At 67.6% G+C, this 57,671-nt stretch carries 42 protein-coding genes (1 of these 42 running past the window's edge); 18 read left to right on the forward strand and 24 right to left on the reverse strand.

Going from position 1 to position 57,671, the window contains the following annotated elements:
* Positions 1 to 535: the 5' portion of an LppU/SCO3897 family protein gene (locus tag ACO6D6_RS07385; RefSeq protein ID WP_484784540.1), read on the reverse strand. The gene continues 227 nt to the left of window position 1, outside the view; 535 of the gene's 762 nt are visible here — the first part of the coding sequence; the start codon lies at positions 533 to 535; the stop codon falls past the left edge of the window.
* A gap of 104 nt (positions 536 to 639) precedes the next feature.
* Entirely contained in the window at positions 640 to 1,320 is a 681-nt protein-coding gene (locus ACO6D6_RS07390; RefSeq protein ID WP_484784542.1) for a maleylpyruvate isomerase family mycothiol-dependent enzyme, read from the reverse strand.
* Positions 1,321 to 1,487: 167 nt separating this feature from the next.
* On the opposite strand from ACO6D6_RS07390, the gene uvrA reads away from it, so the two are divergent.
* Entirely contained in the window at positions 1,488 to 4,343 is a 2,856-nt protein-coding gene (uvrA, locus tag ACO6D6_RS07395; protein WP_484784543.1) for an excinuclease ABC subunit UvrA, read from the forward strand.
* Positions 4,344 to 4,558: 215 nt separating this feature from the next.
* Here uvrA and ACO6D6_RS07400 read toward each other — a convergent pair whose 3' ends face one another.
* Together ACO6D6_RS07400 and ACO6D6_RS07405 are read right to left on the reverse strand one after the other, a co-directional pair.
* Positions 4,559 to 5,215, reverse strand: coding sequence for a response regulator (locus ACO6D6_RS07400; RefSeq protein WP_484784545.1), 657 nt, complete (start codon positions 5,213 to 5,215; stop codon positions 4,559 to 4,561).
* Entirely contained in the window at positions 5,208 to 6,038 is an 831-nt protein-coding gene (locus ACO6D6_RS07405; RefSeq protein ID WP_484784547.1) for a sensor histidine kinase, read from the reverse strand. Before ACO6D6_RS07405 ends, ACO6D6_RS07400 begins: the two co-directional genes overlap by 8 nt.
* A gap of 133 nt (positions 6,039 to 6,171) precedes the next feature.
* On the opposite strand from ACO6D6_RS07405, the gene ACO6D6_RS07410 reads away from it, so the two are divergent.
* The 5 genes from ACO6D6_RS07410 to ACO6D6_RS07430 are packed head-to-tail and all read left to right on the forward strand — an operon-like array spanning position 6,172 to position 9,683.
* On the forward strand, positions 6,172 to 6,873 hold the full coding sequence (locus tag ACO6D6_RS07410; protein ID WP_484784549.1) for an ATP-binding cassette domain-containing protein: 702 nt from the start codon (positions 6,172 to 6,174) through the stop codon (positions 6,871 to 6,873).
* The gene (locus ACO6D6_RS07415; RefSeq protein ID WP_484784551.1) at positions 6,870 to 7,643 is read left to right on the forward strand and encodes a hypothetical protein; all 774 of its coding nucleotides are present in this window, start codon (positions 6,870 to 6,872) and stop codon (positions 7,641 to 7,643) included. The genes ACO6D6_RS07410 and ACO6D6_RS07415 overlap by 4 nt, the downstream gene beginning before the upstream one ends.
* A gap of 1 nt (position 7,644) precedes the next feature.
* Positions 7,645 to 8,292, forward strand: a complete 648-nt coding sequence (locus ACO6D6_RS07420; protein ID WP_484784552.1) for a hypothetical protein — start codon at positions 7,645 to 7,647, stop codon at positions 8,290 to 8,292.
* Between the two features lie 36 nt (positions 8,293 to 8,328).
* Positions 8,329 to 8,856, forward strand: a complete 528-nt coding sequence (locus ACO6D6_RS07425) for a PadR family transcriptional regulator (protein ID WP_484784553.1) — start codon at positions 8,329 to 8,331, stop codon at positions 8,854 to 8,856.
* Positions 8,853 to 9,683, forward strand: a complete 831-nt coding sequence (locus ACO6D6_RS07430) for a CPBP family intramembrane glutamic endopeptidase (RefSeq protein ID WP_484784554.1) — start codon at positions 8,853 to 8,855, stop codon at positions 9,681 to 9,683. Before ACO6D6_RS07425 ends, ACO6D6_RS07430 begins: the two co-directional genes overlap by 4 nt.
* Here the strand turns inward: ACO6D6_RS07430 and ACO6D6_RS07435 are convergent.
* The 3 genes from ACO6D6_RS07435 to ACO6D6_RS07445 all read right to left on the reverse strand — a co-directional run bounded on the left by ACO6D6_RS07435 (position 9,677) and on the right by ACO6D6_RS07445 (position 14,285).
* Positions 9,677 to 10,915, reverse strand: coding sequence for an ATP-binding protein (locus ACO6D6_RS07435; RefSeq protein ID WP_484784555.1), 1,239 nt, complete (start codon positions 10,913 to 10,915; stop codon positions 9,677 to 9,679). The two genes, ACO6D6_RS07430 and ACO6D6_RS07435, sit on opposite strands and share 7 nt — an antisense overlap.
* Positions 10,916 to 11,040: 125 nt before the next feature.
* Entirely contained in the window at positions 11,041 to 13,824 is a 2,784-nt protein-coding gene (locus tag ACO6D6_RS07440) for an FAD-binding and (Fe-S)-binding domain-containing protein (RefSeq protein WP_484784557.1), read from the reverse strand.
* Positions 13,821 to 14,285 carry a MarR family winged helix-turn-helix transcriptional regulator gene (locus ACO6D6_RS07445; protein ID WP_484784558.1) on the reverse strand — a complete coding sequence of 155 codons (465 nt, stop codon included), beginning with the start codon at positions 14,283 to 14,285 and terminating at the stop codon, positions 13,821 to 13,823. The genes ACO6D6_RS07440 and ACO6D6_RS07445 overlap by 4 nt, the downstream gene beginning before the upstream one ends.
* Positions 14,286 to 14,387: 102 nt before the next feature.
* On the opposite strand from ACO6D6_RS07445, the gene ACO6D6_RS07450 reads away from it, so the two are divergent.
* Together ACO6D6_RS07450 and ACO6D6_RS07455 are read left to right on the forward strand one after the other, a co-directional pair.
* Positions 14,388 to 16,217: an AMP-dependent synthetase/ligase gene (locus ACO6D6_RS07450; RefSeq protein WP_484784560.1), complete on the forward strand. Its 1,830-nt coding sequence runs from the start codon at positions 14,388 to 14,390 to the stop codon at positions 16,215 to 16,217.
* Between the two features lies 1 nt (position 16,218).
* Entirely contained in the window at positions 16,219 to 17,067 is an 849-nt protein-coding gene (locus ACO6D6_RS07455) for an acyl-CoA thioesterase (protein WP_484784561.1), read from the forward strand.
* A gap of 60 nt (positions 17,068 to 17,127) precedes the next feature.
* Here ACO6D6_RS07455 and ACO6D6_RS07460 read toward each other — a convergent pair whose 3' ends face one another.
* From ACO6D6_RS07460 to gndA, 5 genes are all read right to left on the reverse strand, one after another.
* Positions 17,128 to 18,051: a LysR substrate-binding domain-containing protein gene (locus ACO6D6_RS07460; RefSeq protein ID WP_484784563.1), complete on the reverse strand. Its 924-nt coding sequence runs from the start codon at positions 18,049 to 18,051 to the stop codon at positions 17,128 to 17,130.
* Complete coding sequence (ahpF, locus tag ACO6D6_RS07465; RefSeq protein ID WP_484784565.1) at positions 18,048 to 19,646, reverse strand: alkyl hydroperoxide reductase subunit F; 1,599 nt, start codon at positions 19,644 to 19,646, stop codon at positions 18,048 to 18,050. Before ahpF ends, ACO6D6_RS07460 begins: the two co-directional genes overlap by 4 nt.
* Positions 19,647 to 19,671: 25 nt before the next feature.
* Positions 19,672 to 20,235, reverse strand: coding sequence for an alkyl hydroperoxide reductase subunit C (ahpC, locus tag ACO6D6_RS07470; protein WP_484784566.1), 564 nt, complete (start codon positions 20,233 to 20,235; stop codon positions 19,672 to 19,674).
* Positions 20,236 to 20,309: 74 nt separating this feature from the next.
* The gene (locus ACO6D6_RS07475; RefSeq protein ID WP_484784567.1) at positions 20,310 to 24,581 is read right to left on the reverse strand and encodes a DEAD/DEAH box helicase; all 4,272 of its coding nucleotides are present in this window, start codon (positions 24,579 to 24,581) and stop codon (positions 20,310 to 20,312) included.
* Positions 24,582 to 24,733: 152 nt separating this feature from the next.
* A complete protein-coding gene (gene gndA / locus ACO6D6_RS07480) occupies positions 24,734 to 26,170 on the reverse strand; it encodes an NADP-dependent phosphogluconate dehydrogenase (RefSeq protein ID WP_484784569.1) in 1,437 nt (478 codons plus the stop codon).
* Between the two features lie 346 nt (positions 26,171 to 26,516).
* Here gndA and ACO6D6_RS07485 point away from each other — a divergent pair, with 346 nt between their 5' ends.
* Complete coding sequence (locus ACO6D6_RS07485; protein ID WP_484784651.1) at positions 26,517 to 27,818, forward strand: ABC transporter substrate-binding protein; 1,302 nt, start codon at positions 26,517 to 26,519, stop codon at positions 27,816 to 27,818.
* A gap of 360 nt (positions 27,819 to 28,178) precedes the next feature.
* On the opposite strand, the gene ACO6D6_RS07490 is transcribed toward ACO6D6_RS07485, so the two are convergent.
* Genes ACO6D6_RS07490 through pepN form a run of 3 tightly spaced genes read right to left on the reverse strand, consistent with a single transcriptional unit; the run spans position 28,179 to position 32,982 of the window.
* Positions 28,179 to 29,444 (reverse strand): dihydroorotase, encoded by a 1,266-nt coding sequence (locus ACO6D6_RS07490; protein ID WP_484784571.1) that lies wholly within the window; start codon positions 29,442 to 29,444, stop codon positions 28,179 to 28,181.
* 13 nt (positions 29,445 to 29,457) lie between these two features.
* The gene (locus tag ACO6D6_RS07495; RefSeq protein WP_484784573.1) at positions 29,458 to 30,378 is read right to left on the reverse strand and encodes an aspartate carbamoyltransferase catalytic subunit; all 921 of its coding nucleotides are present in this window, start codon (positions 30,376 to 30,378) and stop codon (positions 29,458 to 29,460) included.
* Positions 30,379 to 30,402: 24 nt separating this feature from the next.
* Positions 30,403 to 32,982 (reverse strand): aminopeptidase N, encoded by a 2,580-nt coding sequence (pepN, locus tag ACO6D6_RS07500; protein WP_484784575.1) that lies wholly within the window; start codon positions 32,980 to 32,982, stop codon positions 30,403 to 30,405.
* Positions 32,983 to 33,070: 88 nt separating this feature from the next.
* Here pepN and ligA point away from each other — a divergent pair, with 88 nt between their 5' ends.
* The 8 genes from ligA to ACO6D6_RS07540 all read left to right on the forward strand — a co-directional run bounded on the left by ligA (position 33,071) and on the right by ACO6D6_RS07540 (position 45,372).
* Positions 33,071 to 35,161, forward strand: a complete 2,091-nt coding sequence (ligA, locus tag ACO6D6_RS07505) for an NAD-dependent DNA ligase LigA (RefSeq protein ID WP_484784577.1) — start codon at positions 33,071 to 33,073, stop codon at positions 35,159 to 35,161.
* 90 nt (positions 35,162 to 35,251) lie between these two features.
* Positions 35,252 to 38,446, forward strand: a complete 3,195-nt coding sequence (locus ACO6D6_RS07510; RefSeq protein ID WP_484784579.1) for a DEAD/DEAH box helicase — start codon at positions 35,252 to 35,254, stop codon at positions 38,444 to 38,446.
* Between the two features lie 4 nt (positions 38,447 to 38,450).
* A complete protein-coding gene (locus tag ACO6D6_RS07515; protein WP_484784581.1) occupies positions 38,451 to 39,275 on the forward strand; it encodes an Fpg/Nei family DNA glycosylase in 825 nt (274 codons plus the stop codon).
* A gap of 10 nt (positions 39,276 to 39,285) precedes the next feature.
* A complete protein-coding gene (locus ACO6D6_RS07520) occupies positions 39,286 to 39,999 on the forward strand; it encodes an HAD family hydrolase (protein ID WP_484784583.1) in 714 nt (237 codons plus the stop codon).
* The gene (locus ACO6D6_RS07525) at positions 39,999 to 42,497 is read left to right on the forward strand and encodes a glycoside hydrolase family 65 protein (RefSeq protein ID WP_484784585.1); all 2,499 of its coding nucleotides are present in this window, start codon (positions 39,999 to 40,001) and stop codon (positions 42,495 to 42,497) included. The genes ACO6D6_RS07520 and ACO6D6_RS07525 overlap by 1 nt, the downstream gene beginning before the upstream one ends.
* A 68-nt stretch (positions 42,498 to 42,565) precedes the next feature.
* On the forward strand, positions 42,566 to 43,648 hold the full coding sequence (locus ACO6D6_RS07530; RefSeq protein WP_484784587.1) for a hypothetical protein: 1,083 nt from the start codon (positions 42,566 to 42,568) through the stop codon (positions 43,646 to 43,648).
* A gap of 6 nt (positions 43,649 to 43,654) precedes the next feature.
* On the forward strand, positions 43,655 to 44,395 hold the full coding sequence (locus tag ACO6D6_RS07535; protein ID WP_484784589.1) for a TIGR03943 family putative permease subunit: 741 nt from the start codon (positions 43,655 to 43,657) through the stop codon (positions 44,393 to 44,395).
* Positions 44,392 to 45,372: a permease gene (locus ACO6D6_RS07540; RefSeq protein WP_484784590.1), complete on the forward strand. Its 981-nt coding sequence runs from the start codon at positions 44,392 to 44,394 to the stop codon at positions 45,370 to 45,372. The genes ACO6D6_RS07535 and ACO6D6_RS07540 overlap by 4 nt, the downstream gene beginning before the upstream one ends.
* A gap of 92 nt (positions 45,373 to 45,464) precedes the next feature.
* Here ACO6D6_RS07540 and ACO6D6_RS07545 read toward each other — a convergent pair whose 3' ends face one another.
* A complete protein-coding gene (locus ACO6D6_RS07545) occupies positions 45,465 to 47,309 on the reverse strand; it encodes a subtype A tannase (RefSeq protein WP_484784592.1) in 1,845 nt (614 codons plus the stop codon).
* A 557-nt stretch (positions 47,310 to 47,866) separates the two neighbouring features.
* Here ACO6D6_RS07545 and ACO6D6_RS07550 point away from each other — a divergent pair.
* Positions 47,867 to 48,109, forward strand: coding sequence for an excalibur calcium-binding domain-containing protein (locus ACO6D6_RS07550; RefSeq protein ID WP_484784594.1), 243 nt, complete (start codon positions 47,867 to 47,869; stop codon positions 48,107 to 48,109).
* Between the two features lie 37 nt (positions 48,110 to 48,146).
* Here ACO6D6_RS07550 and ACO6D6_RS07555 read toward each other — a convergent pair whose 3' ends face one another.
* The 8 genes from ACO6D6_RS07555 to ACO6D6_RS07590 form a co-directional block, all read right to left on the reverse strand.
* Positions 48,147 to 49,814: a ribulokinase gene (locus tag ACO6D6_RS07555; RefSeq protein WP_484784596.1), complete on the reverse strand. Its 1,668-nt coding sequence runs from the start codon at positions 49,812 to 49,814 to the stop codon at positions 48,147 to 48,149.
* Between the two features lie 23 nt (positions 49,815 to 49,837).
* The gene (locus ACO6D6_RS07560; protein WP_484784598.1) at positions 49,838 to 51,199 is read right to left on the reverse strand and encodes a sn-glycerol-1-phosphate dehydrogenase; all 1,362 of its coding nucleotides are present in this window, start codon (positions 51,197 to 51,199) and stop codon (positions 49,838 to 49,840) included.
* A gap of 1 nt (position 51,200) precedes the next feature.
* Positions 51,201 to 52,763, reverse strand: a complete 1,563-nt coding sequence (locus ACO6D6_RS07565; protein WP_484784599.1) for an FGGY-family carbohydrate kinase — start codon at positions 52,761 to 52,763, stop codon at positions 51,201 to 51,203.
* Positions 52,763 to 53,611, reverse strand: coding sequence for an HAD-IIA family hydrolase (locus ACO6D6_RS07570; protein ID WP_484784601.1), 849 nt, complete (start codon positions 53,609 to 53,611; stop codon positions 52,763 to 52,765). Before ACO6D6_RS07570 ends, ACO6D6_RS07565 begins: the two co-directional genes overlap by 1 nt.
* 12 nt (positions 53,612 to 53,623) lie before the next feature.
* The gene (locus ACO6D6_RS07575; protein ID WP_484784603.1) at positions 53,624 to 54,730 is read right to left on the reverse strand and encodes a DUF7973 family transport facilitator; all 1,107 of its coding nucleotides are present in this window, start codon (positions 54,728 to 54,730) and stop codon (positions 53,624 to 53,626) included.
* A 24-nt stretch (positions 54,731 to 54,754) separates the two neighbouring features.
* A complete protein-coding gene (locus ACO6D6_RS07580; RefSeq protein WP_484784605.1) occupies positions 54,755 to 55,216 on the reverse strand; it encodes a ribose-5-phosphate isomerase in 462 nt (153 codons plus the stop codon).
* Positions 55,217 to 55,352: 136 nt separating this feature from the next.
* Positions 55,353 to 56,165 carry a DeoR/GlpR family DNA-binding transcription regulator gene (locus ACO6D6_RS07585; protein WP_484784607.1) on the reverse strand — a complete coding sequence of 271 codons (813 nt, stop codon included), beginning with the start codon at positions 56,163 to 56,165 and terminating at the stop codon, positions 55,353 to 55,355.
* A gap of 92 nt (positions 56,166 to 56,257) precedes the next feature.
* Positions 56,258 to 56,911, reverse strand: coding sequence for a DedA family protein (locus ACO6D6_RS07590; protein WP_484784608.1), 654 nt, complete (start codon positions 56,909 to 56,911; stop codon positions 56,258 to 56,260).
* Positions 56,912 to 57,671: the final 760 nt, after the last annotated feature.

Below are 57,671 nucleotides of genomic sequence, written 5' to 3' on the forward strand. Positions count from 1 at the left end.
CGCCGTAGCGGGATTTGCTGCTGATCTCGTAGGACGAGGTGAAGCTCGGGCAGGAACTGGAGTCGGAGACGACCTGGCTCACCTCGTAGGAGAACTTCGACTTGTCGGAGCAGTCGACCTTCTCCTCCTTGGCGTCGTTCGCGGTCCCGGTGATGACCAGGCAGTTGCCGACCTGAAGGTTCTCGTTGGTCTTGAATTTCTGCCACAGGAACCAGCCGCCGGCACCGAGCACCGCAACGGCGGAGATGATGCTGATGATCTGACGTACCCCGAAGCGCTTCTTCGGCGTCTCGTACTGGGTCGCGTACTCCTGCTCGGCCTCGTACTGCTGCTGAGCGGCGTACTGCTGCTGAGCGGCATACTGCTGGGCCGCCTGTTGCTGCTGGGCCTGGTACTGCTGCTGGGCCTGGGCGGGGTCGTAGGGCTGGCTCGGGTTGTAGCCCTGACCCTGGTTGTAGCCCTGGCTCGGGTCGTAGCCCTGACCCTGGTTGTAGGGTTGGTTGGGGTTGTATGGCTGATTCGGCGGTTGCGTCATCACTGTCCTTCACTAGGGGGAGTCCTGATACTAGCGGCCGCTTCTCCCCAATCGAGCCGCGGGCTTCACTGACGAGGTATCAAAAACGGTTCGCAGGTAGGTTGTCAAATTTTGTCGTATTCGAGACCTTCGGATTCGATGCCCCGGGCGAGCCACAGGAGCAGCGCGGATGTCGAACCAGCCGCGCGCCGATGTGGTGGCCGAACCCCGGTGCGCACCACCCGTCCTTCCAGGGTGACCAGTTCGAGGGGATCGTTCTCATCCGCGAGATGGGCGGCCTCGAAGGCCAGCACCGGGGCCGCGGTGTCGTCGTCCACGTCGAGCCGGGAGGCCTCCGGTTCCAGGTCGAAGCCGTGCAGCACCAGCTCGCGGAGCCGAACCAGGGGCAGATCGTCGATGGCGATCCGCAGACCGGGTCGCAGCGACACCTCACCATCTCTTCCGGGCAGCTGGGTGAGGAGCTGATCGAGTTCGCCGGCGCTCGTGTCGAGTTCGATCTGGAGGTGGAGGCCGTCGGAGATGGCCAGCAGTTCGCAGTCGCGTCCCAGCGACGAGTCGTAACCGCTGGGGGAAACCCCTTCGAGAAGTTCCCGGCACACCTGCGCCAGGCTGCGGGCACCCTTGATCAGGTGGGCGGCGACGTGTCCACGGGTCCAGCCCGGCAGGCGGGTTGGCGCGGCCCAGTCTTCCGGGGAGTAGGCGATGGTACGTCCCAGGAGTGTGTGGGTTTGTTCCCGCACAGCATGCAGGCTTGAGTCGAAGTGCTCGCCAGGGACGCTCGGCATGCTGACAAACCTATCAAAAGTAAGGGATTTCACTTACGGGGGTCTCCGCTGCGGCCACCCTGCTCACCGGGGCTCGTGCGCGGAACCGGCCGGTTCTCGGGGGCCTTCGCCACCCTCCCGTTCGCGAAGCGCGGATTTGTCGGCGCCGCGGCATAGCATGTGTGACCGTGAATGTTCGACCCGCTCAACGCGGAATCCTCGTGCGAGGTGCCCGCGTCCACAACCTGAAGAATGTCTCCCTGGACCTGCCCAGGGATTCCCTGATCGTTTTCACGGGGCTGAGCGGGTCGGGCAAGTCCTCGCTGGCCTTCGACACCATCTTCGCCGAGGGGCAGCGACGCTACGTCGAGTCCCTGTCCGCCTACGCCCGCCAGTTCCTGGGGCAGATGGACAAGCCGGACTGCGACTTCATCGAGGGGCTCTCGCCTGCGGTCTCCATCGACCAGAAATCCACCTCCCGGAACCCGCGATCCACGGTCGGCACCATCACGGAGGTCTACGACTACCTGCGTCTCCTGTTCGCCCGCATCGGCATCCCGCACTGCCCGGTGTGTGGCGCCGTCATCGGCAGGCAGAGCCCACAGCAGATCGTCGACCGGCTGATGGGGCTGGCCGAGGGCACGCGTTTCCAAGTTCTGGCGCCCATCGTGCGCGGGCGCAAGGGCGAGTTCCAGGAAACCTTCCGGCAGCTCGTCGCCGATGGCTACGCGCGGGTTCGGGTCGATGGAAAGCTCCATCCGCTCACCGAACCCCCGGTGCTCGACAAGAAACGCAAACACGACGTGGACGTGGTCGTGGACCGGGTGGTGGTGAAGGCATCCGCCAAGCAGCGGATCACCGAATCCGTGGAGGCCGCCCTCCAGCTGGCCCACGGGGTGGTCGGGGTGGAGTTCGTGGATCTCCCCGCGGATGATCCCGAACGCGAGAAACGCTTCTCGGAGAAACTCGGCTGCCCCAACGAACACGACGTCGCCATCGACGAACTGGAACCCAGACAGTTCTCCTTCAACGGGCCCTGGGGGGCCTGCCCCGAGTGCTCCGGGCTCGGGACGATGCTGGAACCCGACCCGGAACTCATCATCCCCGACGAGACCCTGAGCCTGGCCGACGGGGCAATCGCCCCTTGGAACACCCCACACCTGAAGGGCCACTTCGAACACGTCCTGGAGGCCCTGTCCCTCGAAACCGGTTTCGACATGCGCACCCCTTGGCAGAACCTGGCCGCCAAACACCGGAAGGTGCTGCTCAACGGGGTACCCGGGGCCGTGGTGGTGAGCTTCCGCAACCGGTTCGGGCGAACCCGGTCCTTCTCGCAGAAATACGAGGGCATCCTGCCGTTCGTCCGGCGCCGCTACGCCGAGTCCGAGACCGACTCGGCCCGCGAACGCTGGGGCGGCTACATGCGGGAGATCAACTGCCATTCCTGCGGTGGCACGCGGCTGAGGCCCGAAACCCTGTGCGTCACCGTCGCAGACAGGAACATCGCGGAGGTCGCGGACCTGTCCATCGGGGAGGCCTTCGAATACCTGGATGCGCTCTCCCTCAACGAACGCGAGGCGCGGATCGCCGAGCGCGTTGTCAAGGAGATCCGGGAGCGACTGCGTTTCCTGCTGGACGTCGGCCTGGACTACCTGACGCTGTCACGGTCGGCCGGGTCGCTGTCGGGTGGGGAGGCGCAGCGCATCCGGCTGGCCACGCAGATCGGCTCCGGGCTGGTCGGTGTGCTCTACGTCCTGGACGAGCCGAGCATCGGGCTGCACCAGCGCGACAACCGGCGGCTGATCGAAACCCTCGTGCGGTTGCGGGACCTCGGCAACACCCTCATCGTCGTCGAACACGACGAGGACACCGTCCGAGCAGCCGACTGGGTGGTCGACATCGGCCCGGGAGCGGGGGAGCACGGCGGGGAGGTCGTGGTCTCCGGGCCCGTCGAGGAACTGCTCACCACCGAGGAATCCATGACGGGCCGCTACCTGTCGGGAAAGCTGGTCATCGACGTACCCGCGGTGCGGCGCCCCGGCAACGGCAAATCCGTGACCGTCGTCGGCGCCTCGGAGAACAACCTGCAGGACGTGGACGTTTCCTTCCCGCTGGGCAGGCTCGTCGCGGTGACCGGGGTCTCCGGATCCGGGAAGTCGTCGCTGGTCAACTCGATCCTCTACACAGCGGCCGCCAAGCAGATCTACGGCGCCAAGGCGGTGCCCGGCAGGCACCGGAAACTGAAGGGCCTGGAAAACCTGGACAAGGTGATCCAGGTGGATCAGTCGCCGATCGGCCGCACCCCGCGCTCCAACCCGGCCACCTACACGGGGGTCTTCGACAAGATCCGCGGACTGTTCGCCGCCACCCCGGAGGCCAAGGTCCGTGGCTACCTGCCCGGACGGTTCTCCTTCAACGTCAAGGGCGGGCGCTGCGAGAACTGTTCGGGTGACGGCACCATCAAGATCGAGATGAACTTCCTGCCGGATGTCTACGTTCCCTGCGAGATCTGCCACGGGGCCCGGTACAACCGCGAAACCCTCGAGGTGCACTACAAGGGCAGGTCGATCTCCGACGTGCTGGAGATGTCCATCAGCGAGGGGACACGGTTCTTCGAATCCATCCCGTCCATCGCCCGGCACCTGAAAACCCTGGAGGAGGTGGGGCTCGGCTATGTCCGGCTCGGACAGCCCGCGACCACCCTGTCCGGAGGTGAGGCGCAGCGCGTGAAACTTGCCGCCGAGCTGCAGAAACGCTCCACGGGACGCACCCTCTACGTGCTCGACGAACCCACCACGGGCCTGCACTTCGAGGACATCCGCAAACTCCTCGCGGTGCTGCACCGCCTCGTCGACGCGGGCAACACGGTCGTGGTGATCGAACACAACCTCGACGTCATCAAGGCGGCCGACTGGATCATCGACATGGGGCCGGGCGGTGGATCCCGCGGCGGCCAGGTGGTGGCCACCGGCACCCCGGAGGAGGTCGCGAAGGTGAGGGAATCGGCGACCGGCGAGTTCCTGGCGCCGCTGCTGGAACGCTGAATCGACGGCTCAATCAGTTTCGGCAAGGCCGTGTCTCGTCGCAATCCCTGAACTTCCTTCTCCTGCGCAGGAATCGCGGAAGAAATACGGTTCAACGTCGTGTGGCGACGTTGAACCGTCGAACCTCCGCGATTCGTGAACGAGAGGAGGGGGCGGTGGGTGTTTGCGTGCCGGCTGAACCGGCTTCGGGGCAGGGATGCTCACGAGCTGGCTCTTCAGGTTCCGGGACGCACCAGACCGTGTTCGTAGGCCGCGATCACCAGTTGGGCGCGATCCCGGGCCCGCAGGCGGCTCAGCAGCGCCGAGATGTGGGTCTTGCAGGTGGCGTGGCTGATGTGCAGTTCCCGTTCGATCTGGTCGTTGGACAGCCCCCGGGCCACGAGCCTGAGGATCTCGGTCTGCCGCGGGGTCAGATCCGCCACCCTCCCGGAGGGGGTCGCGTCCGGGAGGCAGCTCTCCACCAGGGTGGCGATGGCCGAGGGGGCCAGGAGAGCCTGCCCGGCCGAGATGGTGCGCACCGCATTGATCAGGGCCTCCGGGGTCGCGTCCTTCAACAGGAAACCGGAAGCCCCCGCGCGCAGGGCCCCGAAGACGTACTCGTCCAGGTCGAACATGGTCAGCACCAGCACCCGCACCTCGGACAGCTGCGGGTCGCGGACGATGGAACGGGTCGCCGCGATCCCGTCGAGTTGCGGCATGCGGATGTCCATCAGCACGACATCCGGCACCAGTTCCCGGGCCAGCGAGACGGCCTCCACGCCGGTGGTGGCCTCCGCCACGACCCGGAAGCCCGGTTGGGAGTTCAACAGATGCGCCAGCGACTGGCGCAGCAGCTGCTGGTCGTCGGCTATCAGGACCCGGATCTCAGACACGGACCGGCTCCGGATCCGGCAGCTCGGCCTCGAGCCGGAAACCGTCCGGGGAGCGGTGGTGGCGGAGATTCCCACCCAGCGCGGCGACGCGCTCCCGCAGCCCGATCAGGCCACTGCCCGCCCCGGGACGTGAACGCCACCCGGGAACCGGACCGGAATCCGTCACGGCCAGGTGAAGGACCTCCCCGCGGCGGGTGATTTCGACGTGGACGCTGGTGGGTCCGGCGTGCCTGGCGGCGTTCGCCAGCCCTTCCTGAAGGATGCGGTGGATGGCCAGCGCCACCCCCTCGCTGTTCGGCGTGACCCCGCCGTTGAACATTTTCACGTGCAGCCCCGCTCGCTCAGCGGATTCCAGGAGACCATCCCAGTCGGGATCGCCCGGGCTGGGGGACAGGGGCGCGTCCTGGTCGGAACGCAACACCTGGAGCATCCTGCGCAGTTCCAGGGTGGTGGCGCGGCTCGCCTGTTCGATGTCGCAGAGCGCCGCCACCAGGCGTTCGGGATCCTCGGCGTCCACGTTGCGGGCCACCGCGGCGCGCACCGTTATCAGACCGATGCCGTGGGAGACGAGGTCGTGCAGGTCCCGGGCTATCGTCAACCTCTCCGTCGTCACGGCAGCGGCGATCTGCTGGGAACGCAGCTGCTCGGCCTGGCGCCGCCCGGACCGTTTCGCCGCCCACCAGATCCAGCACACCAGCAGGGCCGCCGACAACATGATCACGAACCGGTTCAGGTTGCTCGGACCCGACTCGGTGCTGACGCCGCACAAGGCCACGAGCAGCACGAGCACCGCCAGTACCTGGGCGGAGAAATAACGGTGCATGGGGCGATGCTAGCCATGAACTGGGCGAGGAATCATCACCCCACGGGCTGAGATCCCAGGGGCTGAGGCACGGACCGGAAATCGGTGCCGAGCCCGACGGGCAGGGGGTGTTCGTCGCAGCACGATCGGGGTCATGATCAGATTTGACGATGTTTCCAAGGTCCGTGGCCGCCGGAAAATCCTGGAGGGAGTGGGATTCGAGGCGAGACCCGGGCGGGTGACGGGCTTCGTCGGACCGAACGGGGCCGGCAAGTCATCGAGCCTGCGAATCCTGCTCGGCCTGGACCGGGCCACAACCGGGCAGGCCACCATTGACGGCCGCCCCTACCGGGAGTTCCGGAACCCGCTGAGGCACGTCGGCTCCATGCTCGACGGGGCAGCCGCCCACCCTTCCCGCACCGCGCGCGCCCACCTCGGGTGGGTGGCGGCCAGCAACGGCATCCCGAGGAAAAGAGTCCAGCAGGTCCTGGAGGAGGTCGGGTTGGCGGCCGACGCCAATCGGCGGGTGGGCGCCTATTCGCTGGGCATGGGGCAGCGGCTCGGATTGGCGACCGCCCTGCTGGGGAAACCGGAGCGGTTGGTCCTCGACGAGCCGGTCAACGGCCTCGACCCGCAGGGGGTCAGGTGGATCCGTCGGCTGCTCAGGGCGCACGCCGATGCGGGGGGCACGGTGCTGCTGTCCAGCCATCTGATCGGTGAACTGGCGGAGATCGTCGACGATGTCGTGATCATCAACGGCGGCCGGATCAAGGCCTGGGGTGGAGTGGTCGACGTCATGTCGGGTCATCCCAGCCTGGAGGAAGCGTTTTTCGCGCACGTGGAGGCACGCGCATGAGGCGGGCGATGCGCGCCGAGGCGCTGAAACTGTGCACCCTTCCCGGCATCCGGGTGGCCGGTTTGCTGGCCCTGGCTGTCCCGATGCTCCTGGCATGGCTGGAGGGTTCCCAGATCAGGCGCGCGGTGGAAACCGGCCAGCTCGGAGCGCTGTACGACACCTCCACGACCGACTCCGGATTCACATCGCTCACCGTGGCGCAGGTCGGTTTCGTGGTGCTTGGTGTGCTTTCCGTCTCCAGCGAGTACGTCCGCAATGCCCAGGCCGTCGGGCGGGGCAGGCAGCTCACCAGCAGCATGGTTGCCACACCCGGGGGAGCCAGACGGATGGTTGCGAAACTCACCGTGCTCCTGGGATTCGCCACGGTCCTGGCCGTGGCGGCCACCGCCGGTACCCTGGCGGTCGCGCGCTGGGCACTGGGTGGTGTGGAGGCCACGTGGGGGAACCCCTGGCCCCGGGTCGCGGGGGCGGTGCTCTTCCTGGTGACCATGACAGTGATCGCGGCCGCCCTGGCCGAACTGGTTCGCGGTGGAGCCCTGCCCCTGACGCTGCTGGTGATCAATTCCTCGGCCGCGTCCTTCTCGTTCCTGCTCTCGAAGGTGACCCCACTGGCCCGCTACGCACCGGACCTTGCGCTGGCCCACACGTTTCTGACCGAAACCGCGATCCAGGATCCCCTCAGCCCCGGGGCCGGAATGCTGGTGGGCGCCGCCTGGGGTGTTGCCGCCATCATCCTGGCCGTGCTGTTTCACGCCAGAAGGGAGGCCTGAGATGGCGGTCATCGCGGCGGAGTGGCGCAAACTCGGGCTCCCGGGCATCTGGCTGGTTGCGGCGCTCACGGTCGCCGGGTCCTGGGCGTTGGCGGCATTGATGCCGGGACCCGGAGGTTCCGCGCAGACCCTGCAGCTGGTGCCCTCGCTGACGGCCATGGGGTGCATCCTGCTCGGTGTGTTGGCGGCGACGGGGGAGTACTCCGGAAGACAGGTCGCCACCACCTGTACAGCCATGCCCCGCCGTTTCCCGGTGGCGGTGGCCAAGGCGCTGACCGCAACGGCGGTGCTGACGGCGACGGCGATGTTGGCCGCGGGCGGGGTGCGTCTGCTGGTTCCCGAGGGCGAGTGGACCCTTCCCGGGGTGGTGGCACATCTCGCCGCGATGGGTCTGCTCGGATACGCCATCGGCCTGGTGGCGAGGCAGCTGGTTGCCTCCCTCACCACGGCGTTCGTCCTTCTCGTCGTGGCGGGCCCCGTGCTGCGGCCCTACACCGAGCTGGCGACCTGGCTGCCCGGTTCCGTCGGGGCCGACCTGTTCGCGCCCGATCCGGCGCATCCCCTGGCGGAATCGGCGGGAGCCCTGGCCGGGTGGGTGCTGGGATTCTGGGCGATCGCCGCGGTGGCCTGGGCCCGTCGCGACGCCTGACCGGGGAAAGCCCTTGCCGGGGTGTACCCTCACACCATGAAACCCTCCGATTCGGACCATTCGCTTCGGCCGGTTTCGTACATCATCCTGGGAATGCTCGCGACCGCGGGTCCCATGACCTCGTACGAGCTGGAACACAACGCACGGATCTCCGTCGGGTTCTTCTGGCCCTTCCCGCACTCGCAGCTCTACGCCGAGCCCAGGAAACTGGAGGAGGCGGGGCTGGTGGACGTGGCCCCCGAGGAGGGCGGGCGACGCCGCCGGGTCTACTCGATCACGGAGGACGGGCTCCGCGCCTTGCGCGGCTGGTTGCAACGACCCGCTGATGCCGCGCAGACGCGGGATCCCGCGCTCCTGCAACTGTTCTTCGCCGACGCGGACCCGGCCATCGTCGGTCCCCTCGCGAGACGGGAGGCGGCTGAACTGGAATCCAGACTGGAGTTCCTGGAACGGGATGATCTTGGTGGGGACCGTCCCCACCACCGCATGGTGCTTGCCTGGGGGCGGGCGCAGACCCGCAGCAACCTGGAGTTCTGGCGGAGCATTGCTGAGGAGGTGGAATGAAGAACTGGTTGCGGTCACACCCCTTGGGCGGTTACATCGCCCTCGCCTACGCGGGTTCCTGGATCCTGTGGCTGCCCGCCCTGTTGGGGCGGAAAAACCTGGGGTTGCTGATCTACGAACTCCCCGTGGCGGCGAGCGTCGTGTTGAATCAACTCGCCCTGTTGGCCGGGCCCTTCCTGGCTTCCTTGGTGATGACCCGGTTGATAACCGGGTCGCTCAAGATCTGGACGGCCTCCCTGCTGCGTTGGCGGGTGCCGCCGGTGGCCTATCTGCTGGCCCTGGTGGCGGTCCCGGCGGCCGTGATTGCGGTCCTGGCGATTCTGCCGGACGAAACAGCGAGCGGACCCGAACTCACCGGCCCCGCCCTGGTCATCGCCCCTCTGGTGATGGGGGTGGCGTACCTGATCGGCGGGCCGCTCCAGGAGGAGGTGGGGTGGCGGGGCTTCGCGCTGCCCAGACTGCAGAAACGCACCTCACCGGTCCCGGCCGCCGTGATCCTCGGGATCGTCTGGGGAGGCTGGCACCTGCCCCTGTTCCTGATCGCGGAATGGGAGACCCCGCACCAGGATGTGGGTGACCTGTTTGCCTTCCTCGCGTTCACGGTTGCGGCGTCGATCGTCCTGTCCTGGATCACCAACACGGCACACGGATCCGTTCTCCTCGCGATCCTCGCCCACAACGCGATCAACTGGGCGTTGAGTGTGTGGGAGAAGGCGACCGGCCAGAAGGTGACGAGCCTGTGGCCGGCGGTGCTGGGACTGGCCGTTCTGGCGGTGATCGCCATTGCCGTGACCCGGGGCCGGCTGGGGTACCGGAGTTCTCAGTGATCCCAGAGAGCGGAAACGGGCATGCTCCAGAAACCGGGTCCCATCCTCACGGTCCTGGGATGCATGTTCAAGACGATGCCCCCGCGGAAACGGTCGCCGATCCGGTCCTTGAGTTTCTTCAGGTGCGTGAAGTGTTCCGATCTCGGTGTCTGGGTGGCCTTGACCTCCAATCCCCAGACACGCCCGTCCGCCAGTTCGGCGATGATGTCGATTTCACCGCCCATGGAGTCGCGGTAGTGGCTCAGTGTGAAGTCGGAATCCGACCATCCCTGCTGCTTCAACAACTCGGTCACCACGAAGCTTTCCAGCAGCCCTCCCATGTGTGGGCTGTCCAGAGCGGTGAGACGTTCGGACGTGGCCCCCAGCATATGCGCGGCGAGCCCGACGTCCCGGATGCCGGCTTTCGGTTTCCCGGTGACCCGTTTCAAGGAGTTGTTGGTCCAAGGGGGCAGCAGATAAGTCAGGTAGAGACGGGACAGCGCGTCCAGGTAGAGGGTGACGGTGGAAGCCGGAAGATCCGCGTTCGATGCCAGGTGTGATTTCACGAGCTCGCCTCCTTGGCGGGCGGCGATCACTCTGAGGACGGTGGACAGCCGTTCGGGCTGGTTGGTCGCGATTGCGTCGCGGGCATCACGCTGGACCGCCTGGGTGAGGTAGGAGTTGAACCACAGGCGACGAGAACGCGCGGTGAGTTCCTGCACTTCGGGGAAACCTCCCCGGACGAGGAGCTCGGCGTAATCGGCCCGGGACAGCACCGATTCCCGGCCGTGCTCGAGGCCGCCCGCATCCAGGTGTGAGATGAAATCGTCCTGCTCGCTGCGCAACTCGCCCTGCGAGAATCCCTCAAGATTCATCAGGATGGCGCGTCCCGCCAAGGAATCCGGAGTTCTCTCCAGGCGAAGCAGGTCGGCGGAACCGGTCAGCAGGAAACGTCCGGGGCGACGGTCTCGGTCGATGCTCGCCTTGATCTCCAACAGAAGTTCTGGATACCGCTGCAGTTCATCGATCACCAAGGTCTGCGAGCCGGGGGAGGTGACGAATCCGATCGGATCCTCCCGCGCGCTGCTCAGTGTGACAGCATCGTCCAGGGTCGTGTACCTGGCGTGCGGCAGATCGAGCAGATGCGTGAGAGTGGATTTCCCGACCTGGCGTGCGCCCAGCAGCATCATCGCAGGGAAAGCTCGCATCGCCTCGTCGGCGAGGGGTTTCAGGTGGCGGTCCCGGATGTGCATGGGAACGATATTACGCGCGGCATTGTGGTTCTGCACCTGATTCGTTGTGGTTCTGCACCCGAGTCGTTGTGGTTCTGCACCCGAGTCGTTGTGGTTCTGCAGTCGTTTCCTCGTGGTTCTGCAGGTCAGGCGGAGCGGGCCGGGTGGGTCGCCAACAGCTCGGCCAGGCTCATCGAGTCGCGGCCCGCCAGCCCCTTCAGCTGGGTCTGGCAGCTGAAACCGTCGGCCAGGACTATGGCCTCCGGGTTGGCCGTCACCGCGGGCCCGAGGTCGTGTTCGAAGACCTTCACGCTCACCTCGTGGTGGCCGATCTCGACGCCGAAGTTCCCGGCCAGCCCACAGCAGCCACCCACCTGCACCAGCTCCGCTCCCGTCGCCTTCAACAGGGCCTGGTCCGCCTGCCATCCGATCACGGAGGCGTGGTGGCAGTGGGGCTGGGCGACGATGGTGTGCCCGGACAGATCCGGGGGCAGAAAATCGGGATCCTTGGCCAGGAACTCCGCAAGGGTCAGGACCTTCCCTCTCAACGCCTTCACGTTGGTGTCCCCGGGCAGCAACTCGGGAGCGTCGGAACGCCACACGCTGGTGCAGCTCGGCTCCACCCCGACGATCGGAATGTGCTGCTCGACGAACGGCGCCAGCACGGCGGCGGCGTGCCTGAGCTGGCGGCGGGCGCCGTCCAGCTGGCCGGTCGAGATCCAGGTCAGGCCACAGCAGGCCTTCTCGTCCAGCGCCCGGGGTTCGTAGCCGAGACGGGTCAGGACCTGCACCACCGCGGCGAAGGAGTTCGACTCGAAGCAGTCGCTGAACGAATCCACCCAGATCAGGACGGGTCCCTTGTCCCCACCCTTCGGCAGTGCGGTGCGGCGGCGGGCGGAACGCGATGCGAAACGCGGGATCTGCCGCCGCCCGTCGACCCCGGCGGCCCATTTCATCAGGCTCCCCAACCCGGGGGCGCCACCGACGATGTTGATGAGCGGCCCGATGCCGGGGAGTTTCGTGATGAGACGTCCCCAGCGCGGCAACCAGCCCAGGGAGTAGTGGTTGCGGGGTCGCAGCCGTCCCTTGAGGCGCTCGTGGGTGACGCGCGACTTGTAGGCGGCCATGTCGATTCCCGTGGGGCAGTCGCGGGAGCAGCCCTTGCAGGACAGGCACAGGTCGAGGGCCTCGGCCACTTCACGTGAACGCCAGCCCCCAGTGATGAGGGAACCGTTGACCATTTCCTGCAACGCCCTGGCCCGGCCCCGTGTGGAGTCCTTCTCGTCGCGGGTGGCCTGATAACTCGGGCACATCACCCCGCCGGTCGATGTGGTCTCGGACAGGCACTTGCCGACCCCTGAGCACTGGTGCACCCGGGCCACGAACTCGGGATCCTCCAGGTTCAGGGGGGACACGGTTGCCGCCACCATCCGGAGGTTGGAGTCGGTGGGTTCGGGATCTACCAGCACACCCGGGTTGAGCAGGTTCTCGGGGTCGAACAGGTGCTTGACCGCGCCGAACAGTTTCAGTGCCTCGGGGGAGTACATCCGTGGCAGCAGCTCCGAACGGGCGCGCCCGTCGCCGTGCTCGCCGGACATCGAACCGCCGTGGGAGGCAACCATCTCGGCGGCCTCCAGCATGAAGGCGCGATACCGGGCCCGGCCGTCGGGAGCCTCGAAGGGGAAGTCGATGCGTGCGTGGACACAGCCGTCACCGAAGTGCCCGTAGGGCAGCGAGTGCAGGCCGTGCCGGGCCAGGAGGGCCTCGAAGTCGCGCAGGTAATCACCCAGGTGTTCCGGGGGCACGGCCGCGTCCTCCCAGCTCCCGTAGGCGGGTTTGTCCAGCGACACCCCGGCCAGCCCGGCCCCGTCGGCCCGCAGCTTCCACAACGACGCGGCCTGCTCCTGATCCTCGACGATCCACCCGGCCCGGGTGTCGGCCTCGGCGAGGAGCGCCTCGGCGCGGTCTCGGATCTCCAGGGGATCCTCACCGGCCAGTTCGACGAACATCCAGCCCTCGCCCGCGGGCAGCCGGCCGACGGAATCGGCGCCCCGTTTGCGGATCACCACGTCCACGATGCGCCGGTCCAGCCCCTCGCAGGCGGTGGGGCGGAACTTCAGCAGCCGGGAGATGTCATCCCCGGCGCGATCCATCGACGGGTAGCCGAGCGCCACCATGAGGCGATGCGAGGGGTCGGGGGTCAGACGCACCGTGGCCCGGGTGATGATCCCCAGGGTGCCCTCGGTTCCCGCGAAGAACTTCGCCACGTCGAATTTCTTCTCGGGCAGCAGGTGTTCCAGCGAATAACCGGAGACCTGCCGGGAGAACCGGCCGAACTCGGTGCGGATCACACCCAGATTGGCCATCACCAGGGAACGCAGCTCGGGGAAGTCGTCGCGACCCAGGACCCGCAGCTGGCCGTGGCCGTCGATGATCTCCAGTTCCACCACGTTGTCGGACATGCGGCCGTAACCGAGGGCACGTGGCCCGCAGGCGTTGTTCCCGATCATCCCGCCGACGGTGCAGCGCGACGAGGTGGACGGGTCCGGGCCAAGCCTCAGAGAGTGGGGGGCGGCTGCTTGCTGGAGGGCTTCCTGCACCACCCCCGGGTCGATCACGGCGGTGCGGGTTCGCTCATCGACGACGTGGATGCGGTTCAGGTGTTTGGAGACGTCTATCACGAGGCCCGCTCCGACCGCGTTGCCCGCGCACGAAGTGCCCGCGCCGCGCACGGTGACGGGGAGACGGCAGTCCAGGGCCGCCCGCACGAGCGCGATCAACTGGTCACGGTTCTCGGGGCGGGCAACCACCAGGGGGGGGACCCGGTAGAGGGAGGCATCGGAGGAGTAGATGCCGCGGGTGAGAGCTGAGTCGTCCAGCAGGCGTGTCAGGTCGCCGAGTCGGTCACGAAGCAGCTCGACTGGATTCACGAATGATCATCGTAGTCCGGAACCGCCAGGATGGCGTCGCAGGCACGACCCAAGGCCTTCAGGTCCCCGGGTTCGATGGCATCTATCAGGATTCGGCGCACCGCCGCCACGTGTCCGGGGGCGACCTGCGTCAGGAAGTCCATGCCCTCCGGTGTCAGCGAGGCCAGTACCCCCCGCCCGTCGTCGGTGCAATTGGTGCGTTCCGCGTGTCCCCTGACCTCAAGACGTTTAACGGTGTGCGTCAAGCGGGAACGGGACTGGCTGACCGCGTGGGCCAGCTCGCTCATCCGTAACTGTTGGTCCGGGGCCTCCGAGAGCGTAACGAGTATCTCGTATTCCGCCAGGTCCAGACCGGCCAGCCGTAGGTCCGCATCAAGATAACTCTGTATGCGATGAGTGGCGCGCAGGCAGGCGCGCCAGATTCGCTGCTGATCGTCGTTCAACCATTCAACCTTGGTCACAGTTCGCAATCCTAACCATGGGGGTGGTTCTTCCAGGGCCAGTTGTGTAAAGAACTCCACGATTCGGTTAGGCTCGCAAGGCCATGTCTCTTAGGAGTGTTGATGAGTCTTCAGGAAGAACTGCTCAGCTTTGCCAGTTCGGTTGGCGACATGTTCCGGCGTCGAGTGGCCGAGACCCCCGAAGGGCTGGCCTTCCTCGACCCTGACCGGGCGCCGGAGGGGCCAAACCAGTGGACCCGGTACACATGGGCGGAGTCGCGGCTGCTGGTGGACCGGCTCGCGGCCGGGCTGCTGGCCCGGGGACTGGAGCGTGAACAGCGGGTGGGAATAATCTCCACCACCAGGCTCGAGTGGATCCTGCTCGACTTGGCAGTGGCCTGCGCGGCGGGCGCCACCACGACGGTCTACCCGAACACCGCGACGGGAGACGTGGACTTCATCCTGGGTGATGCGGGAACCTGCATCGTGGTGGTCGAGGACGCGACCCAGCTCGCGAAGGTGGAGGCCAGCCCCGCCCTGAAGGAGGCCATCCACACCATCATCGTCATCGACACCGCCCACGTGGAGTTGAACGACCGGGTCATCTCCTACACGCAGCTGCAGCTGCTCGGCGCGGACCTGTTGAAACAAAACCCCGGGGCCGTCGACGAGGCCATCGCATCCACCGACCACGACACCCTCTCCACCCTCATCTACACCTCCGGCACGACAGGTCAGCCGAAGGGGGTTCGGCTCAACCACGCCTCCTGGGTCTACGAGGGCTCGGGAACCAAGTACTGGAAGATCATCGACGAATCCGACCTGCAGTACCTGTGGCTGCCGCTCAGCCACGTCTTCGGGAAGGCGCTGATCGCCTGCCAGATCGCCTACGGGTTCGCCTCCGCCGTGGATGGGCGGATCGACCGGATCGTCGACGGCCTGGGCGAGGTCAAACCGACGTTCATGTGCGGCGCTCCCCGCATCTTCGAGAAGGTGCGGGCCGCAGTCATGACCGCCAACACGGGCCTGAAGGAGCGGATCTCCCGCTGGGCCTTCGCCGTGGGGCGTGACTCCCGCAGCTACCGGATGTCCGGGCGTCCGATGCCCGGTTCCCTGGCGCTGAAGTACCGGCTGGCCGATGCCCTGGTGTTCTCCAAGCTCAAGGCGAAACTCGGGGGGCGGATCAAGTTCATGATCTCCGGTTCGGCGAAGCTCTCCGCCCAGGTGCAGGAGTGGTTCTATTCGGCTGGGCTGCTGATCGTCGAGGGCTACGGTTCCACGGAAACCTCCGCGATCGCCTTCCTGAACAATCCCGCCGAGCCGCGTTTCGGATCGGTGGGCAAGGTGATGCCCGGAATCGAGACGAAACTGGCCGAGGACGGGGAGGTGCTGCTGCGCGGACCCATCATCACCCCCGGGTACCACAACCTGCCGGACATCACGGCGGAGGTGTTCGGCGACGGCTGGTACCACACCGGTGACCTGGGGGAGTTCGACGCCGAGGGCAACCTGACCATCACCGACCGCAAGAAGGATCTGTTCAAGACCTCGGGCGGCAAGTACATCGCCCCGCAGAAGGTAGAGGGCGCGATCACCGCGAACATTCCCTACATCTCGCAGGTCATCGCGGTGGGGGATGGGCGCAAGTACTGCTCCGCGCTGCTGGTGCTCGACCCGATCCTGCTCCGGACCTGGGCGGAGAAACGCCAGCTCGGGCACCTGAGCTACGCAGAACTCAGCCAGCGACCCGAGATCCGGGCCTCGATCGAGAAACAGATGGCGAAGGCCAACTCGCGTCTCGAACGCTGGGAGACCGTGAAGCGGTTCGCGATCCTCGATCACGAACTCACGGTGGACAACGACGGGGTCACTCCGAACATGAAGATCCGCCGCGCGGCGGTGACGAAACGCTACAGCGACATCGTCGACTCCCTCTACGACGCGGAGGGATGACGTGTTCCGCACCACGATCGCGCTGCGCTGGTCCGATCTTGATGCCCAGGGACATGTCAACAACGCCGTCATCGCCGACTACCTCCAGGAGGCGAGAACCGCGTTCTTCCGGGCGGGGCCCTGTTCCGGGCTGCTCGATTCCGGGGTCGTGGTGGTCGGTCACCGGATCAGCTACCTGGCGCCGATCACCTACTCGGACGCCGGGATCGGCGCGGAGGTGGCGATCTCCCGGCTGGGCGGCGCCCGGTTCGACGTGGCCTACGCCCTCTTCCAGGACGCGACTCCGGTGGCCAGGGCCCGGACGGTGCTTTGCCCGTTCGACTTCGGGACCCAGCAGCCGGCCCGCCTCGCCCTGACCGACCGGGAATGGCTGGCCGAGCACCGGGCAGAGGTGGAACCCATGCCCCACATCGAAGTTCCGGATCTCGGCAGGAACGGGTCGGTGACGCCCTGCCCGGTGCGCTGGTCGGACCTGGACTCCTACGGACATGTCAACAACGTCAAGGTCCTCGACTATCTGATGCAGGCCCGGATAGCCGCCACCACCTCGTGGAGCCCCGCGATGGCCCGTTCCGGAACCCGGAAGGCCCGGCTGAACTGGCTGATCGCCCGGCAGGACATCGACTACATCAACCAGATCACCCACAGGCTGGACCCGTACGCGGTGCGCACCGCACCTGCGGCGCTCGGCCGCACCTCCGTGACCCTCGTGGCCGAAATCTTCAATCCCGATGACGGCACCACCTTCGCTCGTGGCCGCACCGTCCTGGTCGCCGCGGACGGGGAGGGGAAACCCGTGGAACTGCCCGACGAGGTGCGCAAGGACCTGTCGGAGCGGCTGATCGATTGAGACCTCACGGCGGCCGGCCCGCGCCGGGTCAGCGCCCGGTGGCTCGACGGGCCGGCCTGCTCACAGCTCCTGGACCAGGGGGAGGGAGGGGATCAGAGCGGGCGCCAACGCCTCGAGGGTGGCCGCGCGGGGCGATGTGCGGGGCCACACCAGAGCGATGTCCCGGCTGGGCGCGGGAGAGGCGATCCGGCGCAACGCCAGCCCGGGGGCAGGCGAGACGGGGGGCAGGACCGTCATGGCCGGTAGCAGGCTGAGGCCGCCACCGGATGCGATCATGTGACGCATGGTCTCGAGACTGGTGGCGCGGTAGTCCTTCCGCAGCCGAACCTGGTGCTCGGAGGCCCACAGCTGCACCTGGCCTCCCAGGCAGTGCCCCTCGTCCAGGACCAGCAGCTCGTGCTCGGCCACGCGGCCCGGCGGGATTGGGGGGCTCCCCAGGGGGTCATCGCCCGTCCCATCCATCAGCGGATGCCCGGTGGGGGTGGCCAGGACGAACTCCTCACGGAAGAGGGGGCGCGCCTCCAGGTGGGGGTCATCGATGGGCATGGCGATCAGCGCGGCGTCCAGCCCGCCCGAGCGCAGCATCCTCACCAGCTGTTGGGTTTTCTCCTCGGTCAGCAGCAGCCGAAGATTCGGGAAACGCTTCCCGGCCCGGGGCAGGACGTGGGGCAGCAGATACGGGCCGAGGGTGGGGAAAACCCCCAGCCGCAGCTGGGTGGTGGCGCCCGTCGCCTCCTGGGCGATCACCCGGATCGCCTCGGCCTCGGCCAGTACCACCCGTGCCCGTTCCACCACCCGCTGACCGGTTGGGGTCAGCGCCGGGCGGGATGCGGCGCGGTCGATCAGGACGACTCCGAGCTGTTCCTCGAGTTTGCGGAGCTGGACCGACAGGGTCGGCTGCGAGACACCACAGGCGGTGGCCGCCGAGCGGAAACTCCGCTGGTCGGCCACCGCCACGAGGTATTCCAGATCCCTCAGGTTCATGCCGGGGTGGTGGTAGCGGCGGGGGTTTCCGCCTCTTCCCGCGAACGGATGAGGTGATCGAAGGCGGACAGCGCCGCCGTGGCCCCGGAGCCCAGCGAGATGACGATCTGCTTGTAGGGGGTGTTGGCGCAGTCGCCGGCGGCGAAAACCCCGGGCAGGGAGGTGGCGCCGCGCTGATCGATGACGATCTCGCCCGCGCGGTTGCGTTCGATCACGCCGTCCAGCCAGCCGGTGCCGGGCAGGAGTCCGATCTGGACGAAGACCCCCTCCAGTTCCAGGCGCCGCACCTGTCCGGAGGTGCGGTCCTCGATGTCCAGGCCGGTCACCTGGGAGCCGTCACCGACGACCTCCACCACCCGCGTCGAGGTCAGGACGTCGACGTTGGGCAGGGAACGCAGCGTGTTCACCAGCACGGCATCGGCCTTGAGGACATCGAGGAACTCCACCACCGTCACGTGCGAGGCGACCTGCGCCAGGTCGATGGCGGCCTCGATGCCCGAGTTGCCGCCACCGATCACCGCGACCGGCTTGCCCTTGAACAGGGGACCGTCGCAGTGCGGGCAGAAGGTCACGCCCTTGTTCCGGTACTCCTCCTCGCCGGGAACACCCATGGTCCGGTAGTGGGCGCCCGTGGCCAGGACGACGCTGCGGGCGCGCAGCGTCCCGCCGCCCTCGAAGTCGACTGCGATCAATCCGTCCTCGCCGGCCGGGTGCAGCGCCGAGGCCTTCACGCCCGTGGTGATGTCCACGTCGTGGGCGCGGACGTGTTCCTCCAGGGCGGCCCCGAGCCGCGGACCCTCGGTTCGGGGTACCGAGATGAAGTTCTCGATGGCCATGGTGTCGAGGACCTGCCCGCCGAATCGCGCGGCGACCAGGCCGGTGCGCAGCGCCTTGCGGGCGGAGTAGATGGCTGCCGTCGCCCCCGCGGGGCCTCCTCCGACGACCAGGACCTCGAACGGGTCCTTCGCGTCAAGGGCCTCGGCGATGCGCGCACCGGCCCCGGAGTCGAGGCGGGCGACGAAGTCCGCGACATCCATGCGACCCTGGCCGAACAGCTGCCCGTCCTTGTAGATCGCGGGGACCGCCTTGATGCCGAGCGACTCCACCTCGTCCTTGAAGGCGCCACCCTCGACCGCCACGTGACGGATCCTCGGGTTGATGACGCTCATGGTGTTGAGGGCCTGAACCACGGTCGGGCAGTTCTGGCAGGTCAGCGACATGTAGGTGACGAATTCTCCCCCCTCGAGCTGGCGCACCGCCTCGGCGGTCTCCTCGTCCAGGCGGGGGGCGTGGCCACCGACCTGGACCAGGGCGAGCACCAGTGAGGAGAACTCGTGTCCCATGGGCAGTCCCGCGAACCGAACCTCGACCTCGGTGCCGGCGCGCCGGATCGCGAAGGAGGGGGTGCGGGGGTTGGATTCCTCGACGACGCTCACGAGGGGGCTGAGGGCCGCGATCTCGTCGAGGAGTTCACGCATCCTGGTGGAGGCGGGGGAGTCGTCGAGCGAGGCGGCGAGCGAGGCGGCGAGCTCGATCGGGAGCGAGACGAGCTCCAGGTACTTCTTGAGCTGCGCGGTGGCGTTGGCGTCCAGCACTGTGTGGTTTCTCCTTACCGCTGTCTCAGATCTTGCCGACCAGGTCGAAGGACGGGGTGAGGGTCTCCTCGCCCTCCTCCCACTTGGCGGGGCAGACCTCACCGGGGTGGTTGCGGACGTACTGGGCGGCCTTGACCTTGCGGAGCAGCTCGGTGGCGTTGCGGCCCACGCCCTCGGGGGTGGTCTCGATGTACTGGATGATGCCGTCGGGGTCGATGAGGTAGGTGGAGCGGTCGGCCAGGCCGGAATCGGGGCGGGCGTTGTCGAAGTTGTTGGTGATCACGCCGTTGACGTCACCGAGCATCGCGAACTCGAGGGTGCCGATCTCGGGGGAGGTCTCGTGCCACGCCTTGTGGACGAAGTGGGAGTCACGGCTCACCGAGTAGACCTCGACGCCCAGGGACTGGAGCTCGGCGTAGATGCCCTGGAGGTCTGCCAGTTCGGTCGGGCACACGAAGGTGAAATCGGCGGGGTAGAAGAAGACGATGTTCCACTTGCCCTGGAAGTCATCGCTGGAGACATCCACGAAGGCCCCGGAGCGGTAGGCGGTCGTGGCGAAGGGTTTGATCTGGGTGTTGATCAAGGACATTGCTGGCACCTTTCGTCGGTCAATCAGGACGATAGGAACTATATATCAAAAGAGCTAGATGTGCATGATTTTGTCTATCGGCGTGGCGCGGGGGTGCCCTCCACCACGAGTCCCTGCGGGTGGAGCCCGGCCTCGGCCTTCCTGAGTTCGGTCGCCAGGGGGTGGGCCGTGGCCCGGACACCGTCGATCTCCTCGATGCGGAACCGCGCCATCCGGCCCCGGGTCACGGCCTCACCCAGGGTGCGGATCACCCGGGTGGCAGCCGCGGCGGGGGAGCCGGAGGGGAACAGGGTCAGCGATCGCCCGCCGCGCCCCAGGTGGGCCAGGCAGGTTCCGTCGGCGATCACCACCACGGCCCCGGATAGACGCGAGGGCCGGGCGGTGTCGTGGGCCGGCCAGGGCAACACCCGGCCGAAGGGATTCGCGGGATCGACCGCTGACAGCAACCTCGCCGCGGAGGTGTCGGGTTCGCGGAAGGACCGCAGCGCGTCGATGGTCTCGGGGGCGGCGAACTGGGCCGCACCCAACCCGTCCACCAACGCCCCGCGCCGCACCAGGCCGCTGTCCTCGAGCTCCCGCAGCAGCCCGTAGGCGGCTGCGAAACCCCCGGGTGTTCCCTCCACGATCCCCCGGGTCACGACACCGTACCGCTCCAACCAACCGGTTGCCCGCGCCAGCCGTGCCTCGGTGGGTGTTACGGAACCGTCGGTGACGGCGTACCAGCGGCCGGGCAGAGCCCGGGAAGCGGGACTGAGGGGACGTGCGGGGCGGGGGCGCCTGGCCCTGAAACGGGAGCTGCTGCGCGGGGCGCGGCGGGGCGACGTCCCGGCCAGCAACGCGCGGATCGGGGCCATCGAGGCGGGTGCCACCAGCCCGGCCGCGGCGGCCCGCCACAGGAGCTCCGCGTGCCCGGGCGCCACCAGGCCGTCACCGAGCCCGGCCGCGAAGGCGGCAATCTCCTCGTCCGCAGCCTCGGAAGGTGGCGGCACCAGATCCAGGTCGTCGGCCGCCACCAGCGTCAGCGACGGATCCGCTCCGGCGCCGCGGAGCCGGATCAGCACCTCACCCTCGGCCAGCAGCTGATCCAGATGGGAGGGTTGATATCCGGCGACCCGTGCCGGGAGCACGTGGGATTCCCACACGCTGGCCGGCAGCACCGCGCCTGCCAGCTGCTGCAGGGCCAGGAGCACCTCGTCGGGGGAGGAGGGGCGCGGCTCTGTGACACCGTGCCGGTCCAGCAGGAAACGGGTGTAGGCCTCGGCGGGCACCGGCTCCACGGCGGCCCGGGCCGCTGCGAGACAGCGTCCCCGAAGCCGGTCAAGGACCCCCGGGTCGCAGTACTCGGTCTCGGCCACGTCCTCGGTGAATCTGCCCCTGACCAGGTGGCCCGCTTCGGCCTCCGACTCCAGGATGCGGCTGGCCACGGTCCGGCCCAACCCGAACGAAGCCGCGAGGGCCGTGGCCGTGAAGGGGGTGTGGGTGCGGGCGAAACGGGCGGTGAGCTGGGTCAGGGGATCGCGGCCGCCGGCTTCGGTGCTCACCTCGCCGGGTACCGCCACCCCCAGGGCATCGCGCAGCAACGCGAGATCCGGTTCGGCGGCCAGGCGTTCCTCGTCGGCGATGACCACGGGTACCAGGCCGGCCGGCGGCGGGTCGGGTAGGGGAAACTCGCTTCGGAGTTCCAGCTCCGTGGGGGACAGGGGTCCCAGGCGGCGGGGCAGGTCAACCAGTTCCGCGACATTCCGGGCCCGGTACCCGTCGGCGGTGTGCTGCAGCTCCGCCCGGAAACGCTCGACGACGACGGGGTCCAGCAGCTCCCGCAGATCCAGCGTTCCGAGCACCGAGGCCAGCAGGGCCGGGTCGAGGGCCAGCGACTGGGCCCGCCTCTCCGCGATCGGCAGGTCACCCTCGTACATGAACCTGCCCGCGTAGCCGTAGAGCATGCTGGCCGCGAACGGGCTGGGGGAGGGCGTGACCACCTCGACGAGCCGCACCGCTCCCGAACGGATCCGCGAGAGCAGCCCGGTCAGCCCGGGCAGGTCCCACCGGTCAGTCAGGCATTCCCGCACCGCCTCCAGGGTGATGGGGAAGTTCGGGTGCTGGCGTGCCACCTGGAGCAGCTGGGCGGCCCGGTGACGCTGCTGCCACAACGGCATCCGGCGGCCGTGGCGGCGAGGCAGCAGCAGGGCGCGGGAGGCGCACTCCCGGAACCGGGCCGCGAACAGCGAGGTACCGCCCACCTGGTCCGCGACGAGACGCTCCACGTCCTTCGGGGCGATCCGCGCCAGGTCCGCGACCAGGGCGGGCAGTTCCCCGTCCGGCAGCCGCAGGATGAAACCGTCGTCATTGGCCAAGGGTTGGGAATCGACCCCGGAGCGCCGTTCCACGAGGGCGGCCACCGCCACGCTCCAGGGCGCCAGCACCGCCCGTCCCAGCGGACTGTGCACCACGACCCGCCAGTCACCCAACTCGTCGCGGAACCGTTCCACCACGACGGTCCGCTCATCCGGCACCACCCCGGTGGCCTCGCGCTGCTCCGCGACGAGAGTCACCAGTTCCCTCCGGGTGTTCTCGTCGACCCAGGGGAGATCGAGGCCGTCGGGATCCTCGGCGACCCGGCGCAGCAGCTCCCCGATGCGACATCCCAGCTCCGCGGGGCGGGACAGATCCTCACCGATCCAGAAGGGCAGCTTCCCGGGCCGCCCCGGAGCGGGGGTGACCAGCACCTGGTCGCGCGTGATCCCGACCACCGTCCACGAGGAGGCGCCGAGCGTGAAGGTTTCACCCACCCGGGTCTCGTGGACCATTTCCTCGTCGAGTTCCCCGACCCGGCGTCCGGGGCCATCACCGTCGGCCAGGAACACCCCGTAGAGACCCCGGTCCGGGATGGTGCCGCCAGAGGTGACGGCGAGCCGTCCGGCCCCGGGCAGGGCGAACAACCGGTCGCCGCGCCGCTCCAGGCGGGCCCGCAGCTCCGAGAAATCGGCGCTGGGATAGGTGCCGAGCAGCAGCCGCAGGACCGCGTCGAAGGCTTCGTCCCCCAAACCGGAGTAGGGATGGGAGCGTCGCACCGCCGCCAGCCAGGTCTCGATCCCCAGTCCCGCATCCCCCGCGGCGGCGGCAGCGGCGATGGTCTGCTGGGCCAGGACATCGAGCGCCAGGACAGGGATGCGCAGCTCCTCGATCCGGCTCTCGATCATGTCGGAGACGGTCACGACCGCTGCCGCCAGCTCCCCGCGGTGCAGGGTGTGGAGGCGTCCCCGGGAGGTTGCACCCACCCGGTGCCCGGCCCGGCCGAAACGCTGCAGCGCACTCGAGGTGGACAAGGGGGCGCTGATCTGGATCACCTGGTCGACGGCGCCCATGTCGATGCCCAGCTCCAAGGAACTCGTGGCCACGACGGCCCGCAGCCGCCCCGCCTTGAGTGCATCCTCGATCTCGGCCCGGACGTGTTTGCTGACCGAACCGTGGTGGGCGCGGGCCAGGTCCTCGTCGCCGCCGGCATCCAACCACAGCTCGTTGAGGCGAGCCGTCAGTTTCTCCGCCGCCCGGCGGGAGTTCGCGAACACCAGCGTGGACCGGGCCCTCAGGATCGAATCCAGGACCTCCTTCTCCACGTGGGGCCAGGGATCGTTCAGTGGGGGAGTGGCGACCTGGACATCCCAGCTTTTCCCGGTCCCGGGAGCCACCACGACCACGTCCCGGTCGCCCCCGAGGAAGGCAGCCACCTTTTCGACGGGACGCACGGTGGCCGACAGGGCCACGCGCTGCACGTCGCGACCGGCCAGCAGGTCCAGGCGCTCCAGGCTGAGGGCCAGGTGGGTGCCGCGTTTGGAGCCGGCGACGGCGTGGATCTCGTCGATTATCACCGTCTCGACGTCGCGGAGGGTTTCCCGGGCCGAGGAGGTGAGCATCAGGTACAGCGACTCGGGTGTGGTGATCAACACATCCGGTGGCCTGCGCCGCATCCGGTCGCGGTCGCGGGCCGGGGTGTCGCCCGAGCGCACCCCGACGGTGACCTCGGAAACCCTGCGGCCCTGCCGCCCGGCCTCCTCGCGGATTCCGGCCAGCGGGACGCGCAGGTTGCGTTCCACATCAACCCCGAGCGCCTTCAGGGGGGAGACGTAGACCACCCTCGTGCCCCGGGGACGGTCGCCGGGTTGCAGCAGGGAATCGAGGGCGTGCAGGAAGGCCGCCAGGGTCTTCCCGGAGCCGGTCGGAGCCACCACCAGGACGTGACCCCCGTCGGCGATGGCCCGCCACGCCCCCTCCTGCACGGGCGTCGGCGCCCCGAAGGTGTTCACGAACCAGTCCCGGCTCGGGGCGGAGAAACGGCTCATCGGCATGCCGGAAGTCTGCCACCTGGCCCCGACAGACCACGGAACCTACCCCGAAGCTGGTTGGGTCGGCCTGGGATGTGGAAGTTGGTTGAGCCGGGCTGCTCGCTCTGCGAGCCGGCCGTGTCGAAACCAGCTCGCGCTTGCCCGGGGACTTGGGGTCAGTCGGCGGCGACCTCTGCGCCGTCGGTCGACCAGTTGATGTGGAAGGCCCCCTCGTCGTCGATGCGGCGATAGGTGTGCGCACCGAAGTAGTCGCGCAGTCCTTGCGTGAGTGCCGCGTTGAGACGCGGCGCCCGGGCCTGGTCGTAGTGGGCCAGCGCCGCCGAGAAACCGGGTACCGGTACCCCGGCCCGCACGGCCTCGGCCACGACGGTGCGCCAGCCTTCCTGGGCCTCCGCGAGGCCCGCCACGATGGAGGGGGCCTCCAGCAGGGTGACGAGGTTGCCGGCCGCGTACTCGGAACGGATCCGCTCCAGCAGGCGGGCGCGGATGATGCAGCCGGCTCGCCAGATCCGCGCCACCTCCGCGATGTCGATGTTCCAGCCGTACTCGGCGGCCGCCATGCGGATCTCGTCCAGACCCTGCGCATAGGCCACCACCTTGCTGGCCCACAAAGCCTGGCGGACCTGCTCGACGAAGACATCGCGATCGGCCACCCGGATGCTCCGCTCCGGTCCGTGGAGGGCTGCCCGGGCGGCGGCGCGCAGCTCGGGGGCCGAGGAAATGGCGCGGGCGAACACGGACTCGGCGATGGTGTTTACCGGGGTGCCCAGGTCGAGCGCCGACTGGACCGTCCAGGTGCCCGTTCCCTTCATGCCCGCGGCGTCCCGGATCACGTCCACCAGCGGAACACCGGTGCGGGGATCGGTCTTGCGCAGCACCTCGGCGGTGATCTCGATGAGGTAGGAATCCAGGTCCCCGGTGTTCCAGGTGGCGAAGATGTCCGCCATCTCGGTGTGGTCGAGCCCCAGGGCCTTCAGCAGCTCGTAGGCCTCTCCGATGAACTGCATGTCGGCGTACTCGATGCCGTTGTGGACCATCTTCACGAAATGCCCGGCGCCGTCGGCGCCGATGTGGGTGCAGCACGGCTCCCCGTCCACGTCGGCGGCGATCCGCTCCAGGATCGGGCCGAGCGCCTCGTAGGACTCCGGGGATCCGCCGGGCATGATCGAGGGCCCTTCCAGGGCGCCGACCTCCCCTCCGGAGATCCCCGCCCCCACGAAATGCAATCCGAGGTCGCGCAGGTGCTGCTCGCGGCGGCGGGTGTCCTGGAAGAACGAGTTGCCGCCGTCGACGACGATGTCCCCCTTCTCCAGGAGCGGTACGAGGGCGTCGATGGTGGCGTCGGTCGGGCCGCCGGCCTTGACCATGAGAATGATGCGGCGGGGACGCTCCAGGGAGGCGACGAAATCCGCCAGCTCGTGGCAGGGTACGAAATCCCCCTCGGAGCCGTGGAGCGCGATTACCTCGTCGGTGCGGGCGGCCGTCCGGTTGTGGATGGCGACCCGGAATCCATTGCGGGCGAGGTTCCGGGCCAGGTTCGACCCCATCACCGCCATCCCGATCACCCCGACTTGGGCCAGTTGCTCGCTCATGTGACTCCTTAACTGTTCAACGGACCCGTGGGTCTGCACAGCCAGCTTAGGCCCTGTTGCGAAAAGTGTTGTCAGGGCGGGGATTCGCCGGAAGGGATCAGGCGGTGACCAGCCATCGTGTTCCTGCGCCGAGTTTGGCCATACACCGGTCATGATGGTGGAGCTGGTGTTTCGGTCCGTGGCCCGTGGTCACGGACCGGGCCGTGGGTTATGTACATTGAATGTGCGCAGAGAAAAAGCCCCGTGTCCTGTCGGCAGGCCGCCCGGTTTGCCCGGGAGCCGGGGCGCGTTTCCTGCCAGAGGCCGACGTAGAGGGAATAAAAATTCAATGCAGAGCAAGTGCTTGATGGCTGTCACGGGCCTGTTGTCAGCTGCAGCCGTCGTTCTTTCCGCATGCGGAACCGTGGCCGGTGGCGGCGGGTCCGAATCCGCCCAGCCGGGCGACAACGTGATCAGGATCGAATATGTGCACCGGCTTCCCGACGGGCCGGGCATGATCCCGGTGGTCGACATGGTCGAGAAATGGAATGCCGCACATCCGAACATTCAGGTCACCGCCACCAAGTTCACCGGCAAATCCTCGGAGTTGATGACCAAGCTGAAGGCCGATGTGGCGAACAAGAGCGCCCCCTGTCTGGCCCAGGTCGGTTACGGAGAGGCCCCCGAGATGCTCGTCGGGAACCTGCTCGAGGACGTCTCCGGTGAGGCCTCCAAGTACAAGGACAACTACAACGACGCCGCCTACTCCCAGATGTCGGTCGGCGGCAAGATGGTGGGCCTGCCCCAGGACACCGGGCCCTTGGTCTACCTGTACAACGAGGCCGAGTTCAACGCCTTGGGCATCGAGGTTCCCAAGACCTTCGACGAGCTCCTGGAAGCCGCCAAGAAGGCCGCCGCCCAGGGCAAGTACATCCTCGACTTCGAACCCGACGAGGCCGGCTACTGGCTCTCCGCCCAGGCCGCTGCCGCCGGTGCCGTGTGGTACGCGACGGTCGACAACAAGTGGAGGATCAACACCACCGACGAGAAGACGCAGGCGGTGGCCAAGTTCTGGCAGGACGTCCTGGACGCCCAGGCCGCGCTCACCAACAAACGCGCGGACGGCTCCTACGAACAGGCCCTGATGAACGGTTCCCTGATCGGCAACATCGTCCCCGCCTGGGAGGTCGGCTACGCCCTCGACAAGCTGGACGGCACTCCTTACGAGGGACAGTGGCGCGTCGCGAAACTGCCCACCTTCGGGGGTGCCCGGATGACCGGTCCCGACGGGGGGTCCGGGGTGGCCGTCATGAAGGGTTGCCAGCACAAGACCGAGGCCATGGAGTTCAACAACTGGTTGAACACCCAGGTGACCGACCTGGCCTCCCAGGGTCTTCTGCCCGCCGCCAAGGGCGCGGTCACCACCCCCGAGAAAACCTTGCGCCAGTTCGGCAACCAGGACGTCTACCAGGTGCTGGCCGAGGCCAACGGAGAGTTGTCCAAGGAGTGGGGTTACATTCCCGGTTTCTCCACCGTCGTCCAGAAGATGAGGGAGAAGGCCGACGAGGTGGTGGCGGGCAGTGCGAAGGTGACTGACATCTTCACCGTCGCCGAGAGCACCTCGACGGAGACCCTCAAGAAATCCGGGCTGCCGGTGGCCGAAGGCTGAGCAGAACCCATATCTTGAGCCTCAAGGCCGATCCCGGCAAAGCGATGCCGAGCGCACTGCTGGTTTCGGTGATGGCCCCGGTGGTGATGTCGGCGACTGGACTGATCGAGATGCCGAATCCGATCCCGGAAACCACGGTCGATGGGAAACGTGCTCCTCGCGCACCCGGGGCCGGGACCCGTCGACGTCGACCACCGGGTGTGGCAACAACCCGACCCGCCTGATCGCCGTCTCAAGGTCAGCACTCCCGACGAGTGTTCGTCCCGGGAAGCACCCGACCTGCTCAAGGGCGGGTGGTTCCCTTCCCGGAGCGTGGGGAACCTGCTGACGGGCCACACCGTGCCCCGCTCCCGGGCTGCCTCAGCGCTTGTGGGTGACCCTGCCGTTCCACAGGGTCATTTCCACCGGGTCGGGGAGATCCCGGCCGTGGTACGGGTTGTTGTGGCTGATGGAGGCGGAATCGTTCCGGTCCACCGTTGCCCGCCGCTGCGGGTCGATCAGCACCAGGTTCGCGGGCTCACCCGGGTTCAGGGGACGTCCCTGCCCCGTCGCCTTCCCGATCCGGGCCGGGGTGTGGCTCATCCGTTCGGCCACCTGCGGCCAGGTCAGGCGGCCCGGGGCGACCATGGTCTCCATCACCACCGCCAGGGCCTGCTCCAGCCCCAGCATCCCGGGCCGGGCGTCGACGAAGGCGTGGTCCTTGTCCTGCGGCGCGTGGGGTGCGTGGTCCGTGGCAACCGCGTCGATGGTGCCGTCGGCCAGCGCGGCCCGCACCGCCTCGACGTGCTCGTCGGTGCGCAGCGGGGGATTGACCTTGAAGGTGGTGTCGTATCCCACGACCTCCGGGGTGGTCAGGTACAGGTGATGGGGGGTGGCCTCGGCGGTCACCCGGATGCCCCGCTTCTTGGCCCAGCGCAGCACGTCCACGCCCTCCGCCGTCGAGACGTGGCACACGTGCAGGCGGGAACCGGTGGCCTCCGCCAGGGCGACATCGCGGGCGATTATCACCGACTCCGCCACCGGGGGCCAGCCCGGGAGCCCCAGCCGGCCCGAGATCTCACCCTCGTGGCAGCACGCCTCGGGGCCGGCGAGGGTGGCGTCCTGGGCGTGCTGAGCCAGCACCCCGTCGAACGATTTGACCCATTCGAAGGCGCGTCTCATCAGGCTGGCGTCCATCACGCAGTGCCCGTCGTCGGAGAACACCGAGACCCGGGCCCGTGAACGGTGCATCAGCCCCAGTTCCGCCAGTTCCCGGCCCGCCAGGTTCTTCGTGATGGCGCCGATCGGGAACACCTGGCAGTTGTTGGCGGTGGTTCCCAGCGCCAACACGTGCTCGGCGTTCTCCGCGGTGTCCGTGACCGGCTGGGTGTTCGCCATTGCGAAGACGGCGGTGAAGCCGCCACGGGCGGCCGCGCGGGAACCGGACTCCACGGTTTCGGCGTCCTCGCGTCCCGGCTCGCGCAGGTGGGTGTGGATGTCCACCAGGCCGGGCAGCGCGATCAACCCGTCCGCGTCGATGGTGGTCGCTCCCAAGGGGCGTTGATCGACGAGGTGGCCCGATTCGACGAACAGGTCCGTTCGTGACCCGTCGGGCAGGGTGACCCCGGTGATGGCGAGTTTCGACATTGATTTCCTCCCGTCAGTCGGCCAGCAGGTGGTGCAGCACGCTCATGCGGACCGCGATCCCCGAGGAGACCTGGTCGAGCACGATGGAACGCGGGTCGTCGGCGGCGGTGGAGCTGATTTCCAGGCCCCGGTTCATGGGTCCGGGATGCGCGATCACCGCAGTGGGGCGCAGCCTGGTCAGCCGGGAGGCCGTCAGCCCGTAGGCTGCCACGTACTCCCGTTCCGAGGGGAAGAAACCGCCATGCATGCGTTCCCGCTGCACCCGCAGCATCATGGCGACGTCGACATCCGAGATCACCTCGTCCAGGTCGGAGGTGACCTGCACCCCCCAGGTCTTCACCCCGGGAGGCATCAGCGTGTGCGGGGCGACCAGCACCACCCGCGCCCCCAGCCTGCTCAGCAGCGCGACGTTCGAACGGACGACCCTGGAGTGCAGCAGGTCCCCGGTGATGGAGACCAGTTTGCCCTCCAGGGTTCCCAGTCTGGTGCGGGTGAAGTGGGTCAGCATCGCGTGGGCGTCCAGGAGGGCCTGGGTCGGGTGTTCGTGGGTGCCGTCACCGGCGTTGACCATGCAGGCCCGCACCCATCCCGCGGCCTGGGCCACCGATCCGGAACCCGGGTGGCGCATCACGATGGCGTCCACCCCCATGGCGTCCAGGGTCATGAGGGTGTCGCGCATCGATTCGCCCTTCGAGACGCTCGACCCGCGGGCCGAGACGTTGATGGCGTCGGCGGAGAGCCACTTGGCGGCGAGCTCGAAGGAGCTGCGGGTGCGGGTGGAGTCCTCGAAGAAGAGGTTCACCACGGTGCGGCCCTTCAGGTAGGGCAGTTTCTTGACCCGGGCCTCCTGCAGCTGGTGCATCCGCCCGGCCAGGTGAAGGATCGAGTGGATCTCGTCGGTGCTGAGATCGGTGATGCTGAGCAGATGCTTCATGGCCGGGCTCCTCCAGGGTTTGGATCAGTGGCGGCTGCGTTCCTGGACCCGCAGGTTTCGTTCGGCCTCGTCGAGCCGCTCACTCAACAGGCGTCGCACCTGGTCTGTGGGTTGACCCTCCGCGAGATAGCGGCGGAACCGCCCGATCACCTCGGCGGTTGCCAGGGTTTCGGGGAACAACCACCTGAGCACCGCCCCGATGGCCGCGTAGCCGCGCGTGTCCCAGCCGTCCTCGCGCTTCGAGATGGCCTCGGCCAGTTTCGCGTAGGAGTCCACGTAGGGGGCCAGCACATCCTCCTGGCCGTAGTTGATGAACCCCGCGGCGATGCTGCGGTGGGTCTCGTTCGGGACGTCCGGGTCCGCGGTGGCCAGCCGCCACGCCTCGGCCTTGGCCTCTGCGGTGGGCAGGCTTGAGCGGGCACCGGCGGCGTGTTCGGCACCGGTGTTGGTGTTGTCCCGCTCCAGTTCGGCGGCGATCTCCTTCTCACCGAAGATGCCGCGGCGGGCCAGGGCGGTGACTATGAGCCAGCGCAACTCCGTGTCCACGGTGAGGTTGGTGGGAACCTCCTCGTCGTGCAGCCAGCCGCGGATCAGTTCGCACGCGCTTTCGCTGCGGGCAACCCCGATCAGTGTCTTGGCGATGATCAGCTGCGCGTCGGAACCGGGTTCGGCGTCCTTCAGCAGCCCCGCCAAGCCGGTGACGAGCTTCATGTTCGCGGCCTCACGCAGCTCGGGGGCCATGAAACGTCCTGAACAGACGGCGGCCTGCGCCAGCACCGTGGTGACCGCGGCCATGTCCTTCTCCGAACTGATGCCCTGGAGGGCCAGGGAGACCAGCTCCTGCGGGGCGATCTCGGCGTCACGGACCGAGTCCCAGAACAGCGACCAGGTGATGGCGCGGGCCAGCGGGTCGAGCAACCTGTCGATCCCGGCCACCAGCGCGTTGCGGGACAACTCGTCGAGGCGGATCTTCGCGAAGGTGAGGTCCCCGTCGTTCAGCAGGACCACGTCGCGGCGGGCCCGTCCAACCAGGGCGGGCACCTCGGTGCGCTCACCGGAGACGTCGATCTCCACGTAGTCGACGCGCTCCAGGCCGTTGTCGGTGTTGGCGTAGATGCCGATTCCGAGTCGGTGGGTGCGCAGTGTCGGCCAGCCCTCGGGTGCGGTCTGGACGACCGCGAACCGCGTGAAGGTGCCGGTCTCGTCAACCTCGAACTCGGCCCGCAGGGTGTTGACCCCCGCGCTTTCCAACCACTGCCCGGTGAACCAGGACAGGTCGCGCCCGGAGGCGGCCTCCAGCTCGGTGAGCAGGTCGGCCAGGGTGGTGTTGCCGTGGGCGTGTTTGCGGAAGTAGTTCCCGACCCCCTTGGTGAAGTCCTCGATACCGACGAAGGAGACCAGCAGCTTCAACACGGAGGCACCCTTGGCGTAGGTGATGCCGTCGAAGTTCTGCTCCACCTTCTCCAGGTCGCTCATGTCCGCGGCTATGGGGTGGGTGGTGGAAAGCTGGTCCTGCAGGTAGGCCCAGGCCTTGCGCTCGTTCGAGAACGAGGCCCACGGATTGGCTCCCGTGCCGTGCTTCCTGGCGATCTCGTCGGCCGCGAAGTGCGAGGCCCATTCGGCGAACGACTCGTTGAGCCACAGGTCGTCCCACCACTGCATCGTCACCAGGTCGCCGAACCACATGTGGGCCAGCTCATGGAGGATGGTGTTGTCGCGGGCCTCCAGCTCGCGGGCGGTGACGCGGGAACGGAACAGGTACTGGTCACGGAAGGTGACACAGCCCGCGTTCTCCATGGCGCCGAAATTGAATTCGGGCACGAAGATCTGGTCGTAGGAATCAAAGGCGTAGGGCACCCCGAAGGCCGACTCGAACACCTCGAAACCACGCTGCGTGGTCTCGAGGATCCGGTCGGCGTCGAGGAACTCGGCCATCGAGGCGCGGCAGGCCACGGATGCGGGCAGCACCCCGGCCGCGGAGTTGATCTGGCCCTTGACCACGTGGTATTCGCCGGCCACCAAAGCGGTGATGTAGGTCGATATCACGGGGGTGGGGGCGTGCTCGAAGCGCGCGACCCCCTCGCCGGCGGGCTGGCCCTCGACGCAGCGGGAGTTGGTGAACACGCTCCAGTGCGCGGGAGCCAGGACGGTCAGCTGGAAGGTCGCCTTCTGGTCGGGCTGTTCGAAGGTGGCGTACATGCGCCGGGCATCCGCCGTCTCGAACTGGGAGTACAGGTAGACCTTGCCGTCGGTGTCGACGAAACGGTGCAGCCCCTCACCGGTGTGGGAGTAGCGGTGCACGGCGTCGACGACGATCGTGTGGTTGCCCTCCGTGAGATCCGTCAACGGCAGTCGGTAGCCGTCGAACCCATCAACGGGCAGGGGGGCACCGTCGAGGGTGGCGGAACGGATCTCGTCGGCGATCACGTCCAGGTGGGTGGAGCCACCCTTCGAAGCAAAATCGAGTTCGGTGTGAGAGGCGAAGGTGCGCTCGGGATCGGCGACACCGTTGCCGGTCACGTCGACCGTCACCCGGTATGCCCCTGCCTTGACGACGCCGGAGCGGAGGACGGCTTCTTCGCGAGTGATATTGGCGGTTGCCATGGACACCTTCAATCATCGTTGCTGTTCTGCCAAGCTCAAGCACTTTATCGCATCATTCCCCGTGTGGGGCTTGTGACAGCATGGGGTCATGACGATTTCCCCCGAAACTGAATACCGCTGGCAGGAACTCAACCAGCTTCTCCTGGCCGCCAGTGACGCCTACTACGGGGGGGTCGAGCCCATAATCTCCGACGCCGAGTACGACGAACGGCTCCGGGAACTCGCGGGCCTGGAGGATCGCCACCCCGAGCTGCGACGCCTGGACTCCGCCACGACGCGGGTGGCCTACGCGCGCGTCACCGAGTTCACTCCCGTCACCCACCGGCAGCGGATGCTGAGCCTCGACAACGTCTTCGACGAGACCGAACTGGCCGCCTGGCTGGCCAGGGTGCCCGCCGAGCACTACCTGTGCGAGTTGAAGATCGACGGGCTGGCGGTGAACCTCACCTACCTCGACGGGCGCCTCGCGCAGGCTGCCACCCGGGGGGATGGACGGGTGGGGGAGGACATCACCGGAAACGTCGCCACCATCCACGGCATCCCGCACCGGCTGCGGGGAAACAACATTCCCGCCGTGCTGGAGGTGCGAGGTGAGGTGTTCTTCCCCAAACAGGCCTTCGCGGAGCTGAACGAGGCCCTGGAGGAGGCCGGGCAACACCGGTTCGCCAACCCCCGCAACGCCGCCGCCGGATCGCTCAGGCAGAAGGACCCCAGGGTCACCGCCACCAGGCCTTTGCGGATGATCGTCCACGGCGTCGGAACCCACGACGGCCTCTCCCTGACCCGCCAGAGTCAGGCCTACGAGGTACTGGGCTCCTACGGGCTGCCGGTATCGGCCCACACCCGGGTGGTCGACTCGGCCGCCGCGGTCCGGGCCTATGTCACCCATCACGGCGAACACCGCCACGACGCCGAACACGAGATCGACGGGGTCGTGGTCAAGGTCGACGACCTGGCCTCCCAGCGCCGGCTGGGATCCACCTCCCGGGCACCGCGCTGGGCGATCGCCTACAAATACCCACCCGAGGAGGTCCACACCCGGCTCCTCGACATCCGCGTCGGGGTCGGGCGCACCGGGCGTGTCACCCCGTTCGGGGCGATGGAACCGGTGTTGGTCGCGGGATCCACGGTCGCCATGGCCACCCTCCACAACGCCCACGAGGTGGTGCGCAAGGGGGTGCGGATCGGGGACACCGTGGTGCTCCGCAAGGCCGGTGACGTGATTCCCGAGATCGTCGCCCCCGTCGTCTCGCTGCGCGACGGCAACGAACGCGAATTCGTGATGGCCACCCACTGCCCGGCCTGCGGCACCGCCCTGGCGCAGCAGAAGGAGGGCGACAAGGATCTGCGCTGCCCGAACGCCCGCAGCTGCCCCAGCCAGCTCAGGGAACGCCTCTACTCGCTGGCCGCCCGCGGGGCCTTCGACATCGAGGCGCTGGGCGAGGTGGGAGCCCGCGACCTCCTGGAATCCGGCTTGCTGACCGACGAGTCGGGTCTGTTCGCGCTCACCGAGGAGGACCTGGCCCGCAGCTCCATCTACGCCACCCGGCGGGGAATCACCGCCAACGGCCTGAAGTTGCTGGAAAACCTGGCTGCCGCCAGGCAGCAGCCGCTGTGGCGGGTGCTGGTGGCGTTGTCCATCCGCCACGTCGGCCCCACCGCGGCCCGCGCGCTCGCGTCCCGTTTCGGGAGCATGTCCGCGATCCGTGCCGCCTCCGTCGAAGAACTGGCCGACACCGAGGGCGTGGGTTCGGTGATCGCCCAGTCACTGAAGCTGTGGTTCGAGGTGGACTGGCATGCCGACATCGTCGAGGCCTGGACCGCCGCCGGGGTCCGGATGGCCGATGAGCTCCCCGAACCGGGCAGCGACGAGCGGCCCTCCGCGACCCTCGAGGGACTGACCGTGGTCGTCACGGGAGGCCTTGAGGGATTCACCCGTGACGGCGCCAAGGAGGCCATCGTCTCCCGGGGTGGCAAGGCCGCAGGGTCGGTGAGCCGGAAAACCAGCTACGTGGTGGTGGGGGAGAACGCCGGCAGCAAGGCCACCAAGGCGGAGGAACTGGGGTTGCCCATCCTCGACGAGGCGGGATTCCTGATCCTCCTGGAGAAAGGACCCGCGGGGCTCAGCGACGGCAGCGACGCGGCAACATCTGCGCCCGGATCGCCCGGTGACGAGTGACCAGTCCGCTGATGCCGTCGCGCCCCAGTTCTCGTGGCGTGCCCCGATTGTTCATGGGAACAGTCTAGGAACGCACTAGGGTGGGGCGGCATGGGTCCCCACTTCACAGCTTGGGTCACGAAGGTCAGCGACGAGGCCATCCGAGCTTCCTGGGGCGATGCCACGTTCCTGCGGGGACGTTCCTACGAGGCTGCCGGGCACGTCCTGAAGTACTCCACGGACCGCATCGGCTCCATCGAAGCGGTGGTCAAGGGCAGTGGAAGAAAGGTCTACCGGACGTTCCTCCACCACGACCACCGAGGGATCAACAGCGCCTGCTCGTGTCCGATGAGGATGGGGTGCAAACACGCCGTGGCGGTGTTGCTGGCCGCACGGAAATCGGCGATGGAAACCGTTTCCCCGGCGTCCTCCTGGGAGAACGCGCTGGCCGGGCTGCTGCCAGCAACCGAGACCAATGGGAGGGCCGTAGAACTCGGCCTGGAGTTCCGGATCGACGGTCCACTGGAGCAGCCGAACGGACTGGCGTTGCGTCCCCTGCGGCTCGGGAAACAGGGCTGGATCAAATCCCAGGCCGGCTGGTTGGACATCGTCACGAATTACCGGGGGGTGAGCTACGAACCCGCGCAACGCGAGGTCCTGCTGCAGATGGCGAGGCTCACGGGGCATCACCAGTACACCTACAGTACCCCGGCCTCGGTTTCCCTGTCCGACCTCGGCCCACTGGGCTGGTCGCTCCTGAGCCAGGGCATGGACGCCGGAATCCAACTGATCGCGGGCCAGGGATTCCAGGACGTGGAGGTCGGATTCGAACCGGTCAGGATCTGGCTGGACGTCGATCTCCGAGACGACGGATCGCGACAGCTCGCGATGTCCGGGGACCTGGGGCCGGTGCCCCCGGGTAGTCGGCGATTCCTGATCGGGGAACCGGCCCACGGGGTGGGGGAGCTGGGACCGGGAGGCCGGTTGCGTCTGCGCCCACTGGCCGGGACGGTACCCGACGCGATTCGCGGGTTGTTCAACCGGAACCTGGCGGTCACGATCCCGGCCCAGGACGCAGGGCGGTTCCAGCTGATGTATCTCCCGGCACTGGTGCAGAGAGGACTCGTCCCACCGGGCACGTGGGACCCGGAAGACCTCCCACACCCAGAACTGACCCTCGGTCTGACCCACGAACCCGGCCACCGGATGCTGCTCGAATGGGGTTTCAGGTATGTAGCGGGGGAAACCGCCGTCGATGTTGCGTTTCATCCCCGGGTGGGGGAGGCCTTCCGGGACCAGGAGGCCGAGCAAATCCTGGAGGAGGTCGCGCTCCGGTTGGTCGGGGAGTACCCGACCCTGCGGGAACCGCACTGGCAACGACTGAATCCGGATGCGACGGTGATCCGGGCCGATGCGGCAAGGTTCGTCACCGAGACCCTGCCCCTCCTGGAGGGGGAGGGAGTCATCGTCACCCACCACGGCGAGACCCCCGAGTACTCGCGTGCCACCGAGGCCCCCGTGGTTTCGGTCGGCGCGGAGGACACCGGCGACAACGACTGGTTCAACCTCCACGTCCGGGTCACCGTCGCCGGCCGCGACGTGCCCTTCGAACAGCTCTTCCGGGCGCTCGCCGCGGGCGATGAGGCGATGCTGCTGGACGACGGGACATGGTTCCCGCTGGACCGCCCCGAACTCGACCGGTTGCGGCAGCTCCTCGCGGAGGCCCGGGAACTCGTGGACCCCGGCCCGGGAGGGCAACTGCGGATCAGCGCATACCAGGCAGGCCTTTGGGAGGAACTCGCGGAACTGGGGGTCGTGGAGGAACAGTCACGGCGCTGGCGGGAACGCGTGCAGACCCTGCTGAGCCTCGGCTCCGAGGAGACGAGGACCACGGTCCCGGACGGGCTGGACGCGGTGCTGCGGCCCTACCAGGAGCAGGGACTCGCCTGGCTCGCCGCGCTCTGGGACGCGGACCTCGGCGGCGTGCTCGCCGACGACATGGGGCTCGGGAAAACCCTTCAGAGCCTGGCCCTGCTGGAACGCGCCCGGGAACTCGGCCAGCTCGACGACACGCCGGTGCTCGTCGTGGCCCCCGCCAGCGTCGTCGGCACCTGGGCGGAGGAAGCCGCCCGGTTCGCGCCCGGCCTGAGGGTCGCCGTCATCCGGGCCACCCGGGCCCGGCGGGGCACGGAACTGGCCGAGGAGATCCGCGGCACGCACCTGGTGGTCACCTCCTACACCCTCCTTCGCATGGAGGACGAGGCATACCTGGAACAGAAATGGCGTGGCCTGGTGCTGGACGAGGCCCAGTTCGTCAAGAACCACCGCTCCCGCACCTATCAGGTGGCGCGCCGCATCGGGGCCCCGTTCACCCTGGCCATCACCGGCACCCCGCTGGAGAACTCCCTCGGCGACCTGTGGTCGATGTTCTCGCTCGCCGCGCCGGGGCTGTTCCCGCGTCTGGAGGGTTTCACCGAGAACTACCGCAAACCGGTGGAGAAAAACGGCGAGACCGATGTCCTGGGGCGGCTGCGCGCCCGGATCCGGCCGTTCATGCTGCGCCGCACCAAACGCGAGGTGGTGAAGGAACTACCCGAGAAGGTGGAACAGATCACGCGGCTGGAACTCACCCCGGCGCACCGGCGCCGCTACGACCAGCACCTGACCCGGGAACGCACCCGGGTTCTCGGGATGCTCGAGGACATGGACCGCAACCGGGTGGCGATCTTCCGGGCCCTGACGAAACTGCGACAACTCGCCCTGGATCCCCGCCTGGTGGACACCGATCTGCCTCCCACCCCGTCGGCGAAGATCACCGCCCTGCTGGGACAGATCCGGGAACTGGCCGAGGAGGGGCACCGCGCGCTGGTGTTCTCCTCCTTCACCGGGTTCCTGAAGCTGGTGCGCGGGGCACTGGAGGCGGAGGGCATCGAATACGTCTACCTCGACGGGCGCACCCGCGACCGGCCCGCCCGCATCGCGCGGTTCCGGGAAGGAGACGCCCCGGTGTTCCTGATCTCCCTGAAGGCCGGTGGCTTCGGGCTCACCCTCACCGAGGCCGACTACGTCTTCGTGCTGGACCCGTGGTGGAATCCAGCCGCCGAGAACCAGGCCGTCGACCGGGCACACCGCATCGGCCAGACCCGGGCGGTCAACGTCTACCGCATGGTCTCGGCGGACACCATCGAGGAGAAGGTAGTGGCCCTGCAGCAGCGCAAACGCGACCTGTTCGCATCCGTCGTCGACACGGGGGAGTTCCGCAGCGCAGCCATCACCGCCACCGACATCCGGGGTCTGCTGGAATAGAGCAATGCCCGAAGGACACGTCATCCACCGCCTCGCCAACACCTTCCAAGAAGACTTCGCCGATCACGAGGTGCGGGTCAGCTCCCCGCAGGGAAGGTTCGCCGATGAGGCCGCCGCCCTTGACGGCCACACCCTCACCGGCGCCGAGGCCGTCGGGAAACACCTGTTCATCAACTTCGACGTTCCAGGAGCCAACCGCATCCACATCCACCTGGGGCTGATCGGGAAACTCGGTTTCGCCCCGGTAGCCGAGCCCGTCGGGCAGGTGCGGCTGCGGATCGTGGCCGACGACCGGGCCGCCGACCTGCGCGGCCCGCAGTGGTGCCGGCTGATCACCGAGGACCAGTACCAGAAGGTTCTCGCGGACTCCGGCCCTGACCCGTTGCGCGGCGACGCCGACCCCGCCCGCGGGTGGGCGCGGATCCGCAGATCTGGCAAGTCCATCGCCTCTCTGCTGCTGGATCAGCGGGTCGCCGCAGGGGTGGGCAACATTTTCCGCGCCGAGGTGTTGTTCCGCCACGGCATCGACCCCACCATCCCGGGCCGGGAGATCGACGAGGCCACCTGGAAAGTGCTGTGGGAGGACCTGGTGGGTTTGATGGCGGTGGCTCTGGAACGCGGCCGAATCGACACCGTCGCCGATGAACACGGACCCGAGGCCCAGGAACGCCCTCCCAGGGTGGACGCCCACGGCGGCGAGGTCTACGTGTACCGGCGCGCCGGGCAGCCCTGCCTGGTGTGCGGAACCGAGGTGTGCACCACCGTGCTGGAGGGACGAAACCTCTACTGGTGCTCAAGGTGCCAGCGATCCCATCGCGCTTCCGACTAATCTGTTCGGCATGCATTTCAGCGCCTTCGACGCCTACCTCTTCGACCTGGACGGGGTCATAACTCCAACCGCTGAAGTCCACATGAAGGCCTGGGGCGAGATGTTCAACGCCTTCCTGGCCGGTTTCCCCGGCCAGGAACCGTGGACCGATGCCGACTACTTCGCTCATGTGGACGGAAAACCCCGATACGACGGTGTCCGCGACTTCCTCGCCTCCCGCGGCATCGAGCTGCCCGAGGGCGATCCCTCGGATGCCGCGACCGAGCAGAGCATCTGCGGCCTAGGGAATCGCAAGAACGAGACTTTCAACGAGATCATCCGCCGCGACGGCGTCGCTCCCTATCCCGGATCCGGGGCGCTCATCGATGCGCTCCGGGCACGAGACGCGAAACTGGCCGTCGTCTCATCATCGCGCAACGCCGTGCCGGTTCTGCGCGCCGCGGGACTGGATGCGGCCTTCCCCGTGATCGTCGACGGGAACGTCGCTAAGGAACAGGGCCTGGCCGGCAAACCCGCCCCCGACACCTTCGAATACGCGGCTAAGCAGCTGGGGGTGGAGCCGTCCCGGGCCGTCGTGGTCGAGGACGCCCTGTCCGGGGTGGCCGCCGGTGCCGCCGGTGGGTTCGGGCTCGTCGTCGGGGTGGACCGGGGGGTCGGTCCCGAAGCCCTGCGCCGGGCCGGCGCGGGCCTGGTGGTCGCGGACCTCGGGGAGCTGGTGGCCTGATGCGCTGGATCTCCTCCGACCCGCTGAACCGTTTCCGTTTCCCCGTCGACGACTGGCGTTTCGTCGAGGTGGAACCCGGACTCGACGACCTGGGCGTCACCGAGACCCTGTTCTCCATCGGCAACGGCTACCTGGGGATGCGCGGCAACCCCGAGGAGGGACGCAAGTCCTACTCGCACGGCACCTTCATCAACGGTTTCCACGAGACCTGGACCATCAAGCACGCCGAGGAGGCCTTCGGGTTCGCGAGCACAGGGCAGACCATCGTGAACGTGCCCGACGCGAAACTCATCAAGATCTACGTCGACGACGAACCACTCACCCTCGGACAGTCGGACCTGGACCACTACGAACGCGCCCTCGACTTCCGCGCGGGATGCCTGACCCGTGACCTGGTGTGGCGCACCCCGGCCGGCAAACGGGTGAAAGTGAGTTCCCGTCGCATGGTCAGTTTCACCGATCGGCACCTGGCTCTGTTCGAGATCGAACTGACCATGCTGGAAGGTGACGCACCGATCGTTCTCAGCTCCCAGGTGGTCAACCGCCAGGACGGTTTCGACGACTACCGCCAGCCGAGGAACGAGGAAGGCTTCGACCCGCGGCGCGCGGGCAAGTTCGACGGCCGGGTGCTGCAACCGCGCGGCCAGTGGCACGACGACCAGCGGATGGCGCTCGGCTACGAGACCACCGACTCCGGCATGACGCTGTGCGTGGCCGCCGAGCACACCCTCGACACCGCGAACCCCTACGAGGTGCTCTCCCGCATCGAGGAGGACCAAGCAAAACAGGTCTACCGCATCACGGCGCGCGAAGGGGTGCCGATCATCATCCGCAAGGCGGTTTCCTACCACACCTCGCGCGGGGTGCCCGTCACGGAACTGTTCGACCGCTGCCGTCGCACCCTCGACCGGGTGAGCGAGTGGGGTTTCGACTCGTTCTTCGAGGGGCAGCGCGCCTGGCTCGACGACTTCTGGGCCAATTCGGACGTCGAGGTGGGCGGCCAGCCGGCCATCCAGCAGGCCGTCCGCTGGTGCCTGTTCCAGCTGGCCCAGGCAACGGCCCGCTCCGACCAACTCGGTATTCCCGCCAAGGGAGTGACCGGTTCCGGCTACGAGGGACACTACTTCTGGGACACCGAGATCTACCTGGTGCCCTTCCTGACCTACACGGCCCCCAGGGTCGCCCGAAACGCCCTGCGCTACCGGGTCGGTCTGCTGCCGAAGGCCAGGGAACGGGCCCAGATGCTCAGCCAGGAAGGGGCGCTGTTCCCGTGGCGCACCATCAATGGTGAGGAGGCGTCCGCCTACTACGCCGCGGGAACCGCGCAGTACCACATCGATGCCGACATCGCGCACGCCTTCGCCAAGTACCGCGACATCACCGGGGACGTGGACTTCCTGTACCGCGACGGAGCCGCGGTGCTGGTGGAGACCGCCCGGATGTGGGCCGACCTGGGTTTCTGGCGTACCGAGGCCGACGGGTCGCAGCGATTCCACATCCACGGCGTCACCGGGCCCGACGAGTACACCGCCGTGGTGAACAACAACATGTTCACCAACGTGATGGCGCGCGCCAACCTGAAGCTCGCCGCCGACCTGGTGCAGGAACTCGAAGAGGCCGATCCGCTCTGCTGGGACCGGCTGGTGCAGACCTTGGACGTGGCCCCGGAGGAGGTCGAGGAGTGGCGGGCCTGCGCCAAGGGCATGGTCATTCCCTTCGACGAGACCTTCGGGATCCATCCCCAGGACGAGAAGTTCCTGTCCAGCGAGCTGTGGGACCTGGAGAACACCCCGGCCGACAAGTTCCCGCTGTTGCTGCACTTCCATCCCCTGGTGATCTACCGGTTCCAGGTGCTCAAGCAGGCCGACGTGGTGTTGGCGTTGTTTCTGCAGGGCGACCAGTTCACCAAGGAGCAGAAACGCGCCGACTTCGAGTACTACGACCCGATCACCACGGGGGACTCCACCCTGTCCGGGGTGGTTCAGTCGGTGATCGCCGCCGAGGTCGGCTACCAGGACATGGCCATGCAGTACTTCCTGACGGGACTCTACGTGGATCTGGCGGATCTGCACGCCAACTCCCGGGACGGCGTGCACATCGCATCCACCGGTGGGGTGTGGAACGCGTTGGTGTTCGGTTTCGGCGGACTGCGTGACTACCACGGCGACATCAGTTTCGATCCGCGGCTGCCGAGAAGCTGGGAATACCTGCGTTTCCCCCTCCAGGTTCGCGAATCGAAACTGCGGGTGCTGCTGGAACGCGAGGCCATTTCCGTTGAGGTGGAAGCCGGGGGACCGGTGGAGGTCAACGTGCGTGGGCAGCGGCTCGTCGTCCATCCCGGCGTACCGACCCGGATTCCCCTGGAACACCAGGGCGAGGAACTGCCTTCGTTGACGGGACGCCATCCCGTCACGGGTGGGCGCCGCTTCGACGGCTCCGTCATCACCGCGAACGTGCCCGAGGCCCCCCACGACCAGGATCTGGTGGTGGTCGACTGAACGCGGAACGGACTCTCGTCATTCCCACCGGGGCCGGAACGGTCCGGGTGGAGGCGCCCGAGGGATGCGTGAGGGTTCCCACCGACGAACCCTCACGCTGGGTGTTCGAATCCCGCGACGTCCTGGCCGAGGTGCGTTTCCGGTCCGGGGAACGCCAAGCCTTGGAGTTCACCCTCCAGGGCCTGGGGGAAACCGTGGTCGAGACGCAGGGTTTCAGGTTCGTCGTCGAGGGCTGTGTGGTCGGCTGGCTGGCCGGGGCGACGGGCCGGATGTTGCTGGACGGCGCCGCCTGGGTGATGCTCAGCGGCTGGTGCGGCGAGGGCGGAACCGGCCCCGAGGGACGCGTCGCCCTGGTCCTCGGGGAGAGCACCGTGGCCCCGGGGCGGCGGGTGTGGTCGCGCTGGCGGCTGTACCCCGAACCCGAGATCCCACCCCTGCCCGCATGGCTGCCCCCGGAACGCTACCTCCCGGAGGGTGAGGCCGTCGAGGTGCCCGACCTGGACGTCGCGTGCACGGGAAACGGTCTCGGTTTCGAGACCGTCGACGACGGCAGCCTGGTGCGTGGCCCCATCGGCTGCCACGAGCTCGCGATCCACGGTTCCAATGGGGTCAGCTCCCTGGAGATCGGCTGGTACCCGCCCATGGAGCAGCTGGTCTCGAAGGCCCTGGGGCGGGCAGGCACCCGCCCCGACCTGGAGGCATGGTTGCTCAGCTGGCTGCTCGCCCAACCGGGCCTGGAGGAGCGGGAACAGCTGCTGGACCGACTCGACCTGGCCCTGGGACACTGCCTGGAAAACCCGGTTCTGTGGGGTGTGCTGGCCGGTTTGCGCGCATCCCAGATCACCGACCTGCCGATCCGGGACGAGGTGGAGGCGGCCGCCAGCGGATTCAGCGTGGAGGAGGCGCTGGCCGCGGAGGGACCGGCCAACGGTGCCGCACTGACCTCGCATCCCAGTTCCGCCCGGATGGATTTCACCGCCCGGGACGTGACGCTGACCCGGTTCCGGCTCGACGGAAAACCCGAATCCCCGGCCCACCAGGAGCTCGGACACGGGTTGCGGACCGCCGAGGCGCGGCTGCGATGCGCCCTGTTCGCCGATCCCGACCCCGAGGCCGTCGCGTGGCTGTTGTTGGGTTCCCCGCTAGGCTGAATGGACATGGAGACCTCGCGAGACACCGACCAACCCCCACGCACGCTGGGACAGGTCGTGGGGGCGACGCTGGTGCTGCTGCTCGCCATGGTGGTTTTCACCATGGTGATCTCCGGCAGTTTCCGAAACTACCTGCAGGAGTGGCTGGGGCCCTGGCTGCTGGCATCGGCGATCGCCATGGGTGCGTTGTCGCTGTGGACCCTGCTGGACGCCACCGACAAACTCGCCGGGTTGAAACGCGGCACCCACGGACACGGCTCCCCGAAGGTCGCGGCGCTGCTGTTGCTGCCCGCCCTGCTGTTCGCGGTCTCGGCCCCCGCCTCGCTGGGGGCGAACGCGGCCGACAGCACCGCGGCGAAACCCAGGTCGAGTGCATCCGACCTGATTGAGTTCCCCCCGCTGCCGACGGACTCCGTCACCGAGATGTCCGTGCAGGACTTCGAGGACCGCTACGCCTTCGGGGACCCGAAACTGCTCGCCGGACGGCCCGTGCGGCTGCTCGGTTTCGTCGCCGAACAGTCGACCCTCCCGGAGGGGCAGTGGAGCGTGAACCGGTTCCGCATCTACTGTTGCGTCGCCGACGCATCCCTGTTCACCGTCCCCGTCGAGGGGGTCGCGAAACCCGAGGGCGACGACGTCTGGGTCGAGGTGGAGGGGGTCATCAACCTCGACGCCAGCAAGGAACATCCCGTGCTGACCGCGTCCAATGTCAAGGTGATCCAGCAACCGGAGGACCCCTACCTGTGAGAAACACCTTCGTCAGGGTCTGGGCGCTGCCGTTCGCCGGTGTCGCCGTCATCATCGCCCTTCTCTGGGTGACCGCAGTCCGCGGCCCGCTCCTGCCCCTGGACGGCGGCGCGGCAACCTGGGGCACGCTCACCATGGGTGTCGTCGTCCAGGCCCTGCCCTTCCTGGTGCTAGGGGTGCTGGTGTCGGGATTCATCGCCGCCTTCGTCCCGAAGGACCTGCTGTCCAGGATCACCCCGAGATCCCCGCTGCTCGCGGTGCCCGCCGCGAGTGTTGCGGGCATGGTGCTGCCGGGTTGTGAATGCGCATCGGTGCCGGTGTCGCAGTCCTTGATGCGCAGGGGACTTCCCCAGAGCGCCGCTCTCGCTTTCCTGCTCGCGGCGCCAGCCGTCAACCCCGTGGTGCTCGTCGCCACGGCCGTCGCCTTCGCCGGCAGCAACCCGATGATGGTCTGGGCCCGGTTGATCGCATCCCTGGTGGCGGTGATCGCGGTGTGCTGGCTGTGGATCGGGGTCGGCAAGGCCGAATGGATGAAACCCCAGGAAGGACACGACCACGGTGGCCAGTCCCGGGCGGCGGTTTTCCGTGAGACTGCGATGCAGGACCTGCTGCAGGCGGGCGGTTTCCTGGTGATCGGGGCCGCCGTGGCGGCGCTCATGAAGGTGGCGGTGCCGGCCGGTTTCCTGACCTTCCTGACCGAGAACCTGTGGTTCGGGATCGTTGTCATGGCGTTGTTGGCGGTGCTGCTTTCGCTGTGTTCCGAGGCCGACGCCTTCGTCGCCGCCTCCCTGCCGGGGATCTCCCCGACGGCGCAGCTGGTGTTCCTCGTGGTCGGGCCGATGGTGGACGTGAAACTGTTCGCCATGCAGTCCGGGGCCTTCGGGGCGAGGTTCGCCACCCGTTTCATGCCGCTGACGTTGTTCGTGTGCATCTGGTCGGCTGCCGTGGTCGGAGCCGTGATGTTCGGAACCTTCTGACGGGTCGCCGGGCCGGCAGGGTTTTCCCGGAAACTGGTTTAACCGGCCCGTGGGGAGCTTCACGTATCTCCCCACGGGCGTGATCCCGGCGATCAGGCCGATGCCTCCTTCACCCAGGCGATGAAGTTGGCGGTGCCGTCGCCGGTGCGTTCGGCCATCGTGTGGCCCTGCCCCCACACCGTCGCGAAGTCCACCTTCGTGTTCCCGAGGGCCTGGAGGGCCAGCGCCAGGTTGATCTCGACCGTGCTGGCCGCGTCCCCCTGGGTGATGCCGGTCCGGATGCGCCAGTTCGGGGCAACTCGTGAACTGCCCTGCCCGCCCTGCGAATCAAGCAGGTAGTAGAGGGGGTCGTACATCTGCTCGCGGGAGAGCGCGTCGCCCCCGACCTCGTCGGTGGTTGCGAAATCGCTGTCCCACGTGGAGGCCGCATAGTCGCCGGACCAGCCGGTCAGTGACGAGTAGGTGGACTCGTTGGCCGCCAGCACATCGCGGGACAGTTTCGAGAAGTGAAGCCCCTGGGTGCCCTCGCCCAGCACGATGTTCTCGGTGGCGCTGCGATCCGGGGCGTCGAAAGCACCGACGTTTTTGCTGGGACTCTTCTGGCTGGTGACGAAACCCCGCAGGCCGGTGATGGTCGCGGTGTTGCTGGCCGAGTCATAGGTGACCCACGGGATTTCGCCGTTCAGGTACGCGATGTAGTCCTCCACCGTGTTGTAGGTGGTCGACAAACCGGACGACTCGCTGCCCGGGGGCTGACCCCCACCCGGGTTCTGTCCTCCCGGGGCCTCACCGGTGGGGGGAGTGCCGCCGCCATCGGAAGGACCGCCGCCCCCGCCACCGGGTTCCATGCCCGCCATCTGACGGGAACCGGGGGTGTAGGGGAAGGTGGTGTCGGCAAGGAAGTTGTTCAGGGAGGTGGTGATCTCGGCCACCACGTGGTCGTGGTAGCTGCCCGCCAGGTACACGCCCTCGCCGCTTTGTTCCAGTTTCAAAGCGGTGCCTCTCGAATCGGTCAGGCCGAGCCCGTTGACGGTCTCCGCGAACGCCGCCGCCAGGTCCTTGCCGTAGGCGGCGGTCCAGGTGCCCTCGGCGCGGGTCCCGCTGCTGACGAACTGACCCATGTTCCACTCGTAGGCGGCGTTGCCGACGTTCAGGCTGGCGATGGGACACCATGCCATCACGCCCGCGATCGCGTCGCTGATGGTGGTGCCGTCGCTGGAGGTCATGGCCGCGCCGAGGTGTTCCAGGTATCTGGTGTAGAGCGGCGAGTCACCGGAGGCGCCCATCACGGAGCTCTGCGCGCCGCCGCCGCTGTGCCCGAACACGAACATCTTGTCCATCGCGCCCGGCAGCGAGGCCGAGTTGTAGCGCAGGTAGCGCACCGCCGCCTTGAGATCGGTGACCCCCCAGGGGGCGTTTCCGGTGTAGGACTCGGAGTTCGAGTCCTTGCCGCGCAGACCCGCGTGGACGTAGATGAAACCGGCCGCCAGGTAGTCCGAGATCGAATCGTAGGAGTATTGGGTGGGTGGTTTCTGGGAGGCGTAGCCGGGGGTGTTGACCGGCAACACGATGGGTGCAGTGGCCGGGGTGAACCCGTTGACGCTGCCCGAGGTGTTGATCGCCACCTTGTGGGTGCCGTCGCCGTTGTCGGTGCCGGTGAAATATGCGCCCGGAACGTAGATCCCGAGGGTTTCGTAATCCGGTGCGGCCGGGGAAGCGACGTAGCTCAGACCGAGCTGGTAGTAGACATCATTGTCGGCGTCGTGGCTCCACTTGGCGTTGTTCAGGGCCAGGGTTCCCGCCGCTGCGGCACCCGAACCACCGGTGGATGCGGTTCCATTGCCGGAGGTCCCGCTGCTGCAGGCGGCCAGCCCGAGGCTGCTGAAGAGGGTTGCGGCGATGGCCGACCTGAACAGGGAACGACGACTGATATCCATGCTGACTCCTGGGATTTGTGCTGCCGGAATCACAGTCAACAGAGTGAACCTGTGTGTCTCCTGTCCGGTTTCTGTAGAACCGCCCAGAGCCTCCTCTCGGAGACTACCCAGTGGTTCCTGGAGGGAATCGCCCGGGATTTCCTGTTTCTCGTCGTATTCCTGCAGCCGGGTCCGTGCCCCGCCCGACACGCGATGTCCGAGACCGGCATCCCGAATGGCGATTCGTGCGCGAAAGGCGAATCGGTCCGGCCTTGGCGGGGAAGGGCGAACGAGCCGGATGCGCAAAAGATGCCGACCCGTTAAGGCGGGGTATAAATTGCCCGCAACGACAGGTTCGCTGAGAAACGCATGGGGGAGAGATGATCAGCGTGAAAACCGCTTGGCACAGGACTTGGTTGATGACTGCCTTGGTGGCTGGGCTCGTGGGGCTGGGGGTGTCCGGCTGCAACCTTGGGAACAAGGGGGCGGAATCAAATCGTGCGAAGCCGACGGCGACGGCCACCCGAACTCCTGTGGAAAACAAGACGACCGAGGCCGCATCCGAGAAGAAAACCGAAGTGGCGAAGACGACTGCGACCTCGGACCCCGCACCCAGCTCCGAGCAGACGGAGAAGTCGGAGAAGTCGGAGAAGAAGACCAAGTCGAGGGAAACCAAGTCGAGTTCTTCCGGAAAGGGCAAGGCGCACTACAAGAACTGTGAGGAGGCCAAGGAAGCCGGAGCCGCTCCGCTTCACGAAGGCGACCCCGGGTACAGTCGAAGACTGGACCGCGACGGCGATGGAATAGCCTGCGAAAAGTAGGAAAGGTTGGGGGTGTCCTGAGGGACACCCCCAACTCTCATCCAGCCGATTTCGCCACCAGGATTTCCCGGCGACGGGCCTTGAGGTGGTGCATCACGTCGTTTCCGCCCGTGCCGAAGTGGTCGTGCAGCCTGCGGTATTCGCGGTACAGGTCGTCGTAGGCCGCGACGTTTTCCGGGATCGGGGTGAAGATGGTCTCCGGGGTGGCCTCGCGATGGGCCATGACCGGTGCGGCCTCCCGCACATCGGCGTACTCGCCCGCCGCGACCGCGGCGTAGATCGCCGACCCGTGGGCTCCCGAGGCCACCGAGGGGCAGGTCGCCAACGGCAGGTTGGTCACATCCGCGTAGATCTGCATGAGCAGCGGGTTCTTCACCAGCCCGCCCGCCACCACCAGGTCCTTCACCTCGATGCCCGCGTCCCGGAAGGCCTCGATGATCACCCGGGTGCCGAAGGCCGTCGACTCCAGCAGCGCCCGGTACTGGTCCTCCGGGGTGGTGGTCAGCGTCGTGCCGAGCATGAGCCCCGTAAGTTCCGTGTCGTCCAGGATCGAGCGGTTCCCGGAGTGCCAGTCGAGCGCCAGCAGACCGTGCTCACCCACCTGCTGTTTCGCCGCCAACTCCGTGAGGTACTCGTGCACCCCGACCCCCCGGGCCGCTGCCGCCTCGACGTGCGACGGCGGGACGCAGTTGTTGACGAACCAGCCGAAGATGTCTCCCGTCCCGGCCTGCCCGGCCTCGTAACCCCACAGGCCCTTGACGATCCCGTCCGGCACGATGCCGCCGATTCCCGGGACCTCGCCGAAGCTCTCCGAGGTCATCATGTGGCACGTCGAGGTGCCCATGATCAGGGTGAGCTGTCCGGGTTCGCAGGCGTTCGCGGCGGGCACCGTCGCGTGGGCGTCGATGTTCGCCGCCGCGACGGCGATGCCCTCCGGCAGACCCGTCAACACCGCGGCCTCCGCTGTCAACGAACCGACCCGTTCGCCGGGACGCGCCACCGGGTGCGGCACCAGTTCCAGCAGGCGGGAGAAGCCCGGGGCCATCGCGTCGAGGACCTCCGCGGACGGGTACGAACCGTCGACGAAGTTGCCCTTGTAACCCGCAAGCGACATGGAAGCCGTCAGCTCGCCCGTGAGGAGCCGGACGATCCAGTCTCCCGCCTCGACGAAGTGACTGGCTGCGTCCCAGACCTCCCGGTCCTCCTCGAACAGAGCAAGGGCCTTCGCCAGCTGCCAGTCCGCCGAGACCTCGCCGCCGTAACGGGCGAGGGTTTCCGGGGCCAGCTCGGCCAGGACCTCGTTCACGACCTTCCCCTGCCGCTGGGATGCGTGGTGCTTCCACAGCTTCGCGTAGGCGTGGGGGCGTTTCTCGAACTCCGGCCGTTCGCACAGCGGCCGGTAGGCCTCGTCGGTGGGGAGGACCGTGCAGGAGGTGAAGTCGACGGCCAGGCCGACGACATCCGCGGCCTCCACTCCGGAGGCCTCCAAGGCCTCCGGAACCACCCTGCCCAGAACCTCCACGTAGTCTGCCGGCACCTGCAACGCCCAGTCGGGGGGAAGCGGCTGGCCCGCGAGTTCGCGGTCGATCACCCCGTGCGGGTAGGCGTGCTCGGCGCTTGCGAGGATCCTTCCATCGGCCACGGAAACCACAACGGCCCGTCCCGAAAGAGTGCCGAAGTCGATTCCTACGACTGTCTTGCTCATGGCGTCTCCTCCGTCTTTCCTGCTCAGTGTCCCGGGGCCTGGCGACCCCAGAAGCCATCGGGTGCGAACAATTCCTCCACCAGCTCACCCAGGAGATTGGTCTCCAGGGCGAGATCGAGAACGGTGTAGCGTTTGCGGATCATCTGGGCGCGGACATAGGTTTCGCGGAACCGGTCCCAGCCCAGGCCGATGTCCTGCGGATGGGCCGGGGCGCCCACCGCCCGCAGCATCTCCTGCAGCTCGGCGGCGGGCAGCAGCTGCTCCCGAAGCCTCACCGACAGCTCCGGCCACACCGCCACCAGCAACTCCAGGCGGGTCCGCAACTGTTCGGGCGGAAGCCACTTGGCGAGCGCCTGCACGACGGTTTCCTCGACCAGCCGGGGATCGGGGTGCAGCTCACGAACTCCGGTTTCCATCTCCTCCCGGGTGGGCCAGGCCGTAACGGCCGCGTCGATGTCCAAACCGGTGAGGTCCCGCGCCAGCAGCCGTTCGTAGAGGGCCGCGATCGCCACCGTGCCGATGCCGACCTTGAAACCGTGGGACAGGCGCCGGGGGGTGATGTCCACGCCGTGTCCCTCCATCTCCCACAGATGGCTGAACTGGTGTTCCGCCCCTGATGCGGGGCGGCTCGACTGGTGGGCCTGCATGGCCAGCCCGCTCATCAGGAGCCCCTCCACCAGCTCACCCGTCGCCGAGACGTCACCGACGGCGAGTTCCGCGGGCCGCGAGACCGCACCTCGCAGTGGACCCTGGACGAGCTCCCACACCCCCTGGTCGATGGCCTCGATCCCCAGCACGTCGGAGAGGATCCAGTCGGCCCCGGCCGGGATCTTGCCCAGCAGGTCGCCGTAACCGGAGGCCGTCATCACCTGCGGCGCGGCGGCCATCACGGTCAGGTCGGCGACGCAGCCACACGGGGCCGGGCAGCTCAACGTCTGCTTGAACCCGTCGAGGGCGATCGAGGAACCGAAAGCGGTGTAGCCGTCCATGGAGGCCGCGGTGCCGACCACCAGGTAGGGCCTGCCGAGTTCCCCGGAGGCCCGTTTCGTGATGTCGTTGAGCGTGCCGGAGCCGACGGCGACGGCGATCGCATCCACCGGCGCCAGGGCATCCCGCAGGGCCTCGCAGTTCTCGTATTTCGCGTACAGCTCGGGTTCCCCCGGGAAGATGTGCGGATCCACGAGCTCCACCCCCGCCGCTTCCAGGGCCTCGGAGACCCGTTTCCCGGCCAGCGCGAAGGTGCGTTCGTCCGCGACCACTATCGCCCGTGCCGCCCCGAACAGTTCCGTGAACACCTCTCCGGTCCGCTCCACGGCTCCCTCGCCGATCACCACGGCCCTGGTGTCGGTGGCGTTGCGTAACGCCCGGGTGATGAGATCCGTCATGTCAGCCCCGCTTCGCGTTCTCGTGATCCACCATGTCGTGGATCATGGGCTGGAGCTGCGGGTAGGTGTTGGCGTAGGCGTCGACGAAGTACTGGTACTCCTCGTGCCGCTGCTGATTGGGCTCCAGCAGGTCGATCTCGTGGACCATCTCCCTCGCGGCGGTCCCGAGATCGGGGTGGAGACCCGCGCCGACCGCCGCCAGCATGCAGGAACCCAGCACCACGGCGTCGCCGACCTCGGTCAGGGCGATCGGCACACCGGTGACGTCAGCGTGCATCTGCATCCAGTCGCGGCTCTTGGTGGCGCCACCCGCGGCGACGATCTTCTTCACCTCGAAACCCGCCGCCGACATGGCCCGCAGGTTGTGTGCGGTGCCGTAGCACACCGACTCCTGGATGGCGCGGTAGATGTGGGCGGGGCCGTGGTGCAGGGACAGACCCCAGATCACCCCGCGGGCCTTCGAGTCGGTGTACGGGGTGCGGTTGCCCTGGAAGTACTCGTTGATGATGAGACCGTCGGATCCGGGCGGCAGGTCCTTCGACTGCTTGTTGAGGATGTCGTAGACGTTGAGCCCGGTGGCCTCCGCCGCCTGGATCAGGTCGCGGGCGAAGTTGTCCTTGAACCACTTCAGGACCGAACCGGTGGAGACCTGACCGCCCTCGACGGTGTACTGGCCCTTGACCACGCCGTCGGTGTAGGCGCCGAAGAATCCCTTGCCGTGGATCGGTTTGTCGGTCTGTCCCGTCAGGACGTGGGAGGAACCGGTGATCAACGCCATCACCCCCGGATCGACGACCCCCAACCCGATCTGCCCGGCCCAGGCGTCGGCCGGTCCCTGGGCGACGGGGGTGCCGGGGTGCAGGCCGAGGAGCTGCGCCGCGATCACCGACAGCTCACCGACCGGGGTGCCCAGATCGACCACCTTCTCCGGGATCTTGTCGAAGACATCGCCGCAGCCGATGGTTTCGTAGAAGTCGACGGGCCAGCCGCCGTGGTCGCGGTTGTAGTACATGCGCAGCGCGGCCGAGTTGATGTTGGTGGTCCACTCGCCGGTCAGTTTGTAGGTCACCCAGTCGGGGGCGTCGACCAGCCGGAAGGCCGCATCGTAGGTCTCGCGTTCGTTCTCCCGCAGCCAGGCGGCCTTGAACGGGTACCACTCGGCGGTGGCCGGGGCGGTGCCGCGACCGTTGTAGAGGCGCGCCACCGATTCCGACTTCTCCGCGCGGGCGGCCTGCTCGGTGGCGCGCACATCCATCCACATGATGGCGGGGCGGAGGGCCTCGCCGCGTTTGTCCATGGCCACGACGGTCATGGTGGTGGCGTCGTAGGAGATGCCCTTGATGGCGGAGGGGGAGACACCGGAGGCGGCGATCACCTTGCGGCACGAGGCCTGCAGCGCCTCCCACCACTCCTCCGGGTCCTGTTCGGCCCAGCCGGGGTGGGGGTGGGTGGTGCGGTACGCGGTGGCGGCGAAGGAAACCGGCCGGCCGGCCAGGTCGAAGATGGCGGCCCGCACGCTCTCGGTGCCGAAGTCAATGCCGAGGAGGTAGGTGTTGTCGGTCATCAGTGGTCCTTCCAGTTCGTTTCGGTCCAACCGAGCTCGTCCCACAGGCGCTGGGGGATTAGCCGGTCGACGCGGTCGAGTACATAGGTGGGTTGGTGGTCCTCGTCGAGGGCGGCGACGTCGTCGGGGGTCGTTTCGCCCGTGAGCACCAGGCAGGAGGCCATGCCGGTGTCGAGGGCCATCTGGATGTCGGTGTGGAGGCGGTCGCCGACCATGACGCAGGCGGCGGGATCCACGTCGAGACCCTGGAGGGCCTCCTCCAGCATGATGGGGGAGGGTTTGCCCAGGTTCGCCACCGATTTCACGCCCGTGCAGGCCTCGATGGCTGCGGTGATCGCGGCGCAGTCCGGTTCCCCGCGGCCGCCCGGGAACGGGCAGAACCGGTCCGGGTTGGTCTGGATGAGGATGGCGCGCCGGTGGAACCAGATCGCGTCGAAGGCGATCTGGAGCTTGGAGTAGTCGAAGGTGCGGTCGTAGGAGGCGATGACGATGTCTATCCGCTCGGGGTCGTCGCTCAACCTGAACCCGGCCTCGACCAGGGCCCGTTTCAGCGGTTCCTCACCCACCACGAACAGCGTGGCCTCCGGATGGTGTTCCTGCAGCCAGCGGGTGGTGGTGACAACCGTGTTCGCGATGTCCGAGATGTCGGTGGGCAGCCCCAGCCGGGTCAGTTTCTCGACGTACTGCCGCGGATCCTTCGTCGGGTTGTTCGACAGGAAACGCACCGGGATTCCGCGGCGACGCAGTTCCCCGATCAACCGGGCCGCACCGGGCAGCAGGTGATCACCCAGATAGATGGTTCCGTCCAGGTCGAAGACATATGCCTGGTGCAGCTCGGTCGGGAGCATCGGGGATTCCTCCTAGAACAGTGGTGCGGCGATGTTGGCCAGGGAGACGATGATGGTGTTGGCGATCCAGATGGCGGCTGCCGGGGGATCGAAGTGCGTGTTGCCCCTGTTGTGGAACAGGCGTGCCTGGAACTCCGCCAGCCAGGCCGCCAACATGCCGATCGCCACCGAGGCCAGGAGCGCGACGATGGCCATCATCATGAGTTGGCCCTTGGCGTTCTCGGCCAGCATTCCGTAGGAGGTGTGATTCGGGTCGAACAACGAGACCAGCGAGATCTTGTTGGAACTCAGCTTGTCCCAGAAATCCGTCCCGGAAAGCCCTTCGAGCAGGTTGCCGGCGAGAACCGGGAGGAAGGCCACTGCCGCCAGGCCGGCGCTGATGGTGATGTGGTGGGTCACCGGCATCTGCGCGCCGAGGATCAGGAACATCACGCAGACCGCGGAGATCGCGAAGGTGAAGGTCTGTGCATTGCCGGTGGCGGCCAGGCCGGGGAAGGCAAGCGCGATGAACAGCGTTGCACCACCGGCCAGGAGACCGAACATGGCGCCGAGCGAGAGGTACTGGCCTGCCTTCTCCTGGTAACGCAACCAGGCGGCGTCCTCGGAGGGAGCGATCTTGCCGAAGAAGGACGGGGAGTTGTTGTACTTCTCCGGGCTGAGGAACGACCCCTTGGCGACGAGGCGCGCCACCACGGCCGACAGCACGACGGTCAGGGCGACGGAGTCGGTGTGGGTGCCGAACCACGGGATCTTGGTGATGAGGTTCTGGACGACGTATCCGAAAACCCCGAAAGCGGCGCCCACCCAGAGCACGTCGGGTTTGCCCAGATGGGCCAGGGGAGTGGTGGCGTCCTTGCTGTCGGCGTATCCGCGGCGACCCGCGTATGCCGCCGCGCCGACCCCGCCCGCGAAGGCGACGTGGGGGCCGACGAATGGTCCGAAGGCCAGGTAGGTGAAACCTGCTGTCGAGTCGGTTCCCAGGTAGATGCCGAATGAGGTCAGCACCGTGATGCCGGTTATGGCGAATGCGAAGTTGCCGCCGATCGCGGCGCCGAAGAAGCCGCCTGCGATGGCGACCACGAGGCCGAGAAGGTAGCTGGCAATTGCAGGGTCGAACATCTTTGTTCCTCGCGGGTCGTTGGGTCAGTGGGGGTCGGTTTCGTAGGAACGGATGGCGGCCACCTTGGGGCCGGAGGAGGACTCGGGGTCGAAGGTGTAGCCGAGCCATTCGCGCGCCAGCCGACGGGCCAGCTGGAGGCCGATCACGCGCTCACCGAGGGTCAGGATCTGGGCGTCGTTGGACAGCACCAGGCGCTCCACGGAGAAGCTGTCGTGGGCCACCGAGGCGCGGATGCCGGGAACCTTGTTGGCCGCTATCGCCATGCCCATTCCCGTGCCGCACACCAGCAGGGCCCGGTCGGCCTCACCGGCGGCGACCTTCCGCGCGGCCTCCACCGCAACGTGCGGGTAGTCGATGTCCTCGCCCGGACGGACACCCACGTCGATGACCTTCGTCACGCGATCATCGGCCTCCAGATCGGCCTTCAGGGCCTCCTTGTAGTTCACTCCGGCGATGTCTGCGCCGACAACTATGGTCAGTCCCATGTCTCCTCAACTTCCTTGTTTCAGGGATGACCTGAAGGGTAACAGCGGTGCTGTGAAAAACACCATAGTTCCTGGTAAGAAATGACATCGTGCCTAGTCAGCGCGGTGTGTCGGGCTGTTGTCCGGAGCACTTGGGTCACTTGGAGACGATGACTTCGACCCCGTGCCCGGCGAGTTCGTCGCGGATCTCCTTGGGGGTGGCGGCGTCCACCACGACGGCATCGAAGTCGGTGATCTCGGCGAAGGTGTAGAGCGCCTTGCGTGTGAACTTGGTGTGGTCCAGCAGCAGGTATCGATTCGTGGAGGAGGCGATCATGGCCTGCTTGACCTGGACGGCGTTCTCGTAGGGGTGCTGGCAGCGTTTCCCGACGATCCCGGAGGCCGACATGACGCAGTGATCGGCCTGCCAGGCCCGCAGGTTCGCTGCAGCGGTAGGGCCCATCATCGCGTGGGCCCAGGGTTCGTACTCGCCCCCCGCCATCAGCAGGCGCACGCCGTCCATCTGCTTCGCCTCGTTGGCCACCAGCAGGGAGGTGGTGATCACGGTCAGGGGGTGCACATCCCGCAGGGCGCGCAGCACCCACATGGCGGAGGTCGAGTCGTCCAACATCACGGAACTTCCCTGGGTGATCCGGGGGGCCAGCGCCTCGGCCATGGCCTGTTTGATCCGCGGGCTCTGCTGGAGGCGGAACTCGGCGTCGGCCTCGCTCAGACTGGTTGCCACCGCACGTACCAGGCCCCGGTCGAGGTGGACGATGCCCGCCTGTTCGAGGTTCGCCACGTCCCGGTAGATGGTCATGGCCGAGACGCCGACGACCCGCGCCAGGTTCTCGACCCGGACGCTGCCCCGGGCGATGACGTGCTCGGCGATCACCTGCCGGCGATCCTGCGGGGCCTGCGGACCGGAGGAACGCTGGGGTTGGGTGTCGGGTTGGTGCGTCGAATTCATCTTCCGAACCGGGTAGGGAACAACCCTCCTGATTTTAGGGGCTGCGTCAACCGGAGACCGCCATGGCGGCCGTTCCGGTGGGGCCGGGCAGGTCAGTCGGTGGTGACGCGTCGCGAGGCGCGCAACCGGACGGCGATGAACCATGCCAGGGCGACCACGCACGCGGCGATGACCACCTTCGAGAAAATCCCCACGTAGTCCTCGACCACACTCCAGTTCGCCCCCAGCGTGTATCCGGCGCTCACCAGGATGGTGTTCCAGATCGCGGCCCCGGCCGTGGTCAGGAGGGTGAACCGCAGCGGGTTCATGCGGGTCACCCCGGCGGGGATGGAAATCAGCGACCGGAACACCGGCACCATGCGTCCCGTGAAGACGGTCCAACCTCCCCGGCGGTGGAAGAACGCCTCGGTGCGGTCGATGTCGGAGGTCTTGACCAGTGGCACCTTGGCCAGGATCCGGCGGGTTCTGTCCGGCCCCAGCCAGGCACCCACCCCGTACAGGGCCCAGGCGCCGGTGACGGAACCGAAGGTGCACCACAGGATCGCGGTGAGAATGGTCATGTTCGAGGTGCCGGTGCCGGCGGAGAAACCGGCCAGGGGAAGGATCACCTCGGAGGGCAGGGGAGGGAAGAGGTTCTCGAGGGCGATCAGGAAAGCGGCGCCCGGGCCGCCCAGGGAGGTCATGATTCCCACGGCCCAGGCCGTGATTCCTGTGAGCGATTCCGCTGTGGTGGTCTCCAGCAGCACGCTGGCTCCTCTCGTGATGGGCTTGCAGCCTGTTCGCGGCGAAGTTCTCCGCCGCCGACAAAGCGAACCGGATCCGGCTCAGGAAACGCTGGGGGCTGCCTGTGAAACATGTGTGCCTCGCCTCGGACGAGGCCGCCCTCCATTACACCACCGCCCCTGGAGAGCTTCGTGGTATGCAGAACCCTCCATGAGACCAGGTCGGCGACACCCATCACCCATCGAACAAACCTTCGTTTCTCATCCAGCCCACCTTGCCGGAGCTGCGACGGCTGGTTGATGCGGTGGGGTAGCTGGCGACGGATGTGCCGGATGGCGCTGCCGCGATGGGTAAGTCGGTAACGGCGGTGTCATGGGGTCGTAGCGACAGTGCCTGTCAGGGAGGGGGCTGTTGTGCGGCGTTATATTGCACGATTGCAGGACCGGGTGGCTTATAGCGCAGAGACTACAGGCGGGATGTTCGCTGCGGTGGATCATGGGGTTGGACCGTGATGGATCGGTGTCGGTGGTCTGCCCGGAGGGATACATCACACATGGCGGGGGAGTGTGGGTATCAGCCAGTGACAGCCGATGTGAACACACCTGAAACGCAGGACCCTGACCGAAAAGTCCGCAAGATCGATGTCGCATCGGGTCCTCAAAGTTCCGGGTGCAGGTAGGTTCTGGGAGTGTTTCAGGACGCCCGCGCGCTCGGGTTTTATTTCCTTGTGACAAGGAGGATCTGGCCGTCTATAGGGGGCATGCTTGTGTTTCAGACGCACCG

Source organism: Arachnia sp., from assembly GCF_057238465.1.

Excerpts from the sequence above, each read along its gene's own strand:
- ACO6D6_RS07390 (WP_484784542.1), bottom strand. The coding sequence starts at position 1,320 with ATGCCGAGCGTCCCTGGCGAGCACTTCGACTCAAGCCTGCATGCTGTG.
- ACO6D6_RS07405 (WP_484784547.1), bottom strand. The coding sequence starts at position 6,038 with ATGCACCGTTATTTCTCCGCCCAGGTACTGGCGGTGCTCGTGCTGCTC.
- ACO6D6_RS07410 (WP_484784549.1), top strand. The coding sequence starts at position 6,172 with ATGATCAGATTTGACGATGTTTCCAAGGTCCGTGGCCGCCGGAAAATC.
- ACO6D6_RS07415 (WP_484784551.1), top strand. The coding sequence starts at position 6,870 with ATGAGGCGGGCGATGCGCGCCGAGGCGCTGAAACTGTGCACCCTTCCC.
- ACO6D6_RS07420 (WP_484784552.1), top strand. The coding sequence starts at position 7,645 with ATGGCGGTCATCGCGGCGGAGTGGCGCAAACTCGGGCTCCCGGGCATC.
- ACO6D6_RS07425 (WP_484784553.1), top strand. The coding sequence starts at position 8,329 with ATGAAACCCTCCGATTCGGACCATTCGCTTCGGCCGGTTTCGTACATC.
- ACO6D6_RS07430 (WP_484784554.1), top strand. The coding sequence starts at position 8,853 with ATGAAGAACTGGTTGCGGTCACACCCCTTGGGCGGTTACATCGCCCTC.
- ACO6D6_RS07435 (WP_484784555.1), bottom strand. The coding sequence starts at position 10,915 with ATGCACATCCGGGACCGCCACCTGAAACCCCTCGCCGACGAGGCGATG.
- ACO6D6_RS07450 (WP_484784560.1), top strand. The coding sequence starts at position 14,388 with ATGAGTCTTCAGGAAGAACTGCTCAGCTTTGCCAGTTCGGTTGGCGAC.
- ACO6D6_RS07460 (WP_484784563.1), bottom strand. The coding sequence starts at position 18,051 with ATGAACCTGAGGGATCTGGAATACCTCGTGGCGGTGGCCGACCAGCGG.
- ahpC (WP_484784566.1), bottom strand. The coding sequence starts at position 20,235 with ATGTCCTTGATCAACACCCAGATCAAACCCTTCGCCACGACCGCCTAC.
- ACO6D6_RS07475 (WP_484784567.1), bottom strand. The coding sequence starts at position 24,581 with ATGCCGATGAGCCGTTTCTCCGCCCCGAGCCGGGACTGGTTCGTGAAC.
- gndA (WP_484784569.1), bottom strand. The coding sequence starts at position 26,170 with ATGAGCGAGCAACTGGCCCAAGTCGGGGTGATCGGGATGGCGGTGATG.
- ACO6D6_RS07485 (WP_484784651.1), top strand. The coding sequence starts at position 26,517 with ATGGCTGTCACGGGCCTGTTGTCAGCTGCAGCCGTCGTTCTTTCCGCA.
- ACO6D6_RS07490 (WP_484784571.1), bottom strand. The coding sequence starts at position 29,444 with ATGTCGAAACTCGCCATCACCGGGGTCACCCTGCCCGACGGGTCACGA.
- ACO6D6_RS07495 (WP_484784573.1), bottom strand. The coding sequence starts at position 30,378 with ATGAAGCATCTGCTCAGCATCACCGATCTCAGCACCGACGAGATCCAC.
- pepN (WP_484784575.1), bottom strand. The coding sequence starts at position 32,982 with ATGGCAACCGCCAATATCACTCGCGAAGAAGCCGTCCTCCGCTCCGGC.
- ligA (WP_484784577.1), top strand. The coding sequence starts at position 33,071 with ATGACGATTTCCCCCGAAACTGAATACCGCTGGCAGGAACTCAACCAG.
- ACO6D6_RS07510 (WP_484784579.1), top strand. The coding sequence starts at position 35,252 with ATGGGTCCCCACTTCACAGCTTGGGTCACGAAGGTCAGCGACGAGGCC.
- ACO6D6_RS07515 (WP_484784581.1), top strand. The coding sequence starts at position 38,451 with ATGCCCGAAGGACACGTCATCCACCGCCTCGCCAACACCTTCCAAGAA.
- ACO6D6_RS07520 (WP_484784583.1), top strand. The coding sequence starts at position 39,286 with ATGCATTTCAGCGCCTTCGACGCCTACCTCTTCGACCTGGACGGGGTC.
- ACO6D6_RS07525 (WP_484784585.1), top strand. The coding sequence starts at position 39,999 with ATGCGCTGGATCTCCTCCGACCCGCTGAACCGTTTCCGTTTCCCCGTC.
- ACO6D6_RS07535 (WP_484784589.1), top strand. The coding sequence starts at position 43,655 with ATGGAGACCTCGCGAGACACCGACCAACCCCCACGCACGCTGGGACAG.
- ACO6D6_RS07545 (WP_484784592.1), bottom strand. The coding sequence starts at position 47,309 with ATGGATATCAGTCGTCGTTCCCTGTTCAGGTCGGCCATCGCCGCAACC.
- ACO6D6_RS07555 (WP_484784596.1), bottom strand. The coding sequence starts at position 49,814 with ATGAGCAAGACAGTCGTAGGAATCGACTTCGGCACTCTTTCGGGACGG.
- ACO6D6_RS07560 (WP_484784598.1), bottom strand. The coding sequence starts at position 51,199 with ATGACGGATCTCATCACCCGGGCGTTACGCAACGCCACCGACACCAGG.
- ACO6D6_RS07565 (WP_484784599.1), bottom strand. The coding sequence starts at position 52,763 with ATGACCGACAACACCTACCTCCTCGGCATTGACTTCGGCACCGAGAGC.
- ACO6D6_RS07570 (WP_484784601.1), bottom strand. The coding sequence starts at position 53,611 with ATGCTCCCGACCGAGCTGCACCAGGCATATGTCTTCGACCTGGACGGA.
- ACO6D6_RS07575 (WP_484784603.1), bottom strand. The coding sequence starts at position 54,730 with ATGTTCGACCCTGCAATTGCCAGCTACCTTCTCGGCCTCGTGGTCGCC.
- ACO6D6_RS07580 (WP_484784605.1), bottom strand. The coding sequence starts at position 55,216 with ATGGGACTGACCATAGTTGTCGGCGCAGACATCGCCGGAGTGAACTAC.
- ACO6D6_RS07585 (WP_484784607.1), bottom strand. The coding sequence starts at position 56,165 with ATGAATTCGACGCACCAACCCGACACCCAACCCCAGCGTTCCTCCGGT.